The organism is Citrobacter portucalensis (genome assembly GCF_002042885.1).
Taxonomy (GTDB): Bacteria; Pseudomonadota; Gammaproteobacteria; order Enterobacterales; family Enterobacteriaceae; genus Citrobacter; species Citrobacter portucalensis.
This window is the reverse complement of record NZ_MVFY01000006.1, coordinates 115,149-172,089: the sequence shown is the minus strand read 5'-3', so window position 1 is coordinate 172,089 and position 56,941 is coordinate 115,149. Positions and strand designations below refer to the sequence as shown.

Genomic DNA, 56,941 nt, shown 5'->3' with positions numbered 1-56,941 from the left:
AAGCACATCGCCTGGGTTTGTTCGTTCATCTGCTCGCGCCCGGCAGAAAGACGCACGTATGAGGTCGGCATCATGATACGCGCCACGGCGATAGTACGAATAAAATCAAAAGCATCTACGTCGTCGTTATCGGCAAGCGGCGTGCCCTTCACTTTCACCAGCATGTTGATCGGCACACTTTCCGGCGGCGTCGGCAGATTCGCTAATTGCAGCAGCAGACCCGCGCGGTCGGTCACCGTTTCGCCCAGCCCAACAATCCCGCCGGAGCAAACTTTAATGCCTGCCTCGCGCACTTTATCCAGCGTATCCAGGCGCTCCTGGTACGAGCGGGTGGTGATGATATTGCCGTAAAATTCCGGCGAGGTGTCGAGGTTGTGGTTGTAGTAGTCCAGACCCGCATTGGCCAGGCGCTGGGCCTGAGATTCGTCCAGCGTGCCCAGCGTCATACAGGCTTCCAGCCCCAGTTCTTTCACTCCCTGAACCATTTGTTCCAGGTACGGCATATCGCGCTCATGCGGGTTCTTCCACGCCGCGCCCATGCAAAACCGCGTTGAACCGGCCTGCTTCGCCTTACGTGCCGAGTCCAGTACCTGTTCAACCTCCATCAACCGTTCCGTTTCCAGACCGGTTTTATAGCGGGAGCTTTGCGGGCAGTATTTGCAATCTTCCGGGCAAGCACCGGTCTTAATCGACAGCAGCGTACTAACTTGTACCTGCTGCGGATCGAAATGCTGGCGATGAACCTGCTGCGCTTCAAACAGCAGATCCAACAGCGGTTTTTCAAATAATTCGGTGACTTGCGACATTGTCCAGCGAGAAGAATGAGCCATATTGGTATACGTTTCGTTGTTAGTTTGGTGTAGACTCGTAAACCTAAATCTTTTTAATTTGGTTTACAAGTCGATTATGACAACGGACGATCTTGCGTTTGACCAACGCCATATCTGGCACCCATACACCTCCATGACCTCCCCGTTGCCGGTTTATCCGGTGGCGCGTGCCGAAGGTTGCGAACTGATCTTAGCCAGCGGTGAGAAGCTGATTGACGGCATGTCATCCTGGTGGGCGGCAATCCACGGTTACAATCACCCGCAGCTGAACGCCGCGATGAAAACGCAGATTGATGCCATGTCGCATGTGATGTTTGGCGGCATTACCCATGCCCCGGCCATTGCGCTGTGCCGCCAGTTAGTGGCGATGACGCCAGAGGCGCTGGAGTGCGTTTTTCTCGCGGATTCAGGGTCGGTCGCAGTAGAAGTTGCAATGAAAATGGCACTGCAATACTGGCAGGCTAAAGGCGAATCCCGCCAGCGTTTCCTGACATTTCGTAATGGTTATCATGGTGATACCTTCGGCGCGATGTCGGTCTGCGATCCTGACAACTCAATGCACAGTCTGTGGAAGGGGTACCTGCCGGAGAACCTGTTTGCCCCTGCCCCACAAAGCCGCATGGACGGCAAGTGGGACGAACTGGATATGGTGCCTTTTGCCCGTCTGATGGCCGCGCATCGCCACGAAATTGCGGCGGTGATCCTAGAGCCAATCGTACAGGGCGCTGGCGGTATGCGCATGTATCATCCCGAATGGTTAAAACGCATCCGTAAGATGTGCGACCGTGAAGGGATCCTGCTGATTGCCGATGAAATCGCCACCGGATTTGGTCGTACAGGCAAGCTGTTTGCCTGCGAGCATGCCGACATCACTCCGGACATTTTATGCCTGGGCAAAGCGTTAACCGGCGGAACGATGACCCTTTCTGCAACCCTCACCACCCGCCAGGTTGCGGAAACCATCAGCAATGGTGAAGCCGGATGCTTCATGCACGGCCCAACCTTTATGGGCAATCCGTTGGCCTGCGCCGTCGCCTCCGCCAGCCTGTCGTTAATCGAAACCGGCGAGTGGCGCGCACAAGTAGCGGCCATTGAAGCGCAACTGCGGGCAGAACTCGCCCCGGCGGTAGATTCCTGCTGGGTCGCGGACGTACGCGTGCTCGGCGCCATCGGCGTCATCGAAACCACCCATCCGGTGAATATGGCAGCGTTACAGAAGTTCTTTGTCGAACAGGGCGTGTGGATAAGACCGTTTGGCAAGCTCATCTACCTGATGCCGCCGTACATTATCCAGCCCGATCAGTTACGTCGCCTGACGCAGGCCGTGAACGAGGCTGTGCGCAATGCAACATTTTTTAGCGATTAATCAGCGGTAAGCTCTACGGTTTCTGGCTACACTTTTTGGCTAACGAGAGGAGTCAGCATGAAACTAATCAGTAACGATTTGCGCGATGGCGATAAGCTTGGGCATCGCCACGTCTTTAACGGCATGGGGTATGACGGGGATAATATTTCCCCCCACCTGGTGTGGGATGACGTACCCGCAGGAACCAAAAGCTTTGTCGTGACCTGCTTTGATCCTGATGCGCCAACCGGCTCCGGCTGGTGGCATTGGGTGGTGGTAAATCTGCCGGCTGATACCCGCGTACTCCCACAAGGATTCGGCTCCGGGCTGGTTGCGCTGCCGGATGGGGTGATTCAGACCCGTACAGATTTTGGCAAAGCCGGTTATGGCGGCGCTGCGCCGCCGAAGGGTGAAACCCACCGCTATATCTTTACGGTTCACGCCCTGGATGTGGAGCGTATTGATGTCGATGAAGGTGCCAGCGGCGCGATGGTTGGATTTAACGTCCATTTCCACTCGCTCGCCAGCGCCTCGATTACGGCGATGTTTAGCTAAGCTGTGTTGTGCCGGATGTCGGCTTCGCCTCATCCGGCCTACAAAGCAGACCGTAGGCCTGATAAGACGCGTCAGCGTCGACATCAGGCAATTTTCTACAGAAATTCAGGCAGCAATTGCAGCAACGTTCCTTGCGCTAACAGCTCGGTCGCGCACTCAATATCCGGGGCAAAAAAGCGATCCTGCGTGTAGTGGGCAACCTGCTCGCGCAGCGCCTGTCGCGCCTGCTCCAGCAACGGACTGGAGGTTAACCCTTCACGCAGGTCAATCCCCTGACACGCCGCCAGCCACTCCACGGCAATCACACCGCGCGTATTTGCTGCCATCTCCCACAGTCTGCGCCCCGCCGCCGGCGCCATAGAAACATGATCTTCCTGGTTGGCGGAGGTCGGCAAGCTATCCACGCTGTGCGGATGCGCCAGCGCTTTGTTCTCGCTCGCCAGCGCGGCGGCGGTTACCTGAGCAATCATAAAGCCGGAGTTAACCCCGCCATTTTTCACCAGGAACGGCGGCAACTGCGACATATGTTTGTCCATCATCAGCGCAATGCGCCGCTCTGACAACGAGCCGATTTCCGCAATCGTCAGCGCCAGATTATCTGCCGCCATAGCCACCGGTTCAGCATGGAAATTCCCACCGGAGATCACATCGCCCTCTTCGGCAAACACCAGCGGGTTGTCGGAAACCGCGTTGGCTTCAACCAGCAGAACATCCATCACCTGGCGCATTTGTGTCAGACATGCCCCCATCACCTGTGGCTGACAGCGCAGAGAATACGGGTCCTGCACCTTTTCACAGTTATGATGCGACTGCGAAAGTGCGCTGGAGTCGGTCAACACATGACGGTATAGCGTTGCGGCATCAATCTGCCCACGCTGCCCTCGCGCGGCATGAATACGGGCGTCAAACGGACGACGGGAGCCCAGCACGGCTTCTGTGGTCAGCGCCCCGCACACCGTTGCAGACGCAAACAGTTCCTGAGCTTCAATTAACCCGCGCAGTGCAAAGGCGGTGGAAGCCTGAGTGCCGTTGAGCAGCGCCAGTCCCTCTTTCGCCTCCAGCGTGATCGGCTCCAGTCCGGCCTTTTTCAGCGCGTCGGTAGCCGGGAGCCATTCCCCCTGCCAGCGCGCTTTACCTTCGCCCAGTAGCGTCAACGACATATGTGCCAGCGGCGCCAGGTCGCCCGATGCGCCCACCGACCCTTTCGCCGGGATCAGTGGATATACCTCGGCATTCACCAGCGCAATCAGCGCTTCAATCACGCTCAAACGAATGCCGGAAAAACCGCGCGCCAGGCTGTTGATTTTCAGCACCATAATCAGGCGAACCATTGCGTCATCCAGCGCCTCGCCAACGCCTGCCGCATGGGAAAGCACCAGCGAACGCTGTAAATTCTGCAAATCTTCCGTGGCGATACGGGTCTGAGCCAACAGGCCAAAGCCGGTATTAATGCCATACGCCGTACGGCCTTCTGCGACAATATTATTGACGCAGGCGACGCTGGCGTTGATTGCATCAATCGCCCCGGCATCCAGGCTCAGTTTGACCGGCTGCTGCCAGATTTCACGTAGCTGGGTAAAACTCAGATGGCCCGGCGTGAGTGTCATGGTGTTCATATCAGCGTTTCTCCTGCGTCGCAGCAATCATTGGCAAATTCAGCCCTTCTTCAACGGCGCACTCCACCGCAATGTCATACCCGGCGTCGGCGTGGCGCATCACCCCGGTAGCCGGATCGTTATGTAATACCCGGGCGATGCGCGCCGCGGCCTCATCGGTACCATCGCAAACAATCACCATCCCGGCATGCTGAGAGAAGCCCATGCCAACCCCGCCGCCGTGATGCAGCGACACCCAGGTCGCGCCGCTGGCGGTGTTAAGCAGCGCGTTCAACAGCGGCCAGTCGGATACGGCGTCTGAACCGTCGCGCATAGCTTCTGTTTCGCGGTTTGGGCTGGCAACAGAACCGGAGTCCAGATGGTCACGGCCAATAACAATCGGCGCAGATACTTCACCGCTGCGCACCATCTCATTAAACGCCAGCCCCAGCTTTTGTCGCCACTCCAGGCCGACCCAGCAGATACGCGCTGGTAAGCCCTGGAAGTTGATCCGCTCACGCGCCATATCCAGCCAGTGATGAAGGTGCTTATCATCAGCCACGATCTCTTTCACTTTGGCATCTGTCTTATAAATATCCTGCGGATCGCCCGACAGTGCCACCCAACGGAACGGGCCTATACCGCGACAGAACAGGGGGCGAATATAAGCAGGTACGAAGCCGGGGAAATCAAAGGCGTTTTCCACGCCCATCTCTTTGGCCATCTGGCGAATGTTGTTGCCGTAATCAAACGTCGGCACGCCCATTTTGCTAAACGCCAGCATCGCCTCAACGTGCGTTGCCATTGAACGTTTCGCCGCCTGCACCGTGCCGTGGGGATCGGACACCGCTTTTGCCTGATACTCTTCCCAACTCCAGCCGCACGGCAGATAACCATGCAGCGGATCGTGGGCGCTGGTCTGGTCAGTGACCATATCCGGGCGCACACCGCGCTTCACCAGTTCCGGCACAACGTCGGCGGCATTAGCACACAGCGCAATGGAGACGGCTTTACCCTCGCGGGTGTATTTGTCGATACGCGCCAGCGCATCGTCAAGCGATGTCGCCTGCTCGTCGACGTAACGGGTACGCAGACGGAAATCAATTCGGCTTTGCTGGCATTCAATGTTCAGCGAACACGCACCCGCAAGTGTAGCGGCTAGCGGTTGTGCTCCGCCCATGCCGCCCAGCCCGGCGGTCAGCACCCAGCGTCCGCTGAGGTTACCCTGATAATGCTGACGCCCGGCCTCAACGAAGGTTTCATAAGTCCCCTGCACGATGCCCTGGCTGCCGATGTAGATCCAGCTTCCGGCAGTCATCTGGCCGTACATCGCCAGCCCTTTGGCGTCCAGTTCGTTGAAGTGTTCCCAGGTAGCCCAATGCGGCACCAGGTTGGAGTTAGCAATCAGCACGCGCGGTGCGTTGTCGTGAGTTTTGAATACGCCTACCGGTTTACCAGACTGGACCAGCAGAGTTTCATCGGTCTCCAGTTTGGTCAGCGCGTTGACGATAGCGTCATAACATTCCCAGTCCCGCGCGGCGCGGCCAATCCCACCGTATACCACCAGCTCATGCGGATTTTCCGCCACATCGGGATCCAGATTATTCATTAACATGCGCAGCGGCGCTTCGGTCAGCCAGCTTTTGGCCGTTAAGGTGGTGCCGCGTGGGGCACGAATATCCTGCTGACGATATTTGCTATGGGACATGACAGAAAACTCCTCGCGAACGTCGGATAGATAAGCAACATATACTTGTCTATACAAGTCATCGCAAGGATGATTTTAACAATTAGGATACATTTTTATTATATTGCGTCAGCAATCACGGTTTTCATGTCCTGTATCAGGACATAAACCGTCCTTGCAGGCGATAGCGGGAACCTGGAAACAGCAAGCGGGCATGAGAGACTATGGACGACGCAGACCAGGTCTTACGACGAATCAGCAGGCAGGGATCGTGTTCTTTAATATTCAGCAGCGCGCACTCTTCAGCGCTGGCACGTACCGCTTCAACAATATGCTCACCTTCCGTTAAAGGGGCTATCAACGACAGGTATGCGTGCGGTGTAGTCTGGCTGTAATCCTGCGCCAGATACTCCGGCACAATTTCAGCATTCACGCAGCGATCTTCAATCTGTACCGGCAGGTCGTTCTCGTAGTGCACCATGACAGAGTGAAAAATGGAGGTGCCTTCTTTGACATTTAACACCAAAGCCTGCTGGGCGTTGGCCTGGGTTTTTTCCAGCGTCAGCACTTCGCACCGGTGCTGATGCTGACGGGCGTTGATTTCATCTGCGATGCTGCGGATTTCAAACAGCGCGGACTGGCCTTTTGGCTCGGCGACAAACGTCCCCACGCCCTGCAAACGCACCAGTAAACCTTCATCCGTTAACTCACGTAGCGCCCGGTTGATGGTCATGCGGCTGAAACCATACTGCGCCACCAGTTCTGCCTCAGAAGGAATGCGATCGTGAGGCTGCCAGATACCGCTGGCAATTTTTTCGCTGATCTCCTGTTTGACCTTTTCGTAAAAAGGAGCCGGAGCAGAACGGGATGGGAGCATGCGTGAGCCTTCCTTAAGCTGAAAATGTGAGTGGGTAGAGTTTACAGGCATTACCCGAACCTGATAAGCGCAACGCCATCAGGTATATCAGTGCCACCAGTGGGCGATTTGCCAGCCTAATCGCGCCGCCACGCGTGCTGCTCTGCCATCATCGTCAAAGCGTGGATTAAATTCAACCATATCCACCGCCAGGAGTTTACCGCTACGACACAGAGGCTCAATCAGTCTCAGCAGCGTCGCCAACGGTACGCCAAGCGCGGCGGGGGCCGACACGCCGGGCATTTCCCACACCGGCAGCACGTCGAGGTCGATTGTCAGATAGATGACATCCAGATTGGCAATGAACTGCGCTAACTGCGCCTGCGCCGTATCACAATGCAGATCCTCCACCACGGTAACACCGAGCCGCTGGGCCTCATCCCACAACGCCTGGGTGTTTGCCGCCCGACTGACTCCGATACAGGCATAGTGAAATTCACGCTGCTGTTCATCGCAAAGCTGCGCCAGCTGGCGAAATGGCGTACCGGATGTGGCTTGTTCAGCTTTGCGCAAATCGAGATGCGCATCGAAGTTGACTATCCCCACTTTCGCCTGCGGGAACGCATCCAGTACGCCAGCGCCGTGGGCAAAGGCAGTTTCGTGTCCCCCGCCCAAAACAAAGGTACGCATGTTCTCCTGCTGACAGCGCTGTACCGCATTACGTAACGCCTGCTGCGCGCCCTCAAGATCGGGAGCCTGCGCCACAATATTTCCCAGATCCACCAGCCGATTGTGCCCATCGTGGCTGGCTAAATTCGCCAGCGCCTTGCGCAGCTCATCGGGTGCTCCGGCGGCGCCCGTGCGCCCCTGATTACGTTTAACGCCTTCGTCGCAGGCAAACCCGAGCAACGCTATCTGCTCGCGGTACATTTCTGGGCTAAACGTCAGACTTTGCGTGATAGTCTGAAACAGGCGCAGCGCATTCGGCGATTCGGCGCGGTCATCACGTCCCTGCCACAGCGCAGGTGAGGCTGGTTGCCAGTTGGTCATGCTATTTGTCCTTTGAATACGCGTTGGTAGAGCGGATTGCGCCCGGGTTCATACAGGATCTCGACCGGGAGGGTTGCATCCCACACCACAAAATCGGCCACAAACCCGGCCTTCAATTGACCGTGGGTGGCATGACGCCCCAGCGCCCGGGCCGCATGACGGGTTACGCCCGCCCATGCTTCTTCCGGCGTCAGGCCAAACTGAACACAGGCCATATTCATCGCCCAGTGCAGGCTGATAAACGGACTGGTACCGGGGTTAAAATCTGTCGCTACCGCCATCGGTACCTGATATTGACGCAGCAACGCTACCGGTGGGCGCTGCTGCTCTTTGAGGAAATAGAATGCGCCGGGCAGCAGCACGCCGACAGTACCGCTTTGGCTCATCGCCGCTACACCCGCTTCATCAAGGTATTCAATATGATCGGCGGATAGCCCGTGGTAGCGGCTTACCAACTGTGCGCCGCCAAGCAATGACAGTTGTTCGACATGGCCTTTAATCGGGATGCCCAGCGCCTGTGCAGCCTGAAACACCCGCTCGCTCTGCGCCAACGAAAAACCAACGCTTTCACAGAACAGATCGACGGTCTCAAACAGCCCTTGTTCCCACAATTGCGGCAAAATGGTCTCACACACCAGCGTAATATAGCCGTCAGGATCATCCCGGTATTCCGCTGGAGTTGCATGCGCGGCCAACAGCGTCGGGCTGATTTCAACGATATTCTCTGCCGCCAGCGCTGCCACCACGCGCAATATTTTCTCTTCTGTCGGCAAATCCAGGCCGTAGCCGGATTTTATTTCCAGCAGCGTAACACCTTCTTTAATCAGCTGTTCCATCCGCTGATGAGCTACGTGTAAGAGTTGTTCATCCGTGGCGCTGCGGGTCGCCGATACGGTGGCATTGATCCCCCCACCCTGAGCGCTTATCTGCTGGTAGGAGACACCATTTAGCCGCTGCTCCCACTCACCTGCGCGGTTTCCGCCAAAGACCAGATGCGTATGGCAATCAATCAGGCCAGGCGTAATCAGCCTGCCCTGCATATCAAAAGTATTGTCATGCGTGAGATATAACGATGATTCCGGGACGATATCGCGAATCTTGCCCTGGCGGACGATCAGCGCGTGACCATCCAACAGCCCATATGGGGTACCACGTTCAGGGTCCATAGTCGCCAGACGAACATTGCGCCAGATAACATCATCAGGGAAGAATTGCTGCATTCGACTCACCACTTGTCATAGGTTGTATAGACATTTATTTTTGATTATAGGGATGTTGTCAACCTGAAGAACCATAATTGTTATCTATTTGTGATATAAAGACTCTCCGCGCCAGACATTGCTGCGATAAAAAACAACTTTTTACCTTTTCGCCTTCCCGTTTCGCTCAACTTAGTATAAAAAAGCAGGCTTTAATGGATAACTTTCAAAGCCCGGAGCAACCTGTGAACATATCATCAGTTTCCCGTCTGGCGCTGGCAATGGCTTTTGGCGTGACGCTGACCGCCTGTAGCTCTACGCCGCCCGATCAAATTCCTTCCGATCAAACCGCGCCAGGAACCTCTTCGCGCCCGATTTTGTCGGCCAATGAAGCGAAAAACTTCGTTACTGCGCACTATTTTTCCGCGCTGACGCCAAACACCGCGCCGTGGAGCCCTTCTTCTATTTCTCTGCCTGCACAGCCTGACTTCGTCGTTGGCCCGGCAGGGACTCAGGGCGTCACCCATACCAGCATTCAAGCCGCTGTTGATGCAGCAATCATCAAACGTACTAACAAACGTCAGTACATCGCGATTATGCCAGGCGAATACCAGGGCACGGTATATATCCCGGCAGCAACAGGTAGCCTGACGCTGTACGGCATGGGCGAAAAACCGCTTGATGTGAAAATTGGCCAGGCCATTGACGGTGACATGAGCACCGCGGACTGGCGTCGTACGGTGAACCCAGCCGGTAAATACATGCCGGGTAAACCTGCGTGGTATATGTTTGATAATTGCCAGAACAAACGTGGCACAAATATTGGTGTGATGTGTTCTGCTGTCGTCTGGTCGCAAAATAACGGTCTGCAATTGCAGAATCTGACCATCGAAAACAACCTGGGTGACAGCGTTGATGCGGGTAACCACCCAGCCGTTGCACTGCGTACCGATGGCGATAAAGTGCAGATCAACAAGGTCAATATCCTGGGCCGCCAGAATACCTTCTTCGTGACCAATAGCGGCGTACAAAACCGTCTGGAAAACGATCGTCAGCCGCGTACGCTGGTTACCAACAGCTACATTGAAGGCGATGTGGATATCGTTTCCGGTCGCGGTGCCGTAGTGTTCGATAACACCGATTTCCGCGTAGTGAACTCCCGTACCCAGCAGGAAGCCTATGTGTTCGCACCGGCTACCCTGTCAAACATCTACTACGGTTTCCTGGCGATTAATAGTCGCTTCACGGCAAGTGGCGATGGCGTGGCGCAGTTAGGCCGCTCGCTGGATGTCGATTCCAACACTAACGGTCAGGTCGTGATTCGTGACAGCGTGATTAACGAAGGCTTTAACATGGCAAAACCATGGGCTGACAGCGTTATCGCAAAACGCCCGTTTGCCGGTAATACCGGTGCGGAAGATGACAAAGGTGAAATCCAGCGTAATCTGAACGACACCAACTTCAACCGTATGTGGGAATACAACAACCGCGGTATCGGTAGCAAAGTTGTTGCTGAACCTAAGCAGTAAACGTCATTCTCTGATGTAAACCCGGCAGATTCATGCTCTGCCGGGCAATGTGCCGGATACTCATCCGGCATTAGACGCAATATTAGTACGCGTTAACCACCACCCACATCGGGCCTTGTCCTACCGCGTAACGACCTTTCTCCGTCAACAGTCCTTGTTCGCCAGCAATCTCGTATACCGCGATATGGTGCGATTTTTGTCCGGCTGCAATCAGGTATTTACCTCTGTTATCGATATTAAAACCGCGTGGCTGAGTTTCGGTAGGTTGGAAACCTTCTTTGGTCAACACGCTGCCATCTTCAGAGACGCTAAAGACCGTAATCAGGCTGGCGGTGCGATCACAGGCATACAGATGGCGACCATCCGGTGTGATGTGAATATCTGCTGCCCAACGGGTATCCGCGAAATCAGCAGGCATCATATCCAGCGTCTGCACACACTCAATCTTGCCGTACGGATCTTTCAGCTCCCAGACATCAACAGAGCTATTCAGCTCGTTCACGCAGTAGGCATATTGCTTATTCGGATGGAACGCCATATGACGCGGGCCCGCGCCTTCAACGGTAGTCACTTCAGCCGGTTCCTGCGCAACCAGATGGCCATCATCGCTAACGTCAAACAGGCAGATACGATCCTGTTTCAACGCCGGAACCCAAAGGGTACGGTTATCCGGAGAGATGTTGGCTGAGTGGCAACCATCCAGACCTTCTACCACGTCAACCAGTTCCACCGGCAGGCCGTCTTCCAGACGCGTGACACTCACGCTACCCGCGTTATAAGAGCCAACGAACACGAAACGTCCCTGATGATCGGTAGAAATATGCGTCGGGCTACCCGGCAGCGCTGACTCTGCCGCGAAGGTCAGCGCTCCGTCATCAGGCGCAATACGATAAGCCAACACGCGAAACTCCGGGCGCACACCAACATAGAGGTAACGCTTATCCGGGCTGACGACCATCGGCTGTACCTGACCCGGTACATCAACCACCTGCGTCAGCGTCAGAGAACCATCGTGATTCAGGCTCCAGACGTGGATTTGCTGACTTTCAGGGCTGGCGGTATAAACGGTTTGCTTCATGAATACTCCTTTGCTTTTTGGCAGGTGGCTGCAATTGCCTGACACACGCCTAAGGTAGACGCTTTTAACGGTGAATGCTTAATTAAGGCTCAGAATTTTGTCCGGCTCCCGTCTCGGTGTACCATTCCAGCAGACAAAATTCTCAACCTTAATCTGGAAAAAACTATGACCGCACGCGTGATTGCCCTGGATTTAGACGGTACCCTGTTGACCCCGAAAAAAACCTTGCTGCCATCCTCCCTCGAAGCGCTCTCGCGCGCCAGAGAAGCAGGCTACCAACTTATCATTGTCACAGGTCGCCATCACGTTGCTATTCATCCTTTTTATCAGGCACTGGCGCTGGATACACCTGCAATTTGCTGTAACGGTACCTACTTGTATGATTATCAGGCAAAAAAGGTACTGGAATCCGATCCCCTCCCGGTAGACCAGGCATTACAGCTGATCGAAATGCTGGATGAACATCAGATCCACGGGCTGATGTATGTGGATGAGGCCATGCTGTATGAGCGCCCAACCGGGCATGTGGTGCGTACCGCTAACTGGGCGCAAACTCTGCCGCCGGAACAGCGCCCGACCTTCACCCAGGTTCCTTCGCTGGCGCAGGCCGCACATGACGTCAACGCCGTCTGGAAATTTGCCCTGACCGACGAAGATATTCCGAAACTGCAGCAGTTTGGCCAGTACGTTGAGCAACAGCTGGGACTGGAGTGTGAATGGTCCTGGCACGATCAGGTCGACATTGCCCGTAAAGGCAACAGCAAAGGACGACGCCTTACCCAGTGGATTGAAGCACAGGGCGGGTCAATGGAAAACGTGATTGCCTTTGGTGATAACTTTAACGATATCAGCATGCTGGAAGCCGCAGGTACCGGCGTGGCGATGGGCAACGCGGATGACGCGGTCAAAGCCCGCGCCAACATCGTGATTGGCGACAACACCACAGACAGCATCGCGAAATTTATCTACTCCCACCTGCTGTAATCAGGCGGTAATCGATACGCTCTTAATTTGCGCGTACAGCCACAGGCCAGGTTTGATACCCAGTTCATCCCTGGCCCACGGGCTGATCCTTGCCCACAGCGTCTTACCGCCCACCTCAAGCTGAACTTCCACCTGACCGTTATCGTCATAACATTGCGCGACTTTTGCCCGGAGAACGTTACGAATACTGGTCTGCTGGGGGGGTTGGAGCACCAGTGAAACATCAGAGGCCTGAATACGAATACGCAGCGCGGTTTGCAGCGGTTGCTCCAGCTTATTGACCCACAGATGCTGATCGCCGAGCGCCAGCGCGGTCATCGCATAGTGTGGATGATGTTCCAGCACGCTGACTTTCAGAATACTGCTTTGCTGTTCCTTAGGCAGCCAGGGGTGCATCACGCTGCTACCCCAGACATCTTCCAACGAACCGAACGCTTTGACCTGCCCATTCTCCAGCACCATCACTTTATCCGCCAGGTGCAAAATCTCATCAAGCGAGTGGCTGACGTACAGCATCGGAATATTAATTTCACGTGCAAGGCGTTGCAGGTAAGGCAGTAGTTCGCGTTTACGCGGTATATCCAGCGAGGCTAACGGCTCATCAAGCAGCAATAACTCAGGCGCGGTCAGCAGAGCCCGACCGATGGCGACACGCTGCTTTTCACCGCCAGAAAGACCGCCAGGCAGACGGTCAAGCAGCGGTTCAATGCCCAACAGCGACACCAGCTTATCAAACTGTCCGGCCATGCTTTTCGCCATTCCGTAACGCAGGTTGCCGCGCACTTTATAGTGCGGGAACAGGCGCGCATCCTGGAAAACATAGCCCACCCGGCGTTTTTCCGGCGTTAAACAGATACCGTTCTCGACGTCGTTTAAGACCCGACCGTTGAGCACGATACGTCCGGACTGCGGCTGCGTCAGGCCGCTGATGGCGTTAATCAGTGAGGTTTTGCCCGCACCGGAAACGCCAAAAATAGCGGTGATGCCGCTGGCTGGCAGCGTTTCGTTGAGCGTCAGGCAATGCGTCCCCAGCGTCTGGGAGAAATTGAGTTCCAGCATAATTATCGCCCCGTCCGCTCACGGCTAATACGCGCCAGCCATTCAGAAATCAGCAGCGAAATCAGCGCTAAAACAATAGAAATGATACACAACCTCGCCGCCGCGCTTTCGCCGCCGGGAGTCTGGATCAGGGTATACATCGCCGAAGGAATGGTGCGGGTTTCACCAGGAATGTTGGAAACAAAAGTAATGGTTGCGCCGAATTCCCCGAGGGAACGCGCGAACGCCAGCACCGTACCGACAATAATGCCGGGCAGCATCAGCGGTAGCGTAATGGTCATGAATACACGCCAGCGTCCGGCTCCCAGCGTGCGGGCCGCCTGCTCCAGCTTGACGTCGACACCTTCCAGCGCCAGACGAATTGCCCGTACCATCAGAGGAAAAGACATCACCGCCGCAGCCAGTACCGCACCGCGCCAGCTAAAGGCAAAGGTAATGCCAAACCAGTCGTACAACCATTCGCCAATGAATCCGCGCCGCCCCATGGCGACCAACAGCAGATAGCCCACCACGACCGGCGGCAGAACCAGCGGCAAATGCAGAACGCTGTCGAGCAGCGCTTTGCCCGGGAACTTGCATCGCACAAGCAGCCAGGCAAAGAAGATCCCAAACGGCAAACTAAACAACACAGCCAGGGAAGAAACTTTCAGGCTCAGGATGACGGCCTGCCATTCAGGATCGGTCAGTATCATTACTTGGTCGTAAATCCATAACGTTTAAAGATTTCAGCAGCCTGCGGTCCTTTCAGGTAATCATAGAACGCGCTAACCGTTGCGTTTTTGTGCCCATCAACAATCGCGATAGGGTATTCCACTTTTTTGTGCGAATCTTCCGGGAAAGTCGCAACAACTTTTACGCCCTTACTGGCGACAGCATCGGAACCATAGACGATCCCCAGCGGCGCTTCGTTACGCTCTACCAGCGCCAGCGCACCGCGCACGTCTTCAGCAGGAGCCAGTTTCGGGGCCAGGGTATCCCATGCACCCAATTTTTGCAGCGCTTCTTTGGCATAAATGCCCGCCGGAACATGTTCTGGATCGCCAACAGCCAGGCGTCCACCATTCAACAGACTGGTCCAGTTGGTTTTGCTGTCAATGGTGAAGTCTTTCTGCGCGCTGGCTTTCGGCGCAACCACCACCAGACTGTTACCCAACAACGTTTCACGCGATGCGGTATCAATCGACTTCTTGTCTACCGCGTAGTCCATCCATTTCTGATCGGCAGAAATAAACAGATCGGCCGGTGCGCCTGCTTCAATCTGACGCGCCAGCGTGGAAGAAGAAGCAAAAGAGGAGACAACATCAACGTTCTTCTCTTTTTTATATTGCGTTGCAATGTCCTGCATCGCGTTGGTCAGCGAAGCCGCTGCAAAAACGGTAATCTTTCCTTCATCCGCCAGCGCATGCCCGGCAACGGTAAGAGAAAGTGTTGCCCCTGCAAACAAGCGTAACCATGTACGTGCCATCTGTAACTCCTTTGCGTTTCGTTATGTAGGCGCAAATATAACGAGTAAACCAGGATTTTCCCAGTGGTTATTGATACCAATTAGAGGTTACACAAAGAAAATATCGGCAGGGAAAGCAAGATCTTGAGAAAACGAGTTGGCAGGCAAAAAATATAAACGCCCGACTGAGCGGGCGTTTGGGGAATCAATGATTCTGTCTGGACTGGTCTTTCTGACCGATAGAGGAGAAGATGTTGAACACTTCACCCAGTCCGTAAATCAGCCCCAGGATGACAGCCATCACCACAGGAACCATAATTACGGCGAATACCAGACTTTTCAATAACTCTAACATGGTCAACTCCAGATATAGTCCTTAGTTGTATTCTAACCACATAACACAGAAAAGCACTCCCCTTTTGTGCGGTTGGCTTTGCGCGCGCGCGGTTTTCCGTCACAATACCCCTTTTGCCAGGAGCTTGTGATGCAGGCCGAAATCCTTCTTACGCTGAAACTTCAGCAAAAACTGTTTGCCGATCCCCGTCGCATTTCTCTGCTTAAGCACATTGCGCTTTCCGGCTCCATCAGTCAGGGCGCGAAGGATGCAGGTATCAGCTATAAAAGCGCCTGGGATGCGATTAACGAAATGAATCAGCTCAGCGAGCAGACGCTGGTTGAGCGCGCCACTGGCGGCAAAGGCGGCGGCGGCGCGGTATTAACGCGCTACGGCCAACGCTTAATCCAGCTGTATGATTTATTAGCGCAAATCCAACAGAAAGCCTTCGATGTTTTGAGCGATGACGACGCACTGCCGCTCAATAGCCTGCTGGCGGCGATCTCTCGCTTTTCGCTGCAAACCAGCGCCCGTAACCAGTGGTTTGGCACCATTACCGCCCGCGACCACGATCAGGTTCAACAGCATGTCGACGTGCTGCTGGCGGATGGCGAAACGCGCCTGAAAGTGGCAATCACTGCACAAAGCGGCGAGCGTCTCGGGCTTGAGGAAGGCAAAGAAGTACTGATTTTGTTGAAAGCGCCGTGGGTAGGAATCACTCAGGACGACGCCATCGCTCAGGCCGCCGATAACCAGTTGCAGGGCACGATTAGCCATATCGAACGCGGAGCGGAGCAGTGTGAAGTATTGATGACCTTGCCAGACGGCCAGACGCTGTGCGCAACTTTGCCGATAGAGCAGACCCACACATTAACGGAAGGCGCTAACGTCACAGCATATTTTAATGCGGACAGGGTGATTATCGCCACACTGTGCTGAGTTAATTGACATCAGCCTGAAGAACACGTATCCCTGTTATTCATCGCTGCAAATAATGGGATACAAAATGTCATCGTTGCAAATTTCGCAAGGCACGTTTCGTCTTAGCGACACAAAAACGCTCCAGTTAGATGCGTTGACGTTAAACGCGGGTGATAGCTGGGCGTTTGTTGGCTCTAACGGCAGCGGGAAATCTGCGCTGGCCCGCGCGCTGGCGGGCGAGTTACCGCTTCTGAAAGGCGAACGTCACTGTCAGTTTACACGTATTACCCGACTCTCCTTTGAGCAGCTCCAAAAGCTGGTCAGCGACGAGTGGCAGCGAAACAACACCGATCTTCTTAGTCCCGGTGAAGACGACACCGGGCGCACTACCGCAGAAATCATTCAGGACGAAGTTCGCGACCCCGCCCGCTGCGCTGCGCTGGCGCAGCAGTTTGGCATTTCATCCCTACTTAACAGGCGTTTCAAATACCTTTCCACCGGTGAAACGCGCAAAACCCTGCTCTGCCAGGCATTAATGTCCACACCGGATTTGCTGATCCTTGATGAACCCTTTGACGGGCTGGACGTGGCGTCCCGTCGCCAGTTAGCAGAGTTGCTCGCTGAGTTGCACCAGGCCGGTTTAACGCTGGTACTGGTGCTTAATCGCTTTGATGAAATTCCTGAGTTCGTGCAGTTTGCCGGCGTACTTGCCGACTGCACGCTGACGGAAACCGGTGCAAAACCCGACCTTCTGCAACAGGCATTAATCGCTCAGCTTGCCCATAGCGAACGGCTGGAAGGCATCCAGTTACCCGAACCGGATGAGCCTTCGGTGCGCCACACGCTGTCAGATAACGAGCCGCGCATTGTGCTTAACGACGGCACCGTCTCGTATAACGATCGCCCTATCCTGCATCATCTGAGCTGGCGGGTAAATCCGGGGGAACACTGGCAAATCATCGGCCCCAACGGTGCGGGGAAATCAACCCTGCTCAGTTTAATCACCGGCGATCATCCCCAGGGATATAGCAACGACCTGACCCTGTTTGGCCGCCGCCGGGGCAGCGGTGAAACTATCTGGGATATCAAAAAACACATTGGCTATGTCAGCAGCAGCCTGCATCTGGATTACCGGGTAAGTACGACAGTTCGCAACGTTATTCTCTCCGGTTATTTCGATTCAATCGGCATTTATCAGGCCGTCTCCGACAGACAGCACAAGCTGGTACAACAGTGGCTGGATATTCTGGGCATCGATAAACGTACCGCGGATGCGCCATTTCATAGTCTTTCCTGGGGGCAGCAGCGGCTGGCATTGATTGTTCGTGCACTGGTGAAACATCCTACGTTGCTGATCCTCGATGAACCGTTGCAAGGATTAGATCCGCTCAACCGTCAACTGATCCGTCGGTTTGTGGATGTCCTGATCGGTGAAGGTGAAACTCAGCTTTTGTTTGTCTCTCATCACGCCGAAGATGCCCCGGCCTGCATTACCCATCGGCTAGAGTTTGTACCCGAGGGTGATATCTACGCCTATCGACAAACCTCTCTGCGTTAATTTTCATGCCAGGGCGTTTATCACGCCCTTTTTTCTGCTTTTTTTTCAGACAAGTGCTGAAATAACAACCTAACATAATGATTTATAATAAAGTAACTGGCAGCATCGAGTGAAAACACCGGAGTGTAAACGATTCCACTAATTTATTCCGTGTCACACTTTTCGCATCTTTGTTATGCTATGGTTATTGCATACCATAGGCTTAACGGAGCGAATTATGAGAGTATTGGTTACAGGTGGTAGCGGTTACATTGGAAGCCACACTTGCGTGCAGTTGCTGAAAAACGGTCACGAAGTGGTGATCCTGGATAATCTCTGCAACAGCAAGCGTAGCGTACTGCCCGTCATTGAGCGTTTAGGCGGCAAGCATCCGACCTTCGTGGAAGGAGACATCCGTAACGAAGCGCTGATAACCGAAATTCTGCACGATCATGCCATTGATACGGTCATCCATTTTGCCGGTTTAAAAGCCGTTGGAGAATCCGTTGCCAAGCCGCTGGAGTACTATGACAACAACGTCAACGGCACTCTGCGTCTGGTGAATGCAATGCGCGCTGCCAACGTGAAAAACTTCATTTTCAGCTCCTCCGCGACCGTCTATGGCGATCAGCCGCAAATTCCTTACGTTGAAAGCTTCCCCACCGGCACGCCGCAAAGTCCGTACGGCAAAAGCAAGCTGATGGTGGAACAGATCCTGACCGATCTGCAAAAAGCACAGCCCGACTGGAGCATTGCCCTGCTGCGCTACTTTAACCCGGTTGGCGCTCATCCATCGGGAGATATGGGGGAAGATCCGCAAGGTATTCCAAACAACCTGATGCCTTACATCGCGCAGGTTGCCGTTGGCCGTCGCGAATCTCTTGCCATATTTGGCAATGACTACCCTACTGAAGATGGCACCGGCGTACGCGACTACATCCACGTGATGGATCTCGCCGACGGCCATGTTGCTGCCATGGAAAAACTGGCGGGCAAACAGGGCGTACATATTTACAACCTCGGTGCAGGCATCGGCAGCAGCGTTCTGGACGTGGTCAACGCCTTCAGCAAAGCTTGCGGTAAACCGGTGAATTACCATTTCGCCCCGCGCCGTGATGGCGATCTTCCGGCCTACTGGGCTGACGCCAGCAAAGCCGATCGCGAGCTCAACTGGCGCGTGACCCGCACACTGGATGAAATGGCACAAGATACCTGGCACTGGCAGTCACGCCACCCGCAGGGATATTCGGATTAAGGACCAATCATGACGCAATTCAATCCTGTCGATCATCCACATCGCCGTTTTAACCCGCTCACCGGGCAGTGGATCCTCGTATCACCACATCGCGCCAAACGCCCGTGGCAAGGGGCACAGGAAACTCCGTCTAAGCAGGTACTGCCTGCACATGACCCGGACTGCTTCCTGTGCGCTGGCAATACGCGCGTTACCGGCGACAAAAACCCGGATTACACCGGGACCTATGTCTTTACCAATGACTTTGCGGCGCTGATGTCCGATACCCCGGACGCCCCGGACAGTCACGATCCGTTAATGCGATGCCAGAGCGCGCGCGGTACCAGCCGTGTAATTTGCTTCTCGCCCGATCACAGCAAAACGCTGCCGGAACTCAGCGTCCCTGCACTAACAGAAATTGTGAAAACGTGGCAGGAACAGACTGAAGACTTAGGCAAAACCTATCCCTGGGTGCAGGTATTTGAGAATAAAGGCGCAGCGATGGGATGCTCGAACCCGCATCCACACGGACAAATTTGGGCCAACAGCTTTTTGCCTAACGAAGCCGAACGTGAAGATCGCCTGCAGAAAGCGTACTTCGCCGAACAAGGCGCACCGATGCTCGTTGATTACGTCCAGCGTGAGCTGGCGGACGGCAGCCGTACGGTCGTTGAAACCGAGCACTGGCTGGCAGTTGTCCCTTACTGGGCCGCGTGGCCGTTCGAAACGCTGCTGCTGCCGAAAGCGCACGTGTTGCGAATTACCGATTTGACCTACGAACAGCGTGCTGACCTGGCGCTGGCGTTGAAAAAACTGACCAGTCGTTATGACAACCTGTTCCAGTGCTCATTCCCCTATTCTATGGGCTGGCACGGCGCACCGTTTAACGGTGAAGAAAACCAACACTGGCAGTTGCACGCACACTTTTACCCGCCGCTGCTGCGTTCCGCGACCGTGCGTAAATTTATGGTCGGATATGAAATGCTGGCAGAAACCCAGCGCGACCTGACGGCAGAACAAGCGGCTGAACGACTGCGTGCGGTCAGCGACATCCATTTTCGCGAATCCGGAGTTTAAATAATGAGTCTGAAAGAAAAAACACAATCTCTGTTTGCTGAAACATTTGGCTACCCTGCCACCCATACTATTCAGGCACCGGGTCGTGTGAACCTGATCGGTGAACATACCGATTATAACGACGGCTTCGTTCTGCCCTGCGCTATCGACTATCAAACCGTTATCAGCTGTGCGGCACGCGACGATCGAAAAGTCCGTGTGATCGCCGCTGATTACGACAATCAGGTTGATGAGTTCTCGCTTGATGCGCCAATTATCGCTCATGACAGCCAGCAGTGGTCAAACTACGTGCGTGGCGTAGTGAAACATCTGCAAAAGCGCAATAACGCCTTTGGCGGCGCGGATCTGGTGATCAGCGGTAACGTCCCGCAGGGTGCGGGCTTAAGCTCTTCTGCCTCACTGGAAGTCGCTGTGGGTACGGTATTCCAGCAGCTCTATCATCTGCCGCTCGACGGCGCGCAGATTGCCCTGAATGGCCAGGAAGCTGAAAACCAGTTTGTCGGCTGTAACTGCGGCATTATGGATCAACTGATCTCGGCACTTGGTAAGAAAGATCATGCGCTACTGATCGACTGCCGAACGCTGGGCACCAAAGCCGTTTCCATGCCTGAGGGCGTAGCGGTGGTGATCATCAACAGTAACTTTAAACGCACATTGGTCGGTAGCGAATACAATACCCGTCGCGAACAGTGTGAAACCGGCGCGCGTTTCTTCCAGCAGCCAGCGCTGCGTGATGTCAGCCTTGAAGCGTTTAACGCCGTCGCCCACGAACTGGATCCGATTGTCGCCAAACGCGTTCGCCACGTGATCACGGAAAATGCGCGTACCGTTGAAGCCGCACAGGCGCTGGAAAAAGGCGACCTGCTGCGCATGGGCCAGCTGATGGCGGAATCTCACGCCTCAATGCGCGATGACTTTGAAATTACCGTGCCGCAAATTGATACGCTGGTAGAGATTGTCAAAGCGACCATCGGCGATAAAGGCGGTGTACGTATGACCGGCGGCGGCTTCGGCGGCTGCATCGTGGCGCTGATCCCACAAGATTTGGTACCTGCCGTTCAGCAGGCTGTCGCCGAGCAGTACGAAGCAAAAACCGGTATCAAAGAAACATTCTACGTCTGCAAACCTTCTCAAGGAGCCGGACAATGTTAAACGAAATCCCTGTGCAGGCTCCGGACGGTCAGCCGTTTCGCCTGCTCACCCTGCGCAATGACGCAGGGATGGTGGTCACGCTCATGGACTGGGGCGCAACCCTGCTCTCTGCGCGTATTCCGCTTAGCGATGGTAGCGTGCGCGAAGCCATACTCGGGTGCGCCAGCCCGGAACAATACCCGGAACAGGCTGCATTTTTGGGGGCCTCGATTGGTCGCTACGCTAACCGTATCGCCAACAGTCGTTATACCTTTGCCGGCGAAACCGTCGAATTAATACCAAGTCAGGGCGACAACCAACTGCACGGCGGGCCGGATGGTTTCGACAAATGCCGCTGGCAGATAGTCAATCAGAATGACCGTCAGGTACTGTTCGCTTTAACGTCTGACGATGGCGACCAGGGTTTCCCTGGTAATCTTTGCGCTACCGCGCAGTATCGCCTGACTGACGATAATCGTATTTCGATAACCTACCGCGCCACGGTCGATAAGCCCTGCCCGGTGAATCTGACGAATCACGTTTATTTTAACCTCGACGGTGACAAAACGGATGTGCGCCAGCATAAGCTGCAAATTATGGCGGACGAGTACTTGCCGGTTAATGAAATGGGCATTCCGCATGACGGGCTGAAATCCGTCGCTGGTAGCACTTTCGATTTCCGCTCGGCTAAAATCATTAGCAGTGAATTTCTTGCCGATGACGATCAGCGCAAGGTAAAAGGTTACGATCACGCCTTCCTGCTTCAGGCACAGGGCAATGCGCGTACGCCGGTCGCCCGACTGTGGTCCCAGGATGAAAAACTGCAGATGGTGGTATACACCTCCGCCCCGGCATTGCAGTTTTACTCCGGCAACTTCCTCGGCGGTACACCATCTCGTGGGCCTGATGCCTACGAAGACTGGCAAGGTCTGGCGCTGGAAAGTGAGTTTCTCCCGGACAGCCCAAACCATCCAGAGTGGCAGCAGCCGGACTGCTTCTTACGCCCGGGCGAAGAGTATGCCAGCGTGACGGAATATCAGTTTATTCCAGTCTGATCCTTTCCCCTCACAGGCCCGATGACGTAACGTAGCGGGCCTGTTATTTGTTTATCACAGTAGAACCGCTCAAATCCCCACCACTCAAAGACAAAATCGCAACCTTGAATTCACAAGAACCTTACACTGTGGCGCTATTTTCGCTATGGTTATGCGTAAGCATTGCCGCTGACGCTTTACGGCAATATAATGAGAATTATTATCATTCAATATGATTTATAGGAGTGAGTGTATGGCTGTAACTAAGCTGGTTCTGGTACGTCACGGTGAAAGTCAGTGGAACAACGAAAACCGTTTTACCGGTTGGTATGACGTTGATCTGTCAGAGAAAGGCGTGGGCGAAGCAAAAGCGGCAGGTAAACTGCTGAAAGAAGAAGGCTACAGCTTCGATTTTGCTTATACCTCTGTGCTGAAACGTGCCATCCACACCCTGTGGAACGTACTGGACGAACTGGATCAGGCCTGGCTGCCGGTTGAAAAATCCTGGAAACTGAACGAACGTCATTACGGCGCGCTGCAGGGTCTGAACAAAGCTGAAACCGCTGAAAAATACGGTGACGAGCAGGTTAAGCAATGGCGTCGCGGCTTTGCGGTAACGCCACCGGAACTGACCAAAGATGACGAGCGTTATCCGGGTCACGATCCGCGTTATGCGAAGTTGACCGACAAAGAGTTACCGGTTACCGAAAGCCTGGCGCTGACCATCGATCGCGTTATCCCCTACTGGAACGAAACCATTCTGCCGCGCATGAAAAGCGGTGAGCGCGTAATTATCGCCGCTCACGGTAACTCTCTGCGTGCGCTGGTTAAATATCTGGATAACATGGGCGAAGATGAGATCCTTGAACTGAACATCCCGACCGGCGTACCGCTGGTATATGAGTTCGACGAAAACTTCAAACCAATCAAACACTACTATCTGGGTAATGCTGACGAGATCGCAGCAAAAGCGGCAGCCGTTGCGAACCAGGGTAAAGCGAAGTAATTTTCATCCCGGATCAAACGAGAAAAGCGTGGAATGCTCCACGCTTTTTTATTGCCGGATGACGGCGTTGCCTTATCCGGCCTACCGAGCGTAGCCCGGATGAATTTTTTAACCGCGGCGCGCTTTTACAGCATCCGCCAGCTGGCGCAATACTGCATCGGTATCTTCCCAGCCAATGCAGGCGTCGGTGATGCTCTTACCGTAGGTCAGCGGCTCACCGCTATCCGGGTTCTGATTACCTTCTACCAGATGGCTTTCGATCATCACACCAATAATTGCTTTTTCGCCCCCAGCAACTTGTCCGCAAACATCTTTCGCGACATCCATCTGCTTTTTGAACTGCTTGCTGGAGTTGGCATGGCTAAAGTCGATCATCACCTGCGCTGAAAGCCCTGCTTTGATCAGACCTTCTTTCACATCGGCAACGTGCTGAGCGCTGTAGTTCGGCTCTTTGCCGCCGCGCAAAATAATATGGCAATCGCCATTACCACTGGTATTTACGATCGCCGAATGACCCCATTTGGTCACAGACAGGAAGCAGTGCGGCGCTCCTGCGGCGTTAATCGCATCAATCGCTACTTTTATCGTGCCATCAGTACCGTTTTTAAAGCCAACCGGGCAGGACAGACCAGACGCCAATTCGCGGTGCACCTGAGATTCTGTGGTACGTGCCCCAATCGCGCCCCAGCTCATCAGGTCGGCGAGGTATTGCGGCGTAATCATATCGAGGAATTCACCCGCAGCAGGCAATCCGCTGTCATTGATATCCAGCAGCAGTTTACGCGCAATGCGCAGCCCATCGTTGATCTGGAAGCTGTTGTCCATGTGCGGATCGTTGATAAGCCCTTTCCAGCCAACGGTAGTTCGCGGTTTTTCAAAATAGACGCGCATAACGATTTCAAGCTCGTCTTTTAACTCTTCACGCAGTGCCAGTAGGCGAGCGGCATACTCTTTGGCAGCTGCCGGATCATGAATAGAGCAAGGCCCAATCACTACCAGCAGGCGATCGTCACTCCCTTTCAGGATTTTATGAATCGCCTTACGGGCATGAGCCACCGTGTTTGCGGCATTTTCAGTAGCGGGGAATTTTTCCAACAATGCGACTGGCGGTAATAACTCGTTGATCTCTTTAATGCGTAAATCGTCGTTCTGATAATTCATGATTATTCCAGCGTTGCCATACTTATATAAATGAATGCAATCCCTCCAATCTATATCTTCAGTCATAAAGTGTAAACGGGGTTTTACACTTTGGACGGATTAATCCTGGAATTGGCCAAAAAAACGCAATAAAGTAGCGAAAAACGAGATCCAACCTACAATTTATAACTGTAACAGCTTTAATTTTCATAAATTTCAAGATTCTATGCTGGGTTTAATTTCTCTGGCAAAACTATTAACCACATATTGATGATGTAACTGGCACATGCACTGTTGGAAGACGTTATCCGACATATCGACCATAACAGGAGCATATTATGCATATGACAAAGCTGGCTTCACTCTTTCTTACCGCTACACTCAGCCTCGCCAGCGGCGCGGCGCTGGCAGCTGAAACCAATACGCAGTCCAATAACGGCCAGGCAAATTCCTCGGCGGATGCCGGTCAGGTCGCCCCAGACGCACGCGAAAACGTGGCACCAAATAATGTCGACAACAGTAACGTGAATTCGGGTGGCACAATGCTGCACCCGAACGGTTCATCAATGAACCATGAAGAGATGACCAAAGACGAGATGCACAAAAACACCATGTGTAAGGACGGTCGCTGCCCTGATGTGAATAAGAAGGTTGAGACCGGAAACGGCATTAACAATGATGCTGAGACAAAAACTGATGGCACTACGCAGTAACGCTGAAAATAAAGCTAATAATGGGAGAGCAATAGCTCTCCTTTTTAATTTTATCATCCCAAAAACGGTATGATGGCATACAGTAAAGATGAGAATAACAAAGGGATGGCATAATGGCGCACTCGCATACTCATACTTCTTCTGAGCAACCCAAGGACAATAATGCCCGCCGCTTGATGTTTGCATTCTGCATTACAGCCGGATTTATGTTGGTTGAAGTGGTGGGTGGCATACTTTCAGGTTCACTGGCCTTGTTGGCCGATGCCGGGCATATGCTCACTGATGCCGCAGCGCTCCTTTTTGCGCTGTTGGCCGTCCGGTTTTCCCATCGCCCGCCCACAATACGACACACCTTCGGCTGGCTGAGGCTCACGACACTGGCCGCGTTTGTTAACGCCATCGCATTGGTCGTGATCACCATTTTAATCGTCTGGGAAGCCATTGAGCGCTTCCATACGCCCCGCCCCGTGGCTGGCGGCATGATGATGGTTATAGCTGTCGCGGGTTTACTGGCTAACGTGCTGGCTTTTTGGGTTCTACACCGCGGCAGTGAGGAGAAAAACCTGAACGTCCGCGCCGCGGCACTACATGTGATGGGCGATTTACTCGGCTCGGTCGGGGCGATCATCGCTGCGCTGATTATTATCTGGACGGGCTGGACGCCTGCGGACCCGATTCTCTCGATTCTGGTTTCCGTGCTGGTACTGCGTAGCGCCTGGCGACTGTTAAAGGATAGCGTTAATGAATTACTGGAAGGCGCCCCGCTGACGCTGGATATCGCCGCACTGCAGCGCCATCTCAGCCGGGATATCCCCGAAGTCCGCAATGTGCACCATGTCCATGTCTGGATGGTGGGTGAAAAACCGGTAATGACGCTGCATGTGCAGGTGGTCCCGCCGCACGATCACGACGCGCTGCTGGAGCGTATTCAGCATTTCCTTATCCATCACTACCAGATTGAACACGCCACGATCCAGATGGAGTATCAGCCGTGTAATGGGCCGGACTGCCACCTGTATCAGGGGGTATCCGGCCATTCACACCATCACCATTAATGGGACAGCGCGTGGGAACCCCGCTCGCGCGCGCTGTTAATCCACATCCTGCTACCGTTCAGGGCGATAACCGTCAGGATCATATACTCCAGCGACATGGCATATACGCCTTGCAGGGCGAAAATCACTACGCTTATTACGTTAATGATCACCCACAGCAGCCAGTTTTCAACGTACTTACGCGTCATCAGGATCATCGCCGCAATCGACAACACCATCATGCAGGAGTCCCAGAACGGGAATGCATCGGGTTGCAACTCAGGCACAACAACCTGCAATCCTAATGCCTGCATAATGTTCACCGCAATGCGGGTCAGGAACGCAAAGACCGGATCGATATAGACCGACATCAGGCCGATCGCCACCACGCAAGCCGCCAGCCAGCCGATCGCTTTTGGTAACGGCAGCCAGCGAATTTTCAGTTCCGCTTCATGCTGGTTGGTTTGCCTGGACCAGGCATACCAGCCGTAGATGTTGGCGGCAAAGAAGAAAACTTGCAGCAACAGGCTTGCATAGAGCTGGATCTGAAAGAAGATAATCGCAAACAGCGTGACGTTTATCAGGCCGAAGAAGTAATTGCTGATTTTCTCAAGGCTCGCCAGGCCAATACACAGCAACCCAGCGATCGTACCCACAGCTTCGATCCACGACAGATCGTAACCGCCAGCGCCAATCGGAATATGTACCAGAATGTTCTGCGTGCTAAAAAAGTCCATCTTTTCCCCCAGAGCAAAAAAATTAATTAAGCTCGAAGTGTAGCCGCAAATTCCAACATGCGGTTTAACGGCAACAACGCCCCTTCTCGCAGCGCAGCATCAACATGTATCTCATGAGCCGCTCCGCCTTGTTCCAGGCCCTCAGCAATCGCCTTGAGGCCGTTCATCGCCATCCACGGACAATGCGCACAGCTGCGACAGGTTGCCCCCTCACCAGCCGTCGGCGCTTCAAGCAATTCTTTATCCGGAACGGCCTGCTGCATTTTGTAAAATATGCCCCGGTCAGTCGCCACAATCAGCTGTTGATGCGGTAACGATTTAGCGGCGTTGATTAACTGGCTGGTTGAGCCAACCGCATCGGCCATATCAACGATAGACTGAGGGGACTCCGGGTGCACCAACACCGCGGCATCAGGGTAAAGCCCTTTCATGCGTGTTAAAGCCTGAGTTTTAAATTCGTCGTGGACGATACAGGCCCCCTGCCAACAAAGAACGTCTGCACCGGTCTGTTTTTGGACGTAGTTGCCCAGATGTCTGTCCGGAGCCCAGATGATTTTTTCACCCAAACTATCAAGATGCTCAATAAGTTCTACCGCGATACTGGATGTGACGACCCAGTCCGCACGTGCTTTAACGGCGGCTGAGGTATTGGCGTAAACCACCACGGTACGATCCGGGTGCGCATCGCAAAACGCGCTGAACGCATCAATCGGACAGCCCAGATCTAATGAGCATTCCGCCTGTAGGGTCGGCATCAGGATGGTCTTTTCCGGGCTGAGGATTTTGGCGGTTTCCCCCATAAACCTCACGCCTGCAACTAACAGCGTAGAGGCAGAATGTTTTGAGCCGAAACGCGCCATCTCCAGAGAATCAGAAATACAACCACCGGTCTCTTCGGCCAACTGCTGAATTTCAGGATCGGTGTAATAGTGCGCGACCATAACGGCATCACGCTCTTTCAGCAGGCGCTTGATTTTTTCACGATAAAATTGCTTTTCATCCACACTCAGCGGGGCTGGCTTCGGCGGAAACGGATAAATTGCTGCTTCTGGATCAAACATCACGCTCATCTTGCTTTCTCGTTTTACTGGCTTAACGAAATAACCGATTAAAAGCGTGACGCACGCCGTATTCGGTTAGATTTGTTTTATATGCTAAACAAGATAGCGGATTGGCGTAAGAAAGTCACAATAATTGCGTGTGATGAATGCCGGAAGGCGACTGACGTCTTATCCGGCCTACGTGAATAGTGTCGTCTGTAGGACTGATAAGCGAAGCGCATCAGGCAAGCAGATTCGAATCTTATAAATCGCAGATAGCAAAAAGGCGCCTTTAGGGCGCCTTTTTACACTGGTGGGGCGTGCAGGATGACTCGACTTCGTCTCGCCCTTACGGGCCGTTGCTAAAGCAACGTTATCCTTCACTTTCAACATCTGAGTGCGATGTTAAATTTGGTGGGGCGTGCAGGATTCGAACCTGCGACCAATTGATTAAAAGTCAACTGCTCTACCAACTGAGCTAACGCCCCCTTATGGGGTTTACTTCTTTATACTTTCAGTATGGTGGGTCGTGCAGGATTCGAACCTGCGACCAATTGATTAAAAGTCAACTGCTCTACCAACTGAGCTAACGACCCGCTCGGGTATAACCTGAAAATTTTTACTCGGTGCCACCAATAAATTGGTGGGGCGTGCAGGATTCGAACCTGCGACCAATTGATTAAAAGTCAACTGCTCTACCAACTGAGCTAACGCCCCGAGTGGTGGGTGATGACGGGATCGAACCGCCGACCCCCTCCTTGTAAGGGAGGTGCTCTCCCAGCTGAGCTAATCACCCGATACTGCGCTGGATACTACTTACTAACTAAGTTAGTGGTGGGTCGTGCAGGATTCGAACCTGCGACCAATTGATTAAAAGTCAACTGCTCTACCAACTGAGCTAACGACCCACTTTTTTTGCCGCTTTCGGGCTGTTTGATATCCCTTGGCAACGGCGGCATATATTACTGATTTCAGATTTTAGCGCAACAAAAATTTCGATGTAAATAACTCAACTGCTTAGGAATCACACGACGCGACCAGAATTAACACGATTTCTGGTCGCATGGTGTTCATTACATCGCGCCAAGGCGTTTTTGCGCTTGTTTCGCGCCATCAGTGCCAGGGTATTTAGTGATAACCTGCTGATAAACGGCTTTCGCTTTCTCTTTATCACCTTTGTCCTGCATGATGACGCCGACTTTATACATCGCGTCTGCAGCCTTTGGTGATTTCGGGAAGTTTTTGACTACTGAAGCAAAATAGAACGCTGCATCATCTTTTTTCCCCTTGTTGTAATTCAACTGACCCAGCCAATAATTCGCATTTGGCAGGTAAGTTGAGTCTGGGTACTTTTTAATGAAGTTCTGAAATGCTTCAATCGCGTCATCCTGGCGGGATTTATCCTGCACCAGAGCAATGGCCGCATTGTAATCGGTATTCGCATCGCCAGTTTGTACCGGAGCACCTGACGCTGCCGCTGCACCCGCATCAGGTGCAGGGGTTGCTGCTGCCCCACTCTGATCGCCGCCCGCAGATTGCGCCGCAGGTGCACTACCGCTACCAAGATTATTCATCTGCAGCAATATCTGCTTCTGGCGTTCAACAACCTGATTCAGTTGATACTGATTTTCCTGAATTTGACCGCGCAGGGAATCAATATCGGACTGATTATCGGAGAGTTGTTGCTGGAGTTGGGTTAAAAGCTGACTGTGAGCGTTAGAAATACGCTCGAGTTGAGTGACACGGTCTTCGACCGAGCCAGAGCCGACACTACTGATTGGCGCCTGTGCAAAAGCGGCCCAGGGGGCCGCTATGCCAACCAGTAACGACAGACTCAACAGATGATGTCTGAAGTTACTGCTCATGCAATTCTCTTAGTAAACCAGTACGGCGCGACGGTTTTTGGCGTAAGCCGCTTCGTCATGACCCAGTACTGCAGGTTTTTCTTTACCGTAAGAAACGATGGAGATCTGGTCAGCAGAAACGCCTTTACCCTGCAGGTACATCTTAACGGCGTTCGCACGACGCTCACCCAGGGAGATGTTGTACTCAGGAGTACCACGTTCGTCCGCATGACCTTCTACGGTGACTTTGTAAGACGGGTTGCTACGCAGGAAGTTAGCGTGAGCATCCAGCATTGCAGCGAAGTCAGAACGGATATCGTACTTGTCCAGATCGAAGTAAACGATGTTGTTCTGCTGCAGCTGTTGCATCTGAAGACGCGCTTGCTCTTCAGAAGACATGTTGCCGCTGCCGTTTGCATCCATACCAGTGCCGGCACCCAGCATGCCTTCGCTGCCGTCATTGCTGGCGTTCTTGTTAGAAGAACACGCTGCAATAGCCATAACAGGCAGAGCAATCATCAGCCCTTTCAGCACTTTGTTCAGTTGCATTTCAATGATTCCTTTATTAATCAATTATTTATTATCACAGATACGGCGACCAGGCAGGGAATTTAACCTGTCCATCAGTTGCCGGAAGACGCGCTTTGAAACGCCCATCTGTAGAAACCAAATTCAGCACGGATCCCATCCCCTGAGAAGAGCTGTAGATTACCATAGTGCCGTTAGGTGCCAGACTTGGCGTTTCGTCCAGGAACGTTGACGACAGAACTTGTACGCCACCCGCTACCAGATCTTGTTTGGCAATGTGTTGCTGACCGTTGGCCGAGCTTACCATTACCATAAATTTACCGTCGCTGCTCACATCCGCATCCTGGTTTTGCGAACCTTCCCAGGTAATGCGCTGCGGAGCACCGCCGTTGACGTTAACTTTATATACCTGCGGACGACCGGCCTGGTCAGACGTAAAGGCCAGGTTTTGGCTGTCCGGGAACCAGGTAGGTTCCGTGTTGTTGCTACGACCATCCGTCACCTGACGGATCTGACCGGAACCAATGTCCATGACATACAGGTTCAGGCTACCGGTTTTAGACAGGGCAAACGCCAGTTTGCTGCCATCCGGAGAAAACGCAGGCGCACCGTTGTGACGTGGGAACGAGGCTACCTGACGAACCGCGCCGTTAGACAGTGTCTGAATAACCAGTGCAGAACGACCGCTTTCAAAGGTAACGTACGCCAGTTTTGAACCGTCCGGGGACCACGCCGGAGACATCAGCGGCTGCGGAGAACGGTGTACCACGAACTGGTTGTAACCATCGTAGTCGGACACACGTAATTCGTACGGGAACTGACCACCGTTGGTCTGAACAACATAAGCGATACGGGTACGGAATGCACCTTTAATGCCGGTCAGTTTTTCAAACACTTCGTCACTTGCAGTATGGCCCGCGTAACGCAGCCACTGCTTGTTCACTTTATAGGTGTTCTGTGCCAGTACGGTACCCGGTGCGCCACCGGTGTCAACCAGCTGATAGGCAACGCTGTAAGAACCATCCGGGTTCGGCGTAACCTGGCCGACGACTACGGCATCAATGCCCAGCGCAGACCAAGCGGCAGGTTGAACTTCCTGCGCGGTACCGGGCTGCTGAGGCAGACGAGAACGGTCTAACGGGTTAAATTTACCGCTGTTACGCAGGTCAGCACCTACGATACCACCGATATCTTCAGGTGCAGCACCCGGTCCTGCCCACTGGAAGGGGACAACACCAATCGGGCGCGCCGAGTCCACCCCCTGGGTGATCTCGATACGTACTTCTGCGTGCAGCACCGCTGCCCACAGCATCAGAAAACCAAATGCTACTCGTAATGCCTGCTTCATCATATCTCCCTTATCTGGACGGAAAGCCCACGATAATTTAGCAGAATGTTAACAAACTCAAATACACAAAACTACCAGAACTCTGTCTCAACCTTAGACCGTTTTCTTCCGAAAATTCGGGAAAACCCAGCTTACGGTTTAAAGTCCAGAGGTGCGTTTTTAAATACTTCGTATACCGCCTGGCTTGGTGGTTTTGGAATCTTCGCCTGTCGGGCTGCGGCAAGCGCAGCCTGACAAAGTGCGGGATCTCCACCTTCAGACTGAATATCCAGCAACATACCATCAGAAGCCAGTTTTATCCGCAGCGTACAGGTTTTGCCTGCATAGGACGATGCGTCGTAGAACTTACTTTCAATAGCAGATTTAATCTGCCCTGCATAATTACTGATGTCCGCGCCCGATGCGCCATTATTTTTAGTATTACCACTCCCTGCCGGGGAAGCATTGTTTCCTTTCGCTCCACCGCCCGATTTCGGTGCATTCTTACCGGAGCTCAGGTCACCCAACAAGTCGTCAACGCCAGAGGCTGCAGCGGCTTTTTCGGCCGCAGCCTTTTTAGCAGCAGCTGCTTTATCTGCCGCAGCTTTCTTATCGGCAGCGGCTTTCTCAGCTGCAGCTTTTTTGTCTGCTGCTGCTTTTTCTGCAGCGGCTTTCTTATCAGCTGCCGCTTTTTCAGCAGCGGCAGCTTTCGCGGCAGCGGCTTTTTCTGCTTTCTCAGCAGCAGCTTTCTCGGCTGCTGCTTGCTTAGCGGCCTCAGCCTGTGCTTTCTTCGCAGCGTCCGCAGCTGCCTTAGCAGCTTGTGCTTCTGCAGCTTTCTTCGCATCAGCGGCGGCTTTAGCGGCTTCAGCCTCAGCTTTTTTCTGTGCGTCCGCAGCGGCTTTCTTCGCGGCATCTGCCGCTTGCTTAGCCTGAGCATCAGCTTTAGCCTTCGCGTCTGCAGCAGCCTTCGCCGCAGCCTCTTCAGCCTGTTTCTGTTGCTCTTGCGCTTTCGCTGCGGCGGCTTCAGCTTGCTTCTGCTGTTCCGCCTGTTCGCGCACTTTTTCCTGCGCGGCTAAACGTTCTTTTTCCAGCTGCTTCAGTCGCTCTTGCTCAGCTGCCTGCTTCTCGCGAAGTTCTTCAGCTTGCTGCTGCGCCTGCTTTTCACGCTGCTCTTCAGCACGTTTCGCACTTGCCTGCTGTTGCTGCTGCCTGTCGTACTGTTGCACAACGGCGCCTGGATCGACCATAACGGCGTCGATGGACGAACCGCCACCGCCGCCGGCTGAAGCATCAATGTGCTCATCGAACGAACTCCAGATCAGCGCTGCAAATAAAATGACATGCAGCACCGCTGAAATAATTATCGCCCTTTTGAGCTTGTCGTTTTGTTCGGTTGCCTTTGACACTCTCGGTTCCCAAAAAACTGTTCGCCTGTTACGTGCTATCTTTCAAGCCAGCAAAACGCAGTCATCAGATTGGCTGCGTCATCAAGCCAACCGATTTTACGCCTGCACTGTGTAACAAGTTCAGCGCTTTAATTATTTCATCATAAGGCACGTCTTTCGCACCACCGATTAAAAAGACCGTTTTCGGATTGGTCTGCAGGCGGCTTTTCGCTTCCGCAATAACCTGCTCCGGTGGTAGTTGATCCATACGATCTTTCTCAACCACCACGCTGTATTGCCCAATACCGGAAACTTCAATAATGACCGGGGGTTCGTCGTTACTGCTGACGGCTTGCGACTCGGTCGCATCCGGCAGGTCGACTTCCACACTCTGCGTAATGATCGGTGCGGTTGCCATAAAGATCAGCAACAGCACCAGCAGTACGTCGAGCAGCGGTACAATATTGATTTCGGACTTGAGTTCGCGACGACCTCGTCCACGCGTTCTGGCCATGGCTTACCCCTTGTTGCTCTCGCTAACGGTAAACGCCTGGCGGTGCAGAATCGCGGTGAACTCTTCCATAAAGTTGTCGTAATTCAGTTCCAGTTTGTTCACGCGCTGGTTCAGACGGTTGTAGGCCATAACCGCCGGGATTGCCGCAAACAGACCGATAGCCGTTGCAATCAACGCTTCTGCGATACCCGGTGCGACCATTTGCAACGTCGCCTGTTTTACCGCGCCAAGCGCGATAAATGCGTGCATGATCCCCCAAACGGTACCGAACAGACCGATATACGGGCTGATGGAGCCAACGGTTCCGAGGAATGGAATATGCGTTTCCAGCGTTTCCAGCTCACGGTTCATCGAGATACGCATCGCACGGGAAGCCCCCTCAACGACCGCTTCCGGCGCGTGGCTATTTGCCCGATGCAAACGCGCAAATTCTTTGAATCCGCTGTAGAAAATTTGCTCCGAGCCCGCCAAATTATCACGACGCCCCTGGCTTTCCTGGTACAGGCGCGACAATTCAATGCCGGACCAGAACTTGTCTTCAAATGCTTCGGCTTCACGTGAAGCAGCATTAAGAATACGGGTCCGTTGGATGATGATGGCCCAGGATGCGATTGAGAAACCAATCAAAATCAACATGATAAGTTTAACCAGAAGGCTTGCCTTCAGGAACAAATCAAGGATATTCATGTCAGTCACTGCTTAAACTCCGCGACAATAGACTTGGGAAGCGCACGAGGCTTCATTTTGAGTGGATCAACGCAAACAATCAGAACTTCGGCTTCATTCAGCACGGTGTTCTCTGCGTTGACAATGCGTTGCGTGAAAACCAATGAGGTGCCACGCATTGACGTAATTTCGGTTTGAACTTCGAGCATATCGTCGAGCCGGGCAGGCGCAAAATACTCGAGGGTCATCTTGCGCACCACAAAGGCGACACGTTCGGCCAACAGGACCTGCTGACTGAAGTGATGATGACGAAGCATTTCTGTGCGTGCTCTTTCATAAAAAGCGACGTAACTGGCGTGGTAAACCACCCCACCGGCATCGGTATCTTCATAATAGACACGAACCGGCCATCGAAACATATACTTATTCATTCCTACTGCCTCTTTGTTGGCTTCGCCCACTCGCACCAGTTACTTACCTTTGTAAGCGTCTGGTGATTCGCGTTCTTGCCGCCGCGATGCATCAAGAATGTCGTTGTATATCGCGCTGTCTTCACTGTACATCCCGGTAATGCAACAAAAGGTTAGTGCTTTCAAACTTCGCTACTATACGCGCGGGAATGGTGCTTTGGAATGGGGGAAAGTAAACGGAGAGTAAAAAATTATGGGCTTATGCAAGCCCATAAATATTTAAGGATGTTTCTTATTCAAAAGAAGAAGAAAATCAGACCAACAACGAGGACAATATCCGCGATCAGCGGGCAGAAGATGCCCTGCCAATGTACGGCGCGAGGACGGAAGCCAACGCCGTGAATAATGCCTGCGCAGACCGCCCACATCAGCAGGAAACCATGCCAGATTTCAAGCTCGCTGGTTTTGGCCGCGAAACGAGACGGATCCCAGAATATGCAGCCAGCCAACACGATTGCCAGCACAAATGAAAGCGCCCGCAAGGGGCGCTTGTCCATCGCGTTGTATACCATCGCGATAATGTTGGTCATTAGCTATCTTCTTGCCCGGCTTTGCCTGATTCAACGTGCTCAAGCGCCAGCGCTGTGATTATCCCAAATGCACAGGCAAGAAGCGTTCCCAAAATCCATGCGAAATACCACATTTTAAGCTCCTTACTTAGTACAGAGAGTGGGTGTTGCTTTCAATATCTTCTTTAGTGATGCGACCGAACATCTTCCAGTAACACCAGCTGGTGTACAGCAGAATGATCGGTACAAACACCGCCGCGACCCAGGTCATCAGATTCAATGTACGCTGGCTGGAGGTGGCATCCCACATGGTCAAACTTGCGTTCATCATGGTGCTGGATGGCATCACAAACGGGAACATTGCGATACCGGCAGTCAGGATGATGCAGGCTAACGTCAGTGAGGAGAAGACGAACGCCCATGCCCCTTTCTCCATACGAGAAGTCAGGATGGTTAACAGCGGCAGAACCACGCCCAGTGCAGGAACCAGCCACAGGATAGGTGCATTGTTAAAGTTCACCATCCATGCGCCAGCCACACGAGCCACTTCTTTGGTCAGCGGGTTAGAGGCGGCATGATGATCCAGTGCAGAGGTCACAACATAACCGTCAATACCGTAAATTACCCACACACCGGCCAGCGCGAAGCAGACCAGAGTCACCAGCGCCGCAACCTGTGAAGTTGCACGAGCACGCAGATGCAGTTCACCTACCGTACGCATCTGCAGATAGGTCGCACCCTGGGTGATGATCATCCCAACGCTCACGACACCTGCCAGCAGACCAAACGGATTCAGCAACTGGAAGAAGTTACCGGTGTAGTACAAACGCATGTAGTCATCTACGTGGAACGGAACCCCTTGCAGCAGGTTACCGAACGCCACGCCAATCACCAGCGGTGGCACGAAGCTACCAATGAAGATGCCCCAGTCCCACATGTTGCGCCAGCGCATATCTTCAATCTTAGAGCGGTAGTCAAAACCGACCGGACGGAAGAACAAGGACGCCAGAACCAGAATCATCGCCACATAGAAACCGGAGAACGCAGCGGCATAGACCATCGGCCAGGCAGCGAACAGTGCGCCACCCGCGGTGATGAGCCAAACCTGGTTACCGTCCCAGTGCGGGGCAATGGAGTTAATCATAATTCGACGCTCGGTATCATTACGACCGAGGAAACGGGTGAGCATGCCCACCCCCATGTCGAAGCCATCAGTGACCGCAAAACCAATCAGCAGAATGCCAACCAGCAGCCACCAGATAAAACGCAATACTTCATAATCGATCATTTGACGACTCCTGTCTTAGCGTGCCGGCTGAGAAGTCACAGTGGACTGCTCGTAGTGATAACGACCGGTTTTCAGGCTACTCGGCCCAAGGCGTGCGAACTTGAACATCAGATACAGTTCAGCCACCAGGAACAGGGTATACAGGCCGCAAATCAACAGCATCGAGAAGATGAGGTCGCCAGCAGTCAGCGAAGAGTTCGCTACGGCTGTTGGTAACACTTCACCAATCGCCCACGGTTGACGACCGTACTCTGCAACAAACCAACCGGATTCAATAGCAATCCACGGCAGAGGAATCGCATACAGCGCGGTGCGCAGCAGCCATTTTTTCTCACCGATACGGTTACGAAGCACAGTCCAGAAGGACACCGCGATAATTGCCAGCATCAGAATGCCGCATGCCACCATGATACGGAAAGCGAAGTACAGCGGCGCAACGCGAGGAATAGAATCTTTCGTTGCCTGCTGAATTTGCGCTTCGGTCGCGTCGGTAACTTTGTCCGTATAGCGTTTCAACAGCAGACCATAACCCAGGTCTTTCTTCATGCTGTTGAACTGGTCACGAACGGCCTGGTCGGTAGTACCAGCACGCAGTTCTTCCAGCAACTGATACGCTTTCATCCCGTTACGGATACGCTCTTCGTGTTGCACCATCAGATCTTTCAGACCAATGACTGGTGTATCAACAGAGCGGGTGGCAATGATGCCCAGCGCATAAGGAATTTGAATCGCAAAATGGTTTTCCTGCGCATCCTGGTCCGGAATACCGAACAGCGTGAAGGAAGCCGGTGCAGGCTGAGTTTCCCATTCTGCTTCAATCGCAGCGAGTTTGGTTTTCTGCACGTCGCCCATTTCGTAACCAGATTCATCACCCAGAACGATAACAGACAGAATAGCAGCCATACCAAAGCTGGCAGCGATAGCAAAAGAACGTTTAGCAAACGCGAAGTCACGACCGCGCAGCATATAGTAGGAGCTGATACCCAGAACGAACATCGCGCCACATACATAACCAGATGCCACAGTGTGAACAAATTTCACCTGTGCTACCGGGTTGAGCACCAGTTCAGAGAAGCTCAGCATCTCCATACGCATGGTTTCGAAGTTGAAATCCGCTGCGATTGGGTTCTGCATCCAGCCGTTCGCAACCAGAATCCACAACGCGGACAGGTTAGAACCCAGAGCCACCAGCCAGGTGACACACATATGCTGGACTTTACCCAAACGGTCCCAGCCGAAGAAGAACAGACCTACAAAGGTGGATTCGAGGAAGAAGGCCATCAAACCTTCGATCGCCAGCGGCGCACCGAAAATATCCCCTACATAGTGGGAGTAGTAAGACCAGTTAGTCCCGAACTGGAACTCCATGGTCAGACCGGTAGCCACACCCAGAGCGAAGTTGATACCAAACAACTTGCCCCAGAACTTGGTCATATCTTTATAAATCTGTTTGCCGGAAAGGACGTAGACCGTTTCCATGATGGCCAACAAGAACGCCATACCGAGCGTCAGTGGCACAAACAGGAAGTGGTACATCGCGGTCAAGGCAAACTGTAAGCGCGACAGTTCGACTATATCTAACATCATGACTCCTTGCTCATCGCATGAAGACTCCGAGAGTGAACCCCGTTAGAAAGGGTCACACGCATGCCCCAATACAAATTTATCTGCTTCCTTCCGCCGCTACCCTTTCCTCTCATTTGAAGAAAGGACAATGATGAAAGGTTACAAACATGTTAATAAAACACTCAAATTGATCCCGCAATTATATTACGCCGTAAAATCCTTACAATAAACAGGTTTTTATCGAGACAAATTTGCATTTTTCGATAGTGATCAATTTATAGCTAATTTACCACTTTCAGACCAATTTGATCTGAAGCAATTTACCCTCTTTTGATGCTGTTTTCCAAGTTTTAAACATTGATTTAAATCAATTTTCAAACTTAATGTTAATAGTGTTTAACACTCACGCTACTAGTAAACGTGATGTTAACAATATGTTTTTCAATGAGTAATTGCCGTTACTACAAATGATAGGATATTTATTTAAATGTACACGATCTTTTAACCAGCCCGGATGACTTAATTGATAGAAGATAAAGAATCACTAATGCTGGGTAGCTCACAGTTTTTTGTTTAGCAAGTCATGGATTTGTTATTTCATACAAATTATTCATTTAAATTTTACTTATAATTAACACCGAGATGTAACTATCTCAACTGGAAGCGAAAACGTTCCACAATGACCGATGCATTGCGTTTGTCGTTCTGCGAGAGAACGCTGACGTTTCGCTTAAGTCATCACTGAAAGTTATCATTAACACCCCCTCTTCTCTTATGTGGCAAAGATTAAATATGCCACAAACATTTCCTTATCATTTTTATCCTAAATTTAACAAAAATGAATTGTGACATATAAGATTAAAAAAGAAAAAACCGTTATGTCGTTCACAAGTTAATTAGTAATTGGGATTTTCGAAATTATTTAAAACACGTCATAAACGGCGCGCATAACAAAATAAGATTTCGATCACAAACATGGCAAGTCATTTATTACCCAATTCTCTAATAAATTAAACCCAGCTAAGAAAAGATAATCTATCACGTTGATTATGAAAGGATTTTATAGATGACAAATATAACAATCATTTTTCTCAGGATATTTTGAAAATAGATCAATTGCTTCCTTTTTCGCTTCCACAGAAACTCCAACCCTATTAAGAGGTTGTCACAATCCATGTTCTAAATATTAGAAAATAATTTCACTTATTGACCATCAGCCCTACAGAGGATTACCCATGAAGAAATCTACACTTGTTATTGGCGTCATCGGTGCTGACTGCCATGCAGTAGGTAATAAAGTTCTGGATCGCGTTTTTACTGCTCATGATTTTCACGTAATCAACCTCGGGGTGATGGTGAGCCAGGATGAATATATTGATGCTGCGATTGAAACAGGCGCCGATGCCATCGTGGTGTCCTCTATCTACGGTCATGGCGACATTGACTGCCTCGGATTACGTGAGCGCTGCATCGAACGCGGCCTTGGCGACATTCTGCTGTACGTCGGCGGCAACCTGGTCGTCGGTAAACATGACTTCGCCGACGTGGAAGTGAAGTTTAAAGAGATGGGCTTTAACCGGGTTTTCGCCCCCAGCCACGATCTGGAAGATGTTTGCGCGCTTATCACTAATGATATTCACCAACACAATGGCCTCGAACAGCGTTGCCTGGAAGAGGCCATCTGATGCAAACAGTTTCTGTCGATATCGGCTCGACATGGACCAAGGCAGCCCTCTTCGCACATGAAGGCGAGGAATTAACCCTGGTAAACCATGTCCTGACCCCAACCACCACACATCATCTGGCAGACGGTTTTTTTGCCAGCCTGAATCAGGTGCTGAATGTTGCCGATGCTCGCCCGTTACTGAAAAGTGGTGAAGTGCAGTTGAAATACTCCTCCTCAGCGAAAGGTGGGCTCGCCGTTGCAGCAATGGGGCTGGTGCCTTCCATTACGCTGGAGTCGGCAAAAGTTACCGCCCATTCGGCAGGAGCGAAAATCGCGCAATATTATTCGTACAAGCTGAACCGTCATGACATCCAGGAGCTGGAATCATCACCGCCAGACATTCTGTTGTTTACCGGCGGGACAGACGGTGGCGAAGAAAGTTACGGCCTGGCGAATGCGCACGCGCTGGCAGGCTCAAAGCTTGATTGCGCCATTATCTACGCCGGAAACCGGGACATTCAGGACGAAATACAAACGATTCTGGGACATAAGGATCTGACCACGGTAGACAACATTCTGCCGGACCTCGATCACCCGAATCCGTTTGCCGCGCGCCAGGCGATTTGCGATGTGTTCTTGTCACGCATAGTCAAAGGCAAAGGTCTGGACGTTATCGTCGGCGAAACAGGCGAAGAGCCTATGCCGACGCCATGGACGGTATATGAGTTAGTCAAAGCCATTAGCGATTACGACAGCGCATGGAAGGAATTCATGCTGATTGATATGGGCGGAGCCACCACGGATGTCTATTCGGCCAGCGCGAATACCCTCTCCCCCGATACCGTCCTGCATGGTGTTCCTGAACCGTTCGTCAAACGTACCGTTGAAGGCGACCTTGGAATGCGCGTTTCCGCCGTTGTGGTAGGAGAAAGCACGCAGGATATGGTGAAAGTCATCTTCGCCCAGCAGCCACAGCGCGAGGAAGCGTTTTACCGCTATCTACGCCACCTGGTTGGGCAACCGGATTACCTGCCACTCAGCGAGGAAGAGAAATATTTCGACACCCTGCTGGCAGGTTTATGCGTGGGCTATGCCGCTGAGCGCCACGCGGGCACTAAAAAGCAGGTTTGCACCTGCGTGGGTAATGTGGATTTACAGATGGGTCGCGATCTCACCACCGTACGCAAAGTCGTCGGTTCAGGGGGATGGCTCTCTCGCGCCAGCCAGTTCGATATCCATAACTGGCTCAAATACAGGGAGCTGGACGACCAGGGTAAAAGAATTCTGTTACCGAATCAGTTTGAGTATTACCGCGATTCAAATGGCCTGCTCCCTCTACTGGCAAACGTCGCCAGGCTGTACCCGCAAGCCGCTGCTCGCACCAGCATTCAGTGTTTAACCCTATAAAACTTAAGGCAGCTACGAATGGAACTTCGAAATAAAAAATTGACCCACGACGAATTTATGACCGAAAGGCATCAGGTGTTACAAACCTGGGAAACCGGCAAAGACGTTGAGAACTTCGAAGATGGCGTGAAGTACCAGCAATCAATTCCAGAGAAAAAGCGTTTCTCCCTCGCCCTGTTGAAGGCCGATCAGGAAGGTAAAACTCTGAGCCAGCCGCGCGCAGGTGTGGCATTAATGGATGAGCATATTGCGCTGCTCAAAACATTGCAGGAAGAGTGCGACCTCCTGCCAAGTACTATCGATGCCTATACCCGTCTGAACCGCTATGAAGAAGCCGCTATCGGGATCCAAAAATCCATCGAAGCAGGTACTTCCAAGCTGAATGGTTTACCGGTCGTCAATCACGGGGTTGCTGCCTGCCGTCGTATGACTGAATCGCTGGATAAACCGATCCAGGTTCGCCATGGTACACCGGATGCGCGTCTGCTGGCAGAAATCGCCATGGCCAGTGGCTTTACCAGCTACGAAGGCGGCGGTATCTCCTACAACATCCCTTACGCCAAACGCGTCACCCTGGAAAAATCTATCCGCGACTGGCAGTACTGCGACCGTCTGATGGGTCTGTACGAAGAGAACGGCATTCGCATCAACCGGGAACCGTTTGGTCCGCTGACCGGCACGCTGATCCCGCCGTTCATGTCCCACTCAGTCGCGATTATCGAAGGTCTGCTGGCGCTGGAACAGGGCGTGAAGTCTATTACCGTCGGCTACGGCCAGGTCGGTAGCCTGACACAGGATATCGCTGCTATTCAGGCACTGCGTGAACTGTCCCACGAATACTTCCATAACCATGGCTTCGACGATTACGAGCTGAGCACCGTTTTCCACCAGTGGATGGGCGGATTCCCGGAAGATGAAGCAAAAGCCTTCTCCGTTATCGCCTGGGGCGCAGCGGTTGCCGGTATGTCTGGTGCCACAAAAGTTATTACCAAAAGTCCGCACGAAGCATTCGGTATCCCAACCGCGGCAGCTAACGCCCAGGGTCTGAAAGCGTCACGCCAGATGCTCAACATGGTCAGCGATCAGAAATTCCCGCAGTGCGCTGCCGTGGAGCAGGAAGTTGACCTGATTAAGAGCGAAGTCCGCGCGGTATTGAAGAAAGTCTTCGAACTGGGCAATGGTGACATTGCGCGCGGTACGGTGCTTGCCTTTGAAGCTGGCGTGCTGGATGTGCCTTTCGCTCCTGCCGCCTGTAACGCCGGTAAGATCCTGCCTGTTCGCGATAACACAGGCGCAATCCGTATTCTTGAAGCCGGTGCCGTGCCGCTGCCGAAAGATATTCTCGCCCTGCACCACGACTACGTTGCAGAGCGCGCACATTTCGAAGGTCGCAAGCCTTCTTTCCAGATGGTCATTGATGACATCAACGCCGTATCCCACAGTAAATTAATAGGAAGACCATAATGAAAATTAAACAGGCCCTTTTCACAGCTGGCTACTCCTCATTTTATTTTGACGATCAGCAGGCCATCAAAAACGGCGCCGGTCATGACGGGTTTATCTATACCGGCGATCCGGTAACGCCTGGATTTACGTCTGTTCGTCAGGCGGGTGAATGTGTTTCCGTACAGCTGATTCTGGAAAACGGCGCGGTGGCTGTGGGCGATTGCGCAGCGGTGCAATATTCAGGTGCAGGCGGTCGTGACCCGCTGTTCCTGGCTGAAAACTTCATTCCGTTCCTCAACGACCACATCAAGCCGTTGCTGGAAGGTCGTGACGTTGATTCGTTCCTGACCAACGCCCGTTTCTTTGACGAACTGCGTATTGATGGCCATCTGCTGCATACCGCCGTACGTTATGGTCTGTCTCAGGCGCTGCTCGACGCAGCGGCACTGGCTACCGGTCGTCTGAAAGCCGAAGTGGTTTGTGATGAATGGCAGCTGCCATGCGTCCCGGAAGCCATTCCGTTATTTGGTCAGAGCGGCGACGACCGTTATATCGCCGTCGACAAGATGATCCTCAAAGGTGTGGATGTCCTACCGCATGCGCTGATCAATAACGTAGAAGAGAAGCTGGGCTTTAAAGGTGAAAAACTGCGTGAGTACGTCCGCTGGTTATCTAACCGCATCCTGAGCCTGCGCACCAACGATAGCTATCACCCAACGCTGCACATTGATGTCTACGGCACCATCGGTCTGATCTTCGATATGGATCCAGTGCGTTGCGCCGAATACATCGCCAGCCTGGAAGCCGAAGCGCAAGGCCTGCCGCTGTACATTGAAGGCCCGGTTGATGCCGGTAACAAGCCGGATCAGATCCGCATGTTAACCGAGATCACTCAGGAGCTGACTCGTCTGGGTTCTGGCGTGAAAATCGTTGCGGATGAATGGTGTAACACCTATCAGGACATCGTGGACTTCACCGACGCGGGCAGCTGCCACATGGTGCAGATTAAAACCCCGGACCTGGGCGGTATTCACAACATCGTTGATGCAGTGCTGTATTGCAACAAACACGGAATGGAAGCCTATCAGGGCGGTACCTGTAACGAAACGGAAATCAGTGCTCGTACCTGCGTACACGTCGCGCTGGCCGCGCGTCCAATGCGCATGCTGATCAAACCGGGTATGGGTTTCGATGAAGGTCTCAACATCGTGTTTAACGAAATGAACCGCACCATCGCGCTGTTGCAAACTAAGGATTAAGAGATGGCACGCACATTTAAGATCTTATCGCCTACGGCTATCCTGGGTTATGGCTTCCCGGAAGAAAGTTTTCGTAAAGCCATGGAAGAGTCACCGGATCTTATTGCTGTTGACGCAGGTTCCTCCGATCCTGGCCCCCACTACCTGGGGGCAGGTAAACCCTTTACTGACAGGGCCGGTGTGAAACGCGATCTGCGCTATATGATTGTGGCAGGCGTTAAGAACAACATCCCTGTCGTGATCGGCACAGCCGGTGGTTCTGGCGCAGCTCCGCATCTGGAGTGGTGTCGCCAGATAATCCATGAGATCGCGCAGGAAGAAAAACTGTCTTTCTCAATGGCGCTGATTCCGTCTGATGTCGACAAAGAAATCGTTCATCAGGCGCTGGATAACGGCAAAATCACCGCGCTCGATTTTGTGCCTGAACTGACTCACGAGGCCATTGAAGAGAGCACCTACATTGTCGCGCAGATGGGCGTCGAACCTTTCCAGCGTGCGCTGAAAGCCGGTGCGCAGGTGGTCCTGGGCGGACGTGCCTACGATCCGGCCTGCTTCGCCGCGCTGCCGATTATGCAGGGCTTTGATGAAGGTCTGGCGCTTCATTGCGGTAAGATCCTTGAGTGTGCAGCCATTGCCGCCACCCCTGGTTCCGGCTCAGATTGTGCGATGGGAATCATTGACGATAACGGCTTTACGCTGAAGGCGTTCAATCCCAAGCGTAAGTTCACCGAGACTTCCGCAGCAGCGCACACTCTGTACGAGAAGTCAGATCCGTACTTCCTGCCAGGGCCAGGCGGTGTGCTGAACCTGAAGGCATGCACTTTCACCCAGGTTAACGAGGGTGAAGTGTATGTCAGCGGTTCACGCCATGAAGAAACACCGTATGCGTTGAAACTGGAAGGTGCACGCCAGGTTGGCTTCCGTTGCCTGACCATCGCCGGAACACGTGACCCGATTATGATTGCCGGGATTGACACGATTCTTGAAGAGGTACAGGCAAGCGTTGCACGTAACCTCTCACTGAATGACGACAGTATCCGTATGACGTTCCACCTGTACGGTAAGAACGGTGTGATGGGCAACCATGAGCCGATGAAAACTGCGGGCCATGAACTGGGAATTTTACTGGATGTCGTTGCGCCAACACAGGATATCGCTAACAGTGTTTGCTCGCTGGTGCGCTCTACCCTGCTGCACTACGGCTATGAAAATCGTATTGCGACTGCGGGCAACCTCGCCTTCCCGTTCTCGCCATCTGATATTCAGAGTGGACCGGTGTATGAGTTCTCGATCTATCACCTGATTGAAGCGAGCGATGCGCTGCGTTTTGATTTCCACATTGAACAGGTGACGCCAGAAGGAGTTCAGGCATGAAACACTCAATTTGTTCACTGGCACAAGTTATTCGTTCCAAAAACGCCGGACCGTACGAACTGGTTTTAGATATTTTATTTAAAACAAGGGAAGACTATCAGCGGGTAAAAGCCTGCGAGCAATTAACGCCGCAGCTTATTGCCGGTTTATATAATGTTGAGCCTGAATTTATTCACAATATCGTCTGGTTCGATCCAGCGAATGCCGTAAAAATCGTCATGCCACGAGATATTATTTCCGGCAACGTCGGTGACAATGATGTTTATGGTGCGCAGCAACACGCTCCATTATTAAGTATTGAGTTCGACTTGTAACAAAAAAACACAATAACAACCATTGGAGCACAGAATTCAGCTGTATCACAGTGCTTCGAATTATTCATGCGGTTGGTCACAACAGGCGTGCGTCTGAGCTGCTGTCCAGGTTCAGGCGCACGCCACCCTACACAATTCCAATTACCAGCCTTTATCCGATGGAGTACACATGAAGAAAATTAGTTTAACGAAGATGATCATATTAGGCCTGATACTCGGCATGATTGCCGGGGTGGCCATAAATAATATGGCCGCGGCTGAAACAGCAAAATCTTATGCAGCAGATATTTCCATTTTCACCACCATATTCTTACGTATGGTGAAAATGATTATCGCTCCATTGGTTATTTCAACTCTGGTTGTAGGTATTGCCAAAATGGGCGATGCCAAAACGCTGGGACGTATATTTTCGAAAACCTTCTTCCTGTTTATTTGCGCCTCTCTGGTGTCAATTGCACTGGGTCTGGTTATCGTTAATATCTTCCAGCCAGGCGCAGGTATCAACTTTGTGCCACATGACGTCGGAGCCGTTGCCGCCGTTAAGTCAGAGCCATTCACGCTGAAAGTATTCATCTCACACGCGGTACCGACCAGTATTGTCGATGCGATGGCGCGTAACGAAATTCTGCAGATCGTCGTGTTCTCAATCTTCCTCGGTTGCAGCCTCGCTGCGATTGGTGAAAAAGCCGATCCTATCGTGAAAGTGCTGGATTCACTGGTGCACGTCATGCTGAAGCTGACGGGTTACGTCATGCTGTTTGCACCATTGACCGTTTTTGCCGCTATTTCAGGTCTGATTGCCGAACGTGGTCTGGGTGTGATGGTTAGCGCCGGGATCTTCATGGGTGAGTTCTACCTTACGCTGGGTATGCTGTGGGCGATCCTGATTGGCCTGTCTACGATGATCGTCGGGCCTTGCATCGCACGGTTAACTAAATCAATCCTCGAACCCGCTCTGCTGGCCTTTACCACTTCAAGCTCTGAAGCCGCCTTCCCGGGTACGCTGGACAAGCTGGAAAAATTCGGTGTTTCTTCAAAAATCGCCAGCTTCGTTCTGCCTATCGGTTATTCCTTTAACCTGGTCGGTTCCATGGCTTATTGCTCATTTGCCACCGTCTTTATTGCCCAGGCGTGCAACATCGAACTGAGCATGGGCGAGCAAATCACCATGCTGTTAATCCTGATGCTGACCTCAAAAGGAATGGCAGGCGTACCGCGCGCATCAATGGTGGTTATCGCTGCAACCCTGAACCAGTTCAACATTCCAGAAGCAGGTCTGATTCTGCTGATGGGGGTCGATCCGTTCCTCGATATGGGTCGTTCCGCCACGAACGTTATGAGTAACGCCATGGGCGCTGCCATTGTGGGTCGTTGGGAAGGCGAACACTACGGCCAGGGTTGCCGTGGAACTGCGCCGGTGAAGACCCCGGAACAAGAACGTCCGGTGACCGAACCGTCAGAAGTTGCCATCTCCTGACACAACGCCATTGCCGGATGGCGCTCGCGCTTATCCGGCCTACATAACGTTTAACCATCCGTAGGCCGGATAAGGCGGTACGCCGCCATCCGGCACCAAGATGAGCACACCAACAGGAATGCATAATGAATAAAACAATTCTCGGCGTGAGTCTCTTTTCTTTCAGCGTCTTGTTTAGCGCAACCACATTCGCGCAAACCACGCCCGACTACGCCAAGCTGATAGAACAGGCTCATCAGAAGTACAAAAGTAACAACGATGGAAAAGTCGCCGACTACATCCCTGCTCTGGCGACCTATAGCCCGAAAAATTTTGCCATCACCATTGCGACGGTGGACGGCAAGATCTACCAGGTTGGCGATGTTAACAAACCTTTCCCAATGGAATCCCTGAGTAAAGTGTTCACCATGGCGCTTGCCATGGAGCAGCACGGTCCTCAGGTAGTGCTGGATAAACTTGGCGCCAATGCCACCGGTATGCCATTCAACTCAGGTTTAGCCGTTGAACTGACCAAAGGCGCGCCTGAAAACCCTCTGGTAAACGCCGGGGCCATGAGCACCGTTAGCCTGATCGAAGCCAAAGACAAAACAGATCGTTGGAACAAAATCCTCGACAACCTGAACGTCTGGGCCGATGCCACTCTCACCGTGAACGAACCGGTTTTCAAATCTGAAATGGAAACCAACCAGCACAATCAGGCGCTGGCCAAGCTGATGGAATCCTATAACAGCTTCTATGGCAACACTGACGAAGCCGTTGAAATTTATACCCGCCAGTGTTCGGTGGATATCACCGTTGAGCAACTGGCCAAAATGGGTGCCGTACTCGCGAACAAAGGCAAATCTCCGTTCAACGGTAAACAGTTGCTGAATGAGAAATATGTTCCGCAGGTGCTGGCAGAAATGGCAATTGCCGGGCTTTACGACGGTAGCGGTAAATGGCTGTACACCGTTGGCATCCCGGCGAAAAGCGGCGTCGGCGGCGGCATGGTTGCCGTTGTCCCAGGCGAATATGCGATTGCGGTCTATTCTCCACCGCTTGATGAAGCCGGAAACAGCGTTCGTGCCCAGAAAACTATCGAATATGTCGCCGAAGCGACAAAAGCCAATGTCTTTTTAGCCAAATAACTTTACGCCGGATGGCGCTTCGCTTATCCGGCCTACGATTAACGCATTGATGTAGGTCGGATAAGCGAAGCGCCATCCGGTAAACAACACGAAGAGGTGAGAAGTAAACATGTCTAAACCATTTGTCTGGCAGGAACTCTTTGTTCAGAGTAAAGATAGTACCGAGTATGAATTACTTAGTAACCAGCACGTTACGGTAACGGAGTTAGACGGAGAGGAAGTGATCAAGGTTGCACCGGAAGCGTTAACCTTGTTAGCACAGCAGGCGTTTTATGAGGCTTCATTTTTCCTGCGCGCCGGACATTTAAAACAGATTGCCAGCATTTTGCACGACCCACAGGCCAGCAGTAACGATAAGTACGTCGCATTGCAGCTGCTGCGCAATGCAGAGGTTTCAGCTAAAGGCGTACTGCCCAACTGCCAGGATACCGGGACGGCAACCATAGTGGCCAGCAAAGGACAACATGTCTGGACCGGCGGCGATGACGCAGAAGCATTAAGCAAAGGCGTGTATTCCACCTTTACCGAAAACAACCTGCGTTACTCGCAAAATGCCCCGCTGGATATGTATACCGAGGTCAATACCCAGACCAACCTGCCCGCACAAATCGACATTAGCGCCACCCCAGGTAACGAATACCGTTTCTTGTTCGTCAATAAAGGTGGCGGCTCAGCTAACAAAGCGGCGCTGTTCCAGGAAACCAAATCCATTCTACAGCCGGAAAAACTCACTGCGTTCCTGATCGAAAAAATGAAATCACTGGGTACAGCCGCTTGTCCGCCGTATCACATCGCTTTTGTGGTTGGGGGCTTATCCGCCGACCAGGCGCTGAAAGTCGCCAAACTGGCTTCAACCAAATATTACGATAATCTACCCACCAGCGGGAACGAGCTGGGCCAGGCGTTCCGTGATACGGCGCTGGAAGCCGAGTTGCTCAATGCCAGCCGCGAGTTTGGCATCGGGGCGCAGTTTGGCGGCAAATACTTTGCCCACGATATCCGCGTAATTCGCTTACCGCGCCACGGCGGCTCCTGCCCAATCGCGATGGCCCTCTCCTGCTCAGCCGACCGTAACATTAAGGCCAAAATTAATAAACACGGTATCTGGCTGGAGAAACTCGAGCATAATCCGGGCAAATTCATTCCTGATTCACAGCGAGTAGAAAACGGCGCTCAGACCGTACAACTGGATCTGAACCGTCCGCTGCGTGACATCCTGCATGACCTTTCCGCTCTGCCCATTGGTACACGCCTGTCGTTAAGCGGCCCGATTGTTGTCGCTCGCGATATCGCCCACGCGAACATCAAAGCGCGACTGGATAACGGCGAACCGATGCCGGAATACATGAAAAAGCATATCGTTTACTACGCGGGTCCCGCCAAAACCCCGGAAAATCAGGCTTGTGGCTCAATGGGGCCCACCACCGGCGGGCGCATGGATGGGTATGTCGATGCTTTCCAGGCACAAGGTGGCAGCCTCATTATGCTCACCAAGGGTAACCGTAGCCAGCAGGTCACTGATGCCTGTCACAAACACGGTGGATTTAGCCTCGGCAGCATTGGCGGTGCAGCAGCCCTGCTGGCACAGCAGTACGTGAAAAGCCTGCAGTGCCTTGAATATCCCGAACTGGGAATGGAAGCCGTATGGATGATGGAAGTTAAAAATATGCCGGCCTTCGTATTAGTGGATGACAAAGGCAATAACTTCTTTAGCCAGTTCGAGCAGCAGCATCGCTGCGCAACTTGTCCGGCAGGGCATTAAGGAGTTTCCATGGAAGCGCGCGCCAATAACGACAGACACCGTCAGCGTCAGCAGAAGCTGAAAGAGCAGGTTGATACCCGCGTAGCGGCGGCAACGGAGAAGAAAGGGATCCTAATTGTCTTCACCGGCAACGGAAAAGGAAAATCCACCGCAGCCTTTGGCACGGCAACGCGCGCAGTGGGTCACGGAAAAACCGTTGGCATCGCGCAGTTTATTAAAGGTCAGTGGGACAATGGCGAGTACAACACCCTGCACCCCCTCGGCGTCGAGTTCCATATTATGGGTACCGGATTTACCTGGGAAACCCAAAATCGGCAAGCAGATATCGAGGCGGCAACGGTTGTCTGGCAGGAAAGTAAGCGCATGCTGGCTGATGCGCATTACGATCTAGTGGTGCTGGATGAACTCACCTACATGCTTGCTTACCACTATCTGGATACGCAAGAGGTTATCAGCGCCATCGAAAATCGTCCTGCCGGTCAGAGCGTTATCGTCACAGGACGCGGATGCCATACGCTGTTACTGGAACTGGCCGATACGGTCAGTGAAATTCGCCCGGTCAAACACGCGTTTGACCGCGGTATTCAGGCACAGGTTGGGATCGACTGGTAGCCGTTCTTTTGCCGGATAACGATGCTAACGCGTCTTATCCGGCCTACCCATCGTTGTAGGCCTGATAAGGCGCAAGCCACCTTCAGGCAGGCGATACCACGGACTTACTGAGCAACCAGTTACGGAAAATCTGTAAATGCTCGGATTCCGATTTCTCTTCACGCCACGTCATAATAAATCGATTCCCGGTACGCATTGGAACATCGCAAGGAATGACCATATCACCGCTGTCCAGATCGTGCTGAATGGCAAAACGTGGGAGCAGCGCAACGCCCAGATTAGAGCGGACCGCCGCGATCAGCATCGATAACAAATCAAATCTCGGACCTTTATTCACCAGCGGACTGCTGACATCTGACAGCGCAAACCACTCCTGCCACCCTTTGATGCGCGTGCTTTGGTGTAAGAGCGGAAATTCGTTTAGTAATTCGTTCACAGCCAGTTTTCGTTTCGGTTCGGCCAGCAAACAGCGACTGCAAACCGGCAGAATTTCCTCTTCAAACAGGTACTCAACCCCTGACCATGGCGAATAAAAGTCTTCGCGCATGATTGCCGCGTCATACTCTCGATTGAGAAAATCACCAATATTCGCCAGGGAATGAATGTTCACGATAATATCAGGATTAAGTTTGTTAAATTCACGCAGGTTTGGGATCAGCCAGTGCGTGCTGAACGTCGGATTCACCGCCAGCTCAATAACCTGTACCGTCGGCTGCCAGGTCATTATCGTCGTCGTATCTCGTTCAAGTTTATTTAACGTTTCTTTAACGATACTTAAATAGTGTTTGCCGGCCGCATTTAAGAAAATGCGTTTTTTGGCATGATTAAATAGCGCGGTATTGAGAAAATCCTCCAGTGCATTTACCTGGCGGAAAACAGCACTTTGTGTCAAAGCCAGCTCTTCAGCTGCCCGGGTATAACTTTCGTGACGCGCAACAACTTCAAAAGTTACCAGCAACTCCGTCTTGGGTATTTTTCCTCTCATAACCTCTTCCATATGCAGCGTACAAAAATAGTTTAATTTATAAAAAATAATTCAAGCTACCCAGATAAGCACCGAGAGTTATATTTTATTTCATCCATTAATGTCATTGATCCAATCCATGATTTACTCACACTGATGGCGGATAAATATTAACCAATAATACTCAAGAGCAGCAATAAACACAATTTAAATAAGGTTAAACCTAAGCAAATGGCGCCAATAAGTTCTTAATAATTTTTCAAGTTATCTTGTTTATTGCAGAAAAAACTTTGCGATATTAATCAATATTATCAGTGCGATAATTTTGGATAATTTCACGTTATAACTTACGGGCAAACGACTGCTTTTTATCATTCCTTGATGTGGTTTCTGCCTTTTTTTGATCGATGTGATAAAGGACACAATGTGAAAACTTTCGGAAAGGTCTGGCTCGTTGGGGCAGGTCCCGGTGATATTTCATTACTTACCCTCAAAGCAATGATGTGCATTAAACAGGCTGATGTCATTATTTACGATCGGCTGGTCAATCCTAAAATTTTGGAATGGGCATTACCTGATTGTCTGCTTATCAATGTCGGCAAAAACCCGGGTTTCCATTGTGTACCGCAGGATGAAATCAATGCACTGCTTGTCCAGTATGCCCAAACGCACAATAATATTGTGCGTCTGAAAGGCGGCGATCCGTATGTTTTTGGACGCGGGGCTGAAGAAGTTGAGGATCTCGTCGAGACAGGCATCCCGTTTGAAGTGGTGCCGGGTATTAGCTCAACCATTGGTGGCCTGACCTATGCCGGGATTCCGGTAACACACCGCGATTTCGCCTCGGGATTTCACGTGGTAACCGGTCATACGCGGGAGGGCAACCAACAGCAGGACTGGCGTCAGCTGGCCAAACTGAATGGTACGCTGGTTATCGTCATGGGTATCGCCAATCTGGCGTTTATCTGTGAGGAATTATTGATGGGTGGAAAATCAGCAGATACGCCTGCAGCGCTAATTATGTCCGCCACCCGCGATAACCAACGCCGACTGACCTGTACGCTCGGTTCACTACTGAGCAAGGCGCAGGAAGCTAACATCCTCCCCCCTGCGCTGATAGTGATTGGTGATGTGGTAACCCTGAGCGATCGGCTCTCTTTTATCCCTGAAGCCATCACGCTGCCGGAAAACCTTTACTGTGACAGTCTGGCATGACGAAAAGACTGGGGCGACGTTTGATGCGCCGCCCGGAAAACACGGCAAAAGTAACTGGTTTGTGCGTATTGGAGTTTCCGGGCAATGCTGTCTATTGAATGAACGGGATCGTGCAATAACTCCCCCGCTTTTTGCATTTTTTTCTGATTCACCCAGGTTTTAAAGTTAACGCCCTGCCGTTTCTTAAAAAAACGGCTGAAATAGTTTGCGCTTAAGCAAACGTGAGCTGCTACGGATTCCAGGGATAATTCACTATATAAATTCTCATCAATATAACGCAACGCTGCCAGAAGCTTTTTCTCGTGTCGGGAAGGCTCTGTAAAATAATGACGCATGTAACTGGTTGGCGGGATAACAAACCCATCAGGTTGTTGCTGTTCTGTCTCAAAATTATCAACAATAAAATTTAATAAATTAGCTGATGCCACCAGCGTATTATTATCGACTACCGCCACCTGACTCCATTCAGCTTTTATTTTTGGTTCATCCATCCATGAGCATTCATTATCAATAACGATAGTTTTATATTCCTGATATTTTGCCCGCACCTGCCCACAGAGCATAAAACCGTACAGATGCTCCTCGCGAATTAATGGCATAGAAAACAGACTTAGCCCTGCGTGGCAGCTGAGTATTCTGGGTTTAAGGTGTTTTAAACCTTCAAAAGCACAATATTTGTCACACTTTTGGCAACTCGTACAATAGCGTTCATCCGCCCGCATTAATGTGCAGAACGAATTAAAGTTATGGCAATCCGAGAGAGTTTTTCCGTTTACATCAACCACAACCGTGGCTAATCCAGTCGCACTGGAGAATACTTTTGCTATCGAGAAAAAACGTTGTAGATAATCATCCTGGATTTTCAACGACACGGTATCCTCCGGCATTAATGAAATTAAAGCCGGTAATATGCAGAATTTAATCAAGAGAAAGAATGATGCTCACCGCAAAAAATAATCTCATTTATGCAGATGATTATGATCAATTGGCAAGAGAGTTAAAGCAACCACGATAATACTCCGCTGCATGCTACTGACTTCGCTTTCTCAAAGATTAACGAATCTTCACACTCTCTTGTGAGACTCTTTTCGCAAAACAAAACATCTTTCTCCATTATTTTCAATAGATTACTCATTTTTACCGTGAATCAATGATGTGCTTATTTGTGATAATCATCATGTGAATGTGAAAGGCCCTCCTGAATAATATGTTCAATTAGCAAACAATCTGAACGGAGTTGATCCATGGCCGTCACCACAGGCGTTATCGCCGACGATTTCACCGGCGCAACGGACATTGCAAGCTTTATGGCGCAGCAGGGGTGGCGCGTTGCGCTACTGCCCGGAATGCCTGATACCACTCAATGCTGGAATGAAGAGGTCGAAGCTATCGTCATCTCGCTGAAAAGCCGCTCATTACCCGCAGAACAGGCCATCGCACAATCTCTGTCCTGTGCCCGCTGGCTGAAACAAAAGGCAGGTGTCCGCCAGATCTATTTTAAATATTGTTCGACGTTCGACTCCACGCCAACAGGCAATATTGGACCGGTCAGCGATGCGTTGATGAACGAGCTGCATACACCCGTGATCGTCCACTGCCCCGCCCTGCCGCAAAACGGGCGCACGGTGGTGCATGGCCATCTTTTTGTAAATGGCGTACTGCTTAACGAATCCGGGATGGAAAAGCATCCGCTTAATCCTATGACCGATGCCAGCCTGCCGCGCCTGCTGAGCGCGCAAACGCCAGGCAAGGTTAGTTGCATCAACCTCACGACGCTGCGTCAAGGTGTGGAAGCGGTCACTAACGCTCTGGCCCAACTTCAGGCTGAAGGTACGCGTCACGTTATCGTCGATACGCTGGATGAAGCAGATCTCACCACGCTGGCGCAGGCACTCCATGCCAGCCCTCTGTTAGCCGGGGGCTCCGGGCTCGGTGGCGCACTGGCCGCCTGCACCGGAACTCAGCAAACCATGCCGCTGGACGCTTTTCCACTACCTGCTAAAACGGTGGTGTTCTCCGGTAGCTGTTCTGCAATGAGTAATCGTCAGGTCAATCGCTATAAGGCCGCAGCAGCCTCTCGTGTACTCGACGTGGCCCGCTGCCTGTCTGATACAGAACGCTACACTGATGAACTGTGTGCCTGGGCGATGACGCATATCAACGACCCATTCGCGCCGATGATATACGCCACCCAGCCGCCAGACGTACTCCAACGCATTCAACAAGAGTACGGCGAACAGAATGCCAGCCAGGCGATCGAACACGCTTTTTCCCGACTGAGCGCAAAGCTACAAGTTGCAGGTGTAAACACCTTTATCGTCGCAGGCGGAGAAACATCCGGCACCGTGGTAGAGGCACTGCAGGTGAAGCGTCTGTCCGTTGGCAAAGCCATTGCGCCTGGCGTGCCGTGGGTATTTTCCTCCGGTCTGGCGCTGGCGCTGAAGTCAGGCAACTTTGGTGATGAAGATTTCTTTTTTACAGCCCAGGAGTACGCATTATGAATCCGGTGAGTGAACACCAACTACGCGAACTACTCGTCCATTATGGCCGTTCCTTGTTTATGCGTGGTTACAGCAGCGGCGGCTCCGGCAACCTCAGCGTCAAATTGCCGGATGGCGGCTATCTGGTGACCCCGACCAACTCCTGCCTGGGTGAGCTTGATCCTGCCACGCTAAGTAGGCTGGATGCCAACGGCGTGCATCTTAGCGGCGACAAACCGTCAAAAGAGGTACCCATGCATCTGGCGTGGTATCGGCATCGGCCATCCTGCGGCGCGGTTGTGCACCTGCATTCTCCATGGCTGACCGCGCTCTCCTGTCTGCCTTGCTCTACGCCAGAAAACTGTCTACCGCCACTAACGCCATACTATGTCATGCGCGTCGGACAGCTACCACTGCTGCCTTATTTCAAGCCCGGCCATGAAGGCATTGCCAGCGCATTGAGTGAAATCGCGGCAGATCATACGGCTGCGTTGCTGGCCAATCACGGGCCGGTAGTAAGCGGTCGCTCGCTGCGTGAGGCGGTGTTTAACGCCGAGGAACTGGAAGACAGCGCCCGCATCTGGCTGACATTAAAACCGCTCGGCTATGTTCCGCTCTCAGAAGAGGCGGTGGCCGAACTTGAACATTCCCGGCAAGCGTGAGGTGACATGATGATCCCCGAGCAACGACGTGATTTTATCTACCGCTATGTGCACGAAAAGAATGCCGCCTCATTTAATGAACTGGCAGATCTGATGAGCGTGTCGCATATGACCGTGCGTCGCGACATTCAGTTGCTGGAAGAAGAAGGCAAAGTTATTGCCATTAACGGCGGCGTAAAGCTCAATAACCTGCTGAAATCCGAACTGCCGTGGCGGGAAAAAGCCGAGTTGAATCATGACGTGAAGCGTAAGATGGGCCAGCTCGCCGCAATGCTCATTGAGCCCGGACAAACGCTGTATCTGGATGCCGGAACGTCGTTGTTTGAAGTGGCGAAAGCAGTGGCCGCCAGCCACTGTTTCAATCTGACGGTCGTCACCAACGATTTTTCCATCAGCCACTATCTGATGGATATGCCACACATTACGCTCTATCACACCGGCGGTCTGGTGGATCAGCGTAACCGCTCATGTCTTGGAAAAAGCGCCGCCAGTTTTCTGCGCACCATTAATATTGATGTGGCGTTTCTCAGTTCATCGTCGTGGGATACCGAGCGCGGCATGTCGACGCCGAGTGAAGGGAAAGCCTCGGTCAAAGAAGCGGTGCTTACCGTCTCCCGGCGTCGGGTGCTGGTCTGTGACAGCAGTAAATTTGGCAAATACGGCATGTTCCACATCTGTGGGCTGGAGCAGTTAACCGACATTATTTCTGATAACCGGTTACCGGAAAATGCGCAGCAGACTATTGTCAGCCAGGGCGTTAAGCTGCATCTGGTTGATGGCCGGGAGGGTGCACGCCATGCTGAAGTTAGCGGCTAACCTCGACTGGTTATTTACTGATTTACCGATAGCGGGTCGATTTCAGGCGGCAAAAGCAGCCGGTTTTCGCGGCGTAGAAGGGCTGTTTCTCTGGCAGCACCCGCTGGAGCATTT

General features: G+C 52.4%; 55 protein-coding genes and 5 tRNA genes (2 of these 60 only partly in view). 28 read left to right on the top strand and 32 right to left on the bottom strand.

Annotation, left to right across the window (positions count from 1 at the left end):
* Window positions 1–830: the 5' portion of a biotin synthase BioB gene (bioB, locus tag BZK40_RS11155; RefSeq protein ID WP_008784180.1), read on the bottom strand. The gene continues 211 nt to the left of window position 1, outside the view; the window shows 830 of its 1,041 coding nt (coding positions 1–830); the start codon lies at window positions 828–830; the stop codon falls past the left edge of the window.
* 76 nt (window positions 831–906) lie between these two features.
* Here bioB and bioA point away from each other — a divergent pair, with 76 nt between their 5' ends.
* Window positions 907–2,196, top strand: a complete 1,290-nt coding sequence (gene bioA / locus BZK40_RS11150) for an adenosylmethionine--8-amino-7-oxononanoate transaminase (protein ID WP_079934636.1) — start codon at window positions 907–909, stop codon at window positions 2,194–2,196.
* A gap of 57 nt (window positions 2,197–2,253) precedes the next feature.
* On the top strand, window positions 2,254–2,730 hold the full coding sequence (locus BZK40_RS11145; RefSeq protein ID WP_079934635.1) for a kinase inhibitor: 477 nt from the start codon (window positions 2,254–2,256) through the stop codon (window positions 2,728–2,730).
* 95 nt (window positions 2,731–2,825) lie between these two features.
* Here BZK40_RS11145 and hutH read toward each other — a convergent pair whose 3' ends face one another.
* From hutH to hutI, 5 genes are all read right to left on the bottom strand, one after another.
* Complete coding sequence (hutH, locus tag BZK40_RS11140; protein WP_079934634.1) at window positions 2,826–4,346, bottom strand: histidine ammonia-lyase; 1,521 nt, start codon at window positions 4,344–4,346, stop codon at window positions 2,826–2,828.
* Window position 4,347: 1 nt separating this feature from the next.
* Window positions 4,348–6,033, bottom strand: a complete 1,686-nt coding sequence (hutU, locus tag BZK40_RS11135) for a urocanate hydratase (RefSeq protein WP_079934633.1) — start codon at window positions 6,031–6,033, stop codon at window positions 4,348–4,350.
* Between the two features lie 136 nt (window positions 6,034–6,169).
* Window positions 6,170–6,889 (bottom strand): histidine utilization repressor, encoded by a 720-nt coding sequence (locus BZK40_RS11130; protein WP_003831502.1) that lies wholly within the window; start codon window positions 6,887–6,889, stop codon window positions 6,170–6,172.
* 87 nt (window positions 6,890–6,976) lie between these two features.
* Window positions 6,977–7,918 (bottom strand): formimidoylglutamase, encoded by a 942-nt coding sequence (hutG, locus tag BZK40_RS11125; protein WP_079934632.1) that lies wholly within the window; start codon window positions 7,916–7,918, stop codon window positions 6,977–6,979.
* Complete coding sequence (gene hutI / locus BZK40_RS11120) at window positions 7,915–9,138, bottom strand: imidazolonepropionase (protein WP_079934631.1); 1,224 nt, start codon at window positions 9,136–9,138, stop codon at window positions 7,915–7,917. The genes hutG and hutI overlap by 4 nt, the downstream gene beginning before the upstream one ends.
* Window positions 9,139–9,362: 224 nt before the next feature.
* Between hutI and BZK40_RS11115 the strand changes: the two genes are divergently transcribed.
* Window positions 9,363–10,646 carry a putative acyl-CoA thioester hydrolase gene (locus tag BZK40_RS11115; RefSeq protein ID WP_060683743.1) on the top strand — a complete coding sequence of 428 codons (1,284 nt, stop codon included), beginning with the start codon at window positions 9,363–9,365 and terminating at the stop codon, window positions 10,644–10,646.
* A gap of 82 nt (window positions 10,647–10,728) precedes the next feature.
* Here the strand turns inward: BZK40_RS11115 and pgl are convergent, their stop codons facing one another.
* A complete protein-coding gene (gene pgl, locus BZK40_RS11110) occupies window positions 10,729–11,724 on the bottom strand; it encodes a 6-phosphogluconolactonase (RefSeq protein ID WP_020996535.1) in 996 nt (331 codons plus the stop codon).
* Between the two features lie 165 nt (window positions 11,725–11,889).
* Here pgl and BZK40_RS11105 point away from each other — a divergent pair, with 165 nt between their 5' ends.
* Entirely contained in the window at window positions 11,890–12,708 is an 819-nt protein-coding gene (locus BZK40_RS11105; RefSeq protein WP_003831476.1) for a pyridoxal phosphatase, read from the top strand.
* Here the strand turns inward: BZK40_RS11105 and modC are convergent, their stop codons facing one another.
* The 4 genes from modC to BZK40_RS11085 all read right to left on the bottom strand — a co-directional run bounded on the left by modC (window position 12,709) and on the right by BZK40_RS11085 (window position 15,566).
* Entirely contained in the window at window positions 12,709–13,767 is a 1,059-nt protein-coding gene (gene modC / locus BZK40_RS11100) for a molybdenum ABC transporter ATP-binding protein ModC (RefSeq protein WP_048235822.1), read from the bottom strand.
* Window positions 13,768–13,769: 2 nt separating this feature from the next.
* Window positions 13,770–14,459 carry a molybdate ABC transporter permease subunit gene (gene modB, locus BZK40_RS11095; protein WP_008784169.1) on the bottom strand — a complete coding sequence of 230 codons (690 nt, stop codon included), beginning with the start codon at window positions 14,457–14,459 and terminating at the stop codon, window positions 13,770–13,772.
* Window positions 14,459–15,232 (bottom strand): molybdate ABC transporter substrate-binding protein, encoded by a 774-nt coding sequence (gene modA / locus BZK40_RS11090; RefSeq protein ID WP_003831470.1) that lies wholly within the window; start codon window positions 15,230–15,232, stop codon window positions 14,459–14,461. The genes modB and modA overlap by 1 nt, the downstream gene beginning before the upstream one ends.
* Window positions 15,233–15,416: 184 nt before the next feature.
* Window positions 15,417–15,566, bottom strand: a complete 150-nt coding sequence (locus tag BZK40_RS11085) for an AcrZ family multidrug efflux pump-associated protein (RefSeq protein ID WP_020996536.1) — start codon at window positions 15,564–15,566, stop codon at window positions 15,417–15,419.
* 129 nt (window positions 15,567–15,695) lie between these two features.
* Here BZK40_RS11085 and modE point away from each other — a divergent pair, with 129 nt between their 5' ends.
* From modE to gpmA, 7 genes are all read left to right on the top strand, one after another.
* Window positions 15,696–16,484: a molybdenum-dependent transcriptional regulator gene (gene modE, locus BZK40_RS11080; RefSeq protein WP_003831465.1), complete on the top strand. Its 789-nt coding sequence runs from the start codon at window positions 15,696–15,698 to the stop codon at window positions 16,482–16,484.
* A 67-nt stretch (window positions 16,485–16,551) separates the two neighbouring features.
* A complete protein-coding gene (gene modF / locus BZK40_RS11075) occupies window positions 16,552–18,024 on the top strand; it encodes a molybdate ABC transporter ATP-binding protein ModF (RefSeq protein WP_079934630.1) in 1,473 nt (490 codons plus the stop codon).
* Between the two features lie 217 nt (window positions 18,025–18,241).
* Complete coding sequence (gene galE / locus BZK40_RS11070; RefSeq protein ID WP_003831462.1) at window positions 18,242–19,258, top strand: UDP-glucose 4-epimerase GalE; 1,017 nt, start codon at window positions 18,242–18,244, stop codon at window positions 19,256–19,258.
* Window positions 19,259–19,267: 9 nt separating this feature from the next.
* A complete protein-coding gene (galT, locus tag BZK40_RS11065) occupies window positions 19,268–20,314 on the top strand; it encodes a galactose-1-phosphate uridylyltransferase (protein ID WP_079934629.1) in 1,047 nt (348 codons plus the stop codon).
* 3 nt (window positions 20,315–20,317) lie between these two features.
* A complete protein-coding gene (galK, locus tag BZK40_RS11060) occupies window positions 20,318–21,466 on the top strand; it encodes a galactokinase (RefSeq protein ID WP_032942744.1) in 1,149 nt (382 codons plus the stop codon).
* Complete coding sequence (gene galM / locus BZK40_RS11055; protein ID WP_079934628.1) at window positions 21,460–22,500, top strand: galactose-1-epimerase; 1,041 nt, start codon at window positions 21,460–21,462, stop codon at window positions 22,498–22,500. The genes galK and galM overlap by 7 nt, the downstream gene beginning before the upstream one ends.
* Window positions 22,501–22,732: 232 nt before the next feature.
* Window positions 22,733–23,485, top strand: coding sequence for a 2,3-diphosphoglycerate-dependent phosphoglycerate mutase (gpmA, locus tag BZK40_RS11050; RefSeq protein WP_003022999.1), 753 nt, complete (start codon window positions 22,733–22,735; stop codon window positions 23,483–23,485).
* A 108-nt stretch (window positions 23,486–23,593) separates the two neighbouring features.
* On the opposite strand, the gene aroG is transcribed toward gpmA, so the two are convergent.
* Window positions 23,594–24,646, bottom strand: a complete 1,053-nt coding sequence (gene aroG, locus BZK40_RS11045; protein ID WP_020996538.1) for a 3-deoxy-7-phosphoheptulonate synthase AroG — start codon at window positions 24,644–24,646, stop codon at window positions 23,594–23,596.
* A 317-nt stretch (window positions 24,647–24,963) separates the two neighbouring features.
* On the opposite strand from aroG, the gene BZK40_RS11040 reads away from it, so the two are divergent.
* The gene (locus BZK40_RS11040; RefSeq protein ID WP_057066490.1) at window positions 24,964–25,338 is read left to right on the top strand and encodes a YbgS-like family protein; all 375 of its coding nucleotides are present in this window, start codon (window positions 24,964–24,966) and stop codon (window positions 25,336–25,338) included.
* 113 nt (window positions 25,339–25,451) lie between these two features.
* Window positions 25,452–26,393 (top strand): CDF family zinc transporter ZitB, encoded by a 942-nt coding sequence (gene zitB, locus BZK40_RS11035; protein WP_032942740.1) that lies wholly within the window; start codon window positions 25,452–25,454, stop codon window positions 26,391–26,393.
* Here the strand turns inward: zitB and pnuC are convergent.
* From pnuC to cydA, 18 genes are all read right to left on the bottom strand, one after another.
* Window positions 26,390–27,109, bottom strand: coding sequence for a nicotinamide riboside transporter PnuC (gene pnuC / locus BZK40_RS11030; RefSeq protein WP_008784161.1), 720 nt, complete (start codon window positions 27,107–27,109; stop codon window positions 26,390–26,392). The genes zitB and pnuC overlap by 4 nt on opposite strands.
* 26 nt (window positions 27,110–27,135) lie before the next feature.
* The gene (gene nadA / locus BZK40_RS11025) at window positions 27,136–28,179 is read right to left on the bottom strand and encodes a quinolinate synthase NadA (RefSeq protein ID WP_003837113.1); all 1,044 of its coding nucleotides are present in this window, start codon (window positions 28,177–28,179) and stop codon (window positions 27,136–27,138) included.
* Between the two features lie 382 nt (window positions 28,180–28,561).
* A tRNA-Lys gene (locus tag BZK40_RS11020) sits at window positions 28,562–28,637 on the bottom strand.
* 32 nt (window positions 28,638–28,669) lie between these two features.
* Window positions 28,670–28,745: transfer RNA gene (locus tag BZK40_RS11015), tRNA-Lys, on the bottom strand.
* Window positions 28,746–28,790: 45 nt separating this feature from the next.
* Window positions 28,791–28,866 (bottom strand) — tRNA-Lys (locus BZK40_RS11010).
* Between the two features lie 3 nt (window positions 28,867–28,869).
* Window positions 28,870–28,945 (bottom strand) — tRNA-Val (locus tag BZK40_RS11005).
* A gap of 36 nt (window positions 28,946–28,981) precedes the next feature.
* Window positions 28,982–29,057, bottom strand: a tRNA-Lys gene (locus tag BZK40_RS11000).
* Window positions 29,058–29,222: 165 nt separating this feature from the next.
* Window positions 29,223–30,014 (bottom strand): cell division protein CpoB, encoded by a 792-nt coding sequence (gene cpoB, locus BZK40_RS10995; protein ID WP_003831441.1) that lies wholly within the window; start codon window positions 30,012–30,014, stop codon window positions 29,223–29,225.
* A 9-nt stretch (window positions 30,015–30,023) separates the two neighbouring features.
* Complete coding sequence (pal, locus tag BZK40_RS10990) at window positions 30,024–30,542, bottom strand: peptidoglycan-associated lipoprotein Pal (RefSeq protein ID WP_003022983.1); 519 nt, start codon at window positions 30,540–30,542, stop codon at window positions 30,024–30,026.
* Between the two features lie 34 nt (window positions 30,543–30,576).
* The gene (tolB, locus tag BZK40_RS10985) at window positions 30,577–31,869 is read right to left on the bottom strand and encodes a Tol-Pal system beta propeller repeat protein TolB (RefSeq protein WP_003022981.1); all 1,293 of its coding nucleotides are present in this window, start codon (window positions 31,867–31,869) and stop codon (window positions 30,577–30,579) included.
* 131 nt (window positions 31,870–32,000) lie between these two features.
* Window positions 32,001–33,254 carry a cell envelope integrity protein TolA gene (gene tolA / locus BZK40_RS10980; RefSeq protein ID WP_079934627.1) on the bottom strand — a complete coding sequence of 418 codons (1,254 nt, stop codon included), beginning with the start codon at window positions 33,252–33,254 and terminating at the stop codon, window positions 32,001–32,003.
* A 64-nt stretch (window positions 33,255–33,318) separates the two neighbouring features.
* Window positions 33,319–33,747 (bottom strand): colicin uptake protein TolR, encoded by a 429-nt coding sequence (tolR, locus tag BZK40_RS10975; RefSeq protein WP_003022978.1) that lies wholly within the window; start codon window positions 33,745–33,747, stop codon window positions 33,319–33,321.
* 3 nt (window positions 33,748–33,750) lie between these two features.
* Window positions 33,751–34,443, bottom strand: a complete 693-nt coding sequence (tolQ, locus tag BZK40_RS10970; RefSeq protein WP_003022976.1) for a Tol-Pal system protein TolQ — start codon at window positions 34,441–34,443, stop codon at window positions 33,751–33,753.
* Entirely contained in the window at window positions 34,440–34,844 is a 405-nt protein-coding gene (gene ybgC, locus BZK40_RS10965; RefSeq protein ID WP_003831439.1) for a tol-pal system-associated acyl-CoA thioesterase, read from the bottom strand. The genes tolQ and ybgC overlap by 4 nt, the downstream gene beginning before the upstream one ends.
* Before the next feature lie 275 nt (window positions 34,845–35,119).
* On the bottom strand, window positions 35,120–35,413 hold the full coding sequence (gene ybgE / locus BZK40_RS10960) for a cyd operon protein YbgE (RefSeq protein WP_003831434.1): 294 nt from the start codon (window positions 35,411–35,413) through the stop codon (window positions 35,120–35,122).
* The gene (cydX, locus tag BZK40_RS10955) at window positions 35,413–35,526 is read right to left on the bottom strand and encodes a cytochrome bd-I oxidase subunit CydX (RefSeq protein WP_003022970.1); all 114 of its coding nucleotides are present in this window, start codon (window positions 35,524–35,526) and stop codon (window positions 35,413–35,415) included. The genes ybgE and cydX overlap by 1 nt, the downstream gene beginning before the upstream one ends.
* Before the next feature lie 14 nt (window positions 35,527–35,540).
* Complete coding sequence (gene cydB, locus BZK40_RS10950) at window positions 35,541–36,680, bottom strand: cytochrome d ubiquinol oxidase subunit II (RefSeq protein WP_003831431.1); 1,140 nt, start codon at window positions 36,678–36,680, stop codon at window positions 35,541–35,543.
* A gap of 15 nt (window positions 36,681–36,695) precedes the next feature.
* The gene (cydA, locus tag BZK40_RS10945) at window positions 36,696–38,264 is read right to left on the bottom strand and encodes a cytochrome ubiquinol oxidase subunit I (RefSeq protein WP_008784156.1); all 1,569 of its coding nucleotides are present in this window, start codon (window positions 38,262–38,264) and stop codon (window positions 36,696–36,698) included.
* A gap of 1,217 nt (window positions 38,265–39,481) precedes the next feature.
* On the opposite strand from cydA, the gene glmS reads away from it, so the two are divergent.
* The 10 genes from glmS to cobO all read left to right on the top strand — a co-directional run bounded on the left by glmS (window position 39,482) and on the right by cobO (window position 50,690).
* Window positions 39,482–39,931, top strand: coding sequence for a methylaspartate mutase subunit S (gene glmS, locus BZK40_RS10940; protein WP_003022963.1), 450 nt, complete (start codon window positions 39,482–39,484; stop codon window positions 39,929–39,931).
* Window positions 39,931–41,319: a methylaspartate mutase accessory protein GlmL gene (glmL, locus tag BZK40_RS10935; protein WP_003831429.1), complete on the top strand. Its 1,389-nt coding sequence runs from the start codon at window positions 39,931–39,933 to the stop codon at window positions 41,317–41,319. Before glmS ends, glmL begins: the two co-directional genes overlap by 1 nt.
* 18 nt (window positions 41,320–41,337) lie before the next feature.
* The gene (locus BZK40_RS10930; protein WP_079934626.1) at window positions 41,338–42,783 is read left to right on the top strand and encodes a methylaspartate mutase subunit E; all 1,446 of its coding nucleotides are present in this window, start codon (window positions 41,338–41,340) and stop codon (window positions 42,781–42,783) included.
* Window positions 42,783–44,024, top strand: a complete 1,242-nt coding sequence (locus BZK40_RS10925; protein ID WP_032942736.1) for a methylaspartate ammonia-lyase — start codon at window positions 42,783–42,785, stop codon at window positions 44,022–44,024. Before BZK40_RS10930 ends, BZK40_RS10925 begins: the two co-directional genes overlap by 1 nt.
* Window positions 44,025–44,027: 3 nt before the next feature.
* A complete protein-coding gene (locus BZK40_RS10920) occupies window positions 44,028–45,398 on the top strand; it encodes an acyclic terpene utilization AtuA family protein (RefSeq protein ID WP_003022951.1) in 1,371 nt (456 codons plus the stop codon).
* On the top strand, window positions 45,395–45,712 hold the full coding sequence (locus BZK40_RS10915; protein WP_003831425.1) for a DUF4387 domain-containing protein: 318 nt from the start codon (window positions 45,395–45,397) through the stop codon (window positions 45,710–45,712). Before BZK40_RS10920 ends, BZK40_RS10915 begins: the two co-directional genes overlap by 4 nt.
* 169 nt (window positions 45,713–45,881) lie before the next feature.
* Entirely contained in the window at window positions 45,882–47,189 is a 1,308-nt protein-coding gene (locus BZK40_RS10910; protein WP_079934625.1) for a dicarboxylate/amino acid:cation symporter, read from the top strand.
* Window positions 47,190–47,314: 125 nt separating this feature from the next.
* Window positions 47,315–48,316: a glutaminase A gene (glsA, locus tag BZK40_RS10905; RefSeq protein ID WP_032942734.1), complete on the top strand. Its 1,002-nt coding sequence runs from the start codon at window positions 47,315–47,317 to the stop codon at window positions 48,314–48,316.
* A gap of 109 nt (window positions 48,317–48,425) precedes the next feature.
* Window positions 48,426–50,078 (top strand): class I fumarate hydratase, encoded by a 1,653-nt coding sequence (locus BZK40_RS10900; RefSeq protein WP_057068971.1) that lies wholly within the window; start codon window positions 48,426–48,428, stop codon window positions 50,076–50,078.
* Between the two features lie 9 nt (window positions 50,079–50,087).
* On the top strand, window positions 50,088–50,690 hold the full coding sequence (gene cobO, locus BZK40_RS10895) for a cob(I)yrinic acid a,c-diamide adenosyltransferase (protein WP_008784150.1): 603 nt from the start codon (window positions 50,088–50,090) through the stop codon (window positions 50,688–50,690).
* Window positions 50,691–50,772: 82 nt separating this feature from the next.
* Here the strand turns inward: cobO and BZK40_RS10890 are convergent, their stop codons facing one another.
* Window positions 50,773–51,675 carry a LysR substrate-binding domain-containing protein gene (locus tag BZK40_RS10890; RefSeq protein WP_079934624.1) on the bottom strand — a complete coding sequence of 301 codons (903 nt, stop codon included), beginning with the start codon at window positions 51,673–51,675 and terminating at the stop codon, window positions 50,773–50,775.
* 405 nt (window positions 51,676–52,080) lie between these two features.
* Here BZK40_RS10890 and cobA point away from each other — a divergent pair, with 405 nt between their 5' ends.
* Window positions 52,081–52,869: a uroporphyrinogen-III C-methyltransferase gene (cobA, locus tag BZK40_RS10885; RefSeq protein ID WP_003831416.1), complete on the top strand. Its 789-nt coding sequence runs from the start codon at window positions 52,081–52,083 to the stop codon at window positions 52,867–52,869.
* Here cobA and BZK40_RS10880 read toward each other — a convergent pair.
* Window positions 52,848–53,741: a PocR ligand-binding domain-containing protein gene (locus BZK40_RS10880; protein ID WP_079934623.1), complete on the bottom strand. Its 894-nt coding sequence runs from the start codon at window positions 53,739–53,741 to the stop codon at window positions 52,848–52,850. The two genes, cobA and BZK40_RS10880, sit on opposite strands and share 22 nt — an antisense overlap.
* A 372-nt stretch (window positions 53,742–54,113) precedes the next feature.
* On the opposite strand from BZK40_RS10880, the gene otnK reads away from it, so the two are divergent.
* The 4 genes in view from otnK to BZK40_RS10860 are tightly spaced (at most 6 nt apart) and all read left to right on the top strand, a layout consistent with a single transcriptional unit that may run on beyond the window.
* A complete protein-coding gene (gene otnK, locus BZK40_RS10875; RefSeq protein ID WP_079934622.1) occupies window positions 54,114–55,370 on the top strand; it encodes a 3-oxo-tetronate kinase in 1,257 nt (418 codons plus the stop codon).
* Window positions 55,367–56,011 (top strand): 3-oxo-tetronate 4-phosphate decarboxylase, encoded by a 645-nt coding sequence (gene otnC, locus BZK40_RS10870; RefSeq protein ID WP_008784146.1) that lies wholly within the window; start codon window positions 55,367–55,369, stop codon window positions 56,009–56,011. The genes otnK and otnC overlap by 4 nt, the downstream gene beginning before the upstream one ends.
* 6 nt (window positions 56,012–56,017) lie before the next feature.
* Window positions 56,018–56,827, top strand: a complete 810-nt coding sequence (locus tag BZK40_RS10865; RefSeq protein ID WP_008784145.1) for a DeoR/GlpR family DNA-binding transcription regulator — start codon at window positions 56,018–56,020, stop codon at window positions 56,825–56,827.
* A protein-coding gene (locus tag BZK40_RS10860; RefSeq protein ID WP_079934621.1) for a hydroxypyruvate isomerase family protein crosses the window boundary here: on the top strand, window positions 56,808–56,941 show its 5' portion. The gene runs 643 nt beyond the window's last position; the window shows 134 of its 777 coding nt (coding positions 1–134); its start codon is at window positions 56,808–56,810; its stop codon lies off the right edge, out of view. Before BZK40_RS10865 ends, BZK40_RS10860 begins: the two co-directional genes overlap by 20 nt.

What these genes read in the sequence shown, in the direction of transcription:
- glsA (WP_032942734.1), top strand. Translation starts at nt 47,315, where the DNA reads ATGAATAAAACAATTCTCGGCGTGAGTCTCTTTTCTTTCAGCGTCTTG.
- bioA (WP_079934636.1), top strand. Translation starts at nt 907, where the DNA reads ATGACAACGGACGATCTTGCGTTTGACCAACGCCATATCTGGCACCCA.
- pal (WP_003022983.1), bottom strand. Translation starts at nt 30,542, where the DNA reads ATGCAACTGAACAAAGTGCTGAAAGGGCTGATGATTGCTCTGCCTGTT.
- BZK40_RS10900 (WP_057068971.1), top strand. Translation starts at nt 48,426, where the DNA reads ATGTCTAAACCATTTGTCTGGCAGGAACTCTTTGTTCAGAGTAAAGAT.
- pgl (WP_020996535.1), bottom strand. Translation starts at nt 11,724, where the DNA reads ATGAAGCAAACCGTTTATACCGCCAGCCCTGAAAGTCAGCAAATCCAC.
- hutU (WP_079934633.1), bottom strand. Translation starts at nt 6,033, where the DNA reads ATGTCCCATAGCAAATATCGTCAGCAGGATATTCGTGCCCCACGCGGC.
- BZK40_RS10865 (WP_008784145.1), top strand. Translation starts at nt 56,018, where the DNA reads ATGATGATCCCCGAGCAACGACGTGATTTTATCTACCGCTATGTGCAC.
- glmL (WP_003831429.1), top strand. Translation starts at nt 39,931, where the DNA reads ATGCAAACAGTTTCTGTCGATATCGGCTCGACATGGACCAAGGCAGCC.
- cydB (WP_003831431.1), bottom strand. Translation starts at nt 36,680, where the DNA reads ATGATCGATTATGAAGTATTGCGTTTTATCTGGTGGCTGCTGGTTGGC.
- modE (WP_003831465.1), top strand. Translation starts at nt 15,696, where the DNA reads ATGCAGGCCGAAATCCTTCTTACGCTGAAACTTCAGCAAAAACTGTTT.
- pnuC (WP_008784161.1), bottom strand. Translation starts at nt 27,109, where the DNA reads ATGGACTTTTTTAGCACGCAGAACATTCTGGTACATATTCCGATTGGC.
- galE (WP_003831462.1), top strand. Translation starts at nt 18,242, where the DNA reads ATGAGAGTATTGGTTACAGGTGGTAGCGGTTACATTGGAAGCCACACT.
- glmS (WP_003022963.1), top strand. Translation starts at nt 39,482, where the DNA reads ATGAAGAAATCTACACTTGTTATTGGCGTCATCGGTGCTGACTGCCAT.
- cpoB (WP_003831441.1), bottom strand. Translation starts at nt 30,014, where the DNA reads ATGAGCAGTAACTTCAGACATCATCTGTTGAGTCTGTCGTTACTGGTT.
- hutH (WP_079934634.1), bottom strand. Translation starts at nt 4,346, where the DNA reads ATGAACACCATGACACTCACGCCGGGCCATCTGAGTTTTACCCAGCTA.
- modB (WP_008784169.1), bottom strand. Translation starts at nt 14,459, where the DNA reads ATGATACTGACCGATCCTGAATGGCAGGCCGTCATCCTGAGCCTGAAA.
- BZK40_RS11040 (WP_057066490.1), top strand. Translation starts at nt 24,964, where the DNA reads ATGCATATGACAAAGCTGGCTTCACTCTTTCTTACCGCTACACTCAGC.
- zitB (WP_032942740.1), top strand. Translation starts at nt 25,452, where the DNA reads ATGGCGCACTCGCATACTCATACTTCTTCTGAGCAACCCAAGGACAAT.
- cobO (WP_008784150.1), top strand. Translation starts at nt 50,088, where the DNA reads ATGGAAGCGCGCGCCAATAACGACAGACACCGTCAGCGTCAGCAGAAG.
- tolR (WP_003022978.1), bottom strand. Translation starts at nt 33,747, where the DNA reads ATGGCCAGAACGCGTGGACGAGGTCGTCGCGAACTCAAGTCCGAAATC.
- galK (WP_032942744.1), top strand. Translation starts at nt 20,318, where the DNA reads ATGAGTCTGAAAGAAAAAACACAATCTCTGTTTGCTGAAACATTTGGC.
- otnK (WP_079934622.1), top strand. Translation starts at nt 54,114, where the DNA reads ATGGCCGTCACCACAGGCGTTATCGCCGACGATTTCACCGGCGCAACG.
- modA (WP_003831470.1), bottom strand. Translation starts at nt 15,232, where the DNA reads ATGGCACGTACATGGTTACGCTTGTTTGCAGGGGCAACACTTTCTCTT.
- hutI (WP_079934631.1), bottom strand. Translation starts at nt 9,138, where the DNA reads ATGCAGCAATTCTTCCCTGATGATGTTATCTGGCGCAATGTTCGTCTG.
- cydX (WP_003022970.1), bottom strand. Translation starts at nt 35,526, where the DNA reads ATGTGGTATTTCGCATGGATTTTGGGAACGCTTCTTGCCTGTGCATTT.
- cydA (WP_008784156.1), bottom strand. Translation starts at nt 38,264, where the DNA reads ATGTTAGATATAGTCGAACTGTCGCGCTTACAGTTTGCCTTGACCGCG.
- BZK40_RS10925 (WP_032942736.1), top strand. Translation starts at nt 42,783, where the DNA reads ATGAAAATTAAACAGGCCCTTTTCACAGCTGGCTACTCCTCATTTTAT.
- BZK40_RS10915 (WP_003831425.1), top strand. Translation starts at nt 45,395, where the DNA reads ATGAAACACTCAATTTGTTCACTGGCACAAGTTATTCGTTCCAAAAAC.
- BZK40_RS11085 (WP_020996536.1), bottom strand. Translation starts at nt 15,566, where the DNA reads ATGTTAGAGTTATTGAAAAGTCTGGTATTCGCCGTAATTATGGTTCCT.
- otnC (WP_008784146.1), top strand. Translation starts at nt 55,367, where the DNA reads ATGAATCCGGTGAGTGAACACCAACTACGCGAACTACTCGTCCATTAT.
- galT (WP_079934629.1), top strand. Translation starts at nt 19,268, where the DNA reads ATGACGCAATTCAATCCTGTCGATCATCCACATCGCCGTTTTAACCCG.
- BZK40_RS10910 (WP_079934625.1), top strand. Translation starts at nt 45,882, where the DNA reads ATGAAGAAAATTAGTTTAACGAAGATGATCATATTAGGCCTGATACTC.
- ybgE (WP_003831434.1), bottom strand. Translation starts at nt 35,413, where the DNA reads ATGACCAACATTATCGCGATGGTATACAACGCGATGGACAAGCGCCCC.
- tolB (WP_003022981.1), bottom strand. Translation starts at nt 31,869, where the DNA reads ATGAAGCAGGCATTACGAGTAGCATTTGGTTTTCTGATGCTGTGGGCA.
- ybgC (WP_003831439.1), bottom strand. Translation starts at nt 34,844, where the DNA reads ATGAATAAGTATATGTTTCGATGGCCGGTTCGTGTCTATTATGAAGAT.
- hutG (WP_079934632.1), bottom strand. Translation starts at nt 7,918, where the DNA reads ATGACCAACTGGCAACCAGCCTCACCTGCGCTGTGGCAGGGACGTGAT.
- BZK40_RS11130 (WP_003831502.1), bottom strand. Translation starts at nt 6,889, where the DNA reads ATGCTCCCATCCCGTTCTGCTCCGGCTCCTTTTTACGAAAAGGTCAAA.
- nadA (WP_003837113.1), bottom strand. Translation starts at nt 28,179, where the DNA reads ATGAGCGTGATGTTTGATCCAGAAGCAGCAATTTATCCGTTTCCGCCG.
- BZK40_RS11105 (WP_003831476.1), top strand. Translation starts at nt 11,890, where the DNA reads ATGACCGCACGCGTGATTGCCCTGGATTTAGACGGTACCCTGTTGACC.
- BZK40_RS10930 (WP_079934626.1), top strand. Translation starts at nt 41,338, where the DNA reads ATGGAACTTCGAAATAAAAAATTGACCCACGACGAATTTATGACCGAA.
- BZK40_RS10920 (WP_003022951.1), top strand. Translation starts at nt 44,028, where the DNA reads ATGGCACGCACATTTAAGATCTTATCGCCTACGGCTATCCTGGGTTAT.
- aroG (WP_020996538.1), bottom strand. Translation starts at nt 24,646, where the DNA reads ATGAATTATCAGAACGACGATTTACGCATTAAAGAGATCAACGAGTTA.
- modF (WP_079934630.1), top strand. Translation starts at nt 16,552, where the DNA reads ATGTCATCGTTGCAAATTTCGCAAGGCACGTTTCGTCTTAGCGACACA.
- BZK40_RS10890 (WP_079934624.1), bottom strand. Translation starts at nt 51,675, where the DNA reads ATGAGAGGAAAAATACCCAAGACGGAGTTGCTGGTAACTTTTGAAGTT.
- BZK40_RS11145 (WP_079934635.1), top strand. Translation starts at nt 2,254, where the DNA reads ATGAAACTAATCAGTAACGATTTGCGCGATGGCGATAAGCTTGGGCAT.
- modC (WP_048235822.1), bottom strand. Translation starts at nt 13,767, where the DNA reads ATGCTGGAACTCAATTTCTCCCAGACGCTGGGGACGCATTGCCTGACG.
- gpmA (WP_003022999.1), top strand. Translation starts at nt 22,733, where the DNA reads ATGGCTGTAACTAAGCTGGTTCTGGTACGTCACGGTGAAAGTCAGTGG.
- galM (WP_079934628.1), top strand. Translation starts at nt 21,460, where the DNA reads ATGTTAAACGAAATCCCTGTGCAGGCTCCGGACGGTCAGCCGTTTCGC.